Source organism: Undibacterium hunanense (assembly GCF_014284335.1).
GTDB classification, from domain to species: Bacteria; Pseudomonadota; Gammaproteobacteria; order Burkholderiales; family Burkholderiaceae_D; genus Undibacterium; species Undibacterium hunanense.
Window position 1 is genome coordinate 1 of sequence record NZ_JACOGF010000021.1, and the last position, 57671, is coordinate 57671.

The window sequence follows — 57671 nt, forward strand, 5'->3', positions numbered from 1 at the left end:
TACTTAAACTGTTGCACGGCATTCACAGCTACTGACTTATTCCGCAATAACTTCCATCGCTCATTTCGCCAGCTTTACTTTGCTTCACTTCTCCCCGCTCTTCAGCGGGAGGCGAACTATAGCAAACCTTCACCCTTCTTTGCAAGTGCTTTGCGTTAAATTATTTAGCGGGTTCTCTTATCTTAGTAGGGTGCGCCGCGCGCACCGGCTCTTTGGTTGACCATTTATATATGTAGATGCAATGGTGCGCATGGCGCACCCTACTATTCTTGGTGTTTGGCGTATGACTCGCTAGCTTGATTCGCCGCTCATCAACAGACGATTCTGGGCTCCTGCCTGCGCAGGAGCGACGGGGCGGGGGGCGTCTATATTGATGAAATTCGCCTGGCAGAGCGGGCGATGTCTCTATATATGTAATTACTGCAGGTCTGCTGTGTCCGCAAAACCGCGGCATCAAGATTAGCTAATTGATTATTTACAGAGAAATCAAGTAAGGTTAGGTTTTTCTCACTTTTAAATATTCTCATGTCTGCGAATTCAGAAGGTTCTACCAAGGCGATTTTTTATGCGCTGGGTGCAAATGGCGGTATTGCCCTCGCTAAATTTGGTGCAGCGATTTTTACGGCATCGGGAGCCATGCTGGCGGAGGCAATACATTCCACTGCGGACTGTATCAACCAGGTGTTCTTGCTGGTGGGTTTGAAGGAAGCCAAGCGGGCACCGGATGCTTCTCACCCCATGGGGTATGGGCGTGTGGTTTATTTCTGGGCCATGATGGTGGCTTTGCTGTTGTTCTTTTTGGGTGGTGCGTTTTCTGTCCTGGAAGGCGTGGAGCGCCTGAAACATCCGGAGCCACTGAAGAACCCAATGGTGGCGCTGGTAGTACTGGGTATTTCTGTCGCCCTGGAAGCCTTTTCACTGTATGGGGCGATGCTGGAGATACGCAAGATAGCCGGTGGCAAGTCTTTCTTTCGCTGGTTCCGCGAAACCCGACAGTCTGAATTGATGGTGGTGGCCGGTGAAGATATTGCTGCCCTGGCTGGCCTGGCGGTGGCCTTTGTTGCGGTCGTGTTGTCTGTCGTGACTGGCAACCCGGTCTGGGATGCGATAGGTTCTATCGTCGTCGGCATACTCTTGATGGCGGTGGCATTCTTTGTCATCAGGGAAGTCAAGGCGATGATTACCGGTGAATCTGCTGCGCCCGAGGTCAATGAAGCGATCCGCAAGCATATCGAATCTCATCCGCATGTCGATCACGTCATCAACCTGATTACCCTGCAATGGGGTGAACAATTAATGATTGCGGTGCAGGCAAAGATGCAACGCCAGGGATCGGATCAGGCGCTGATTGCTGCCATCAACGAAGTAGAGGAAAGCATACAGGCCGAATGGCCGCAGGCCAAATGGTGTTTCTTTGAACCGGATGTGGACAATACGACAGACTAGGGCAGGGGGAATCAATGATTCCCTGATCAGCTCACTTCATTGTCCATGGCATCGGCGGACCTGATCAGGGAATGAATGGCGCGTTCGAACATGGCTTCGGTTTCGACAAAGCGTATTTTTCCTTGATCCAGTAATTCACACAGGATAGGCATGCTGAGTACGCTAGGGAATTCTTCCCCGCTCATGCTCAGCACCACATTGCTGCCATTCGGATTGACCCAGCGTATGCAGGCACGGCCCCTGTACTGTGGAGTTTTGAATTCCAGCATGGCAGCGCTGACGATGCGGTCCTGATATTTTTCCTGCTGCGCTTTATCTGATTTATCAGATTTGTCCGATTTTTCCGGACTGACTTCCATAGCGATGAAGCCTTCTGTCATCGCACTTTGTTTTTTCAATTCCTTGTCGAGTATTTTGGCTGGCAAGCTCAGTTCTGCCAGCACTTCGACCAGGAATTGCTCACGCGCAAAATCATGTTCCTGGATTTCTGAATGCTCTATGGTGTCAGCCTGATTGGTGAACTGTTCAAAACGTTCATGCATTTGCGGCAGGCTGATTGGCTGCGGCGCCCTGCCTTCCGTCATGCCGCGCAGGGCATTCGAATGCGCCTCTGCCAGCCAGTTCATGAGTTTTTGTTGTTTGGCTTTTTCCCAGCCTATCAATTCCAGGCCATGACGCAGGGTACTGAGCATCACCGGCAGCATGGATGACAGAAGATTGCGGTCATCTGCATCTGTCTTGGGATAAACGCTCCACAACAAATCCGGCACCAGCAGGCGATAACGACGTGCCTGTATGGAATCGGTACGTTCGGCAATTTCTATGGCGGCGACCCAGTTGATGCGCAGAAAACTGCGAAAGGATGCTTCCACCGTCAACTTCGACAAGGCCTTGCTCATGACGGCAGCAATGCAGGCAAAACGCATGAAACGGATTTCTGCTTCGCCTATGGCTTTGACGGTACGCCGGATGGGTGCCTGATTGGTCCGTAGCTCCCTGGTGATGAAAGTTTCAAAACGGTTTTGTATACGGGAAAACAGTTCGGGCACTTCAGAATCATGTCGCAACAGTGTCTTGATGATGCGGGAAATTTCTTCTGTAATAGGTTCGACATCATCAATCTGCTCGGCACAAAAGGCGACCGAGCAGATGCGGTTGAACAGCAGGCGCGCCGGATGTTTTTCGTTGGTGAGGAAGTCTTTGTCCTTCAGCGCCAGTTGCAAGATCATGAATTGCAGGCGTCCCAGCTCCACCCGCATGGAAAGCGGTACCAGTTCATCTGACAGCATGAACTCGAACAGCATGGAGATGATATCGACTGTCATCTGCTCATCGCTGTCCTGTGCCAGGCTGTACAGGGCATCTTTCTGCTCGCGCAGCAAATTGCGTATGTCTCCATGCTCATCTGCCATGGAAGCACTTTCCGGCGCCATAACCTTATGCATTTGTCCAAGCACCTTGCCGAGTGCAATCGATGCACCTGGTACCGCACTGGGTTCGATTTTCTGCCTGAGCTGGCTTTCTATGTTTTGCAGATGCGCCGCCAGCAAGGCAGCTGGCACCTGTACCATTTCGCGGTCATTGAAACCGGCATTACCTGACTGGGCAGATTGAAACAAATTGGTGGTGGCAGCAACACCTGCCGTGACAGCAGTTGTTGCTGCCTGGTAAGGCAGGGCATCGGAATCGGCCTGGCCCGGCAACGGTGCGCTCGCGGCAGAAGCTTCACCAAAAGCACGGCGCAAGGCGCCACCCAGGGCGGTTGCCCCCTGCAACCAGGCAGGTGCCGGACTGACGGGCGCGGCTGATGGCATGGAAATCGGCGGCAGGCTGGCGCTATACGTCATGGGCATCTGCCCACCCTGCGATGGGGGCGATGCCATTGCGACGGCAGCCTGACCATGCGCCATGGCGGGAGCCGGAGATTTGCCCCGCACAGACTGGAACAACTGTTCCAGTCGCACGCCAGGATTTTGCATCACCTGTGGCTGACCGGAAGCACCTGGTGCACCAAATCCACCAAATCCACCGACCGTCGATACCCCGACCTGCGCTGCCGGATGCACACCAGGGAAAATACCTGTCTGCATCGAAGAATAACCCTGCCCCGGCGCTGCCTGGCCAGCGGCAGGAGGAAAACCAGGGGCAGCCCCGCGCGCCTGTGGTTTTTCTGGTGCCTTGGTGATTTTCAGTGAGAGGTGGGCGCTGATACCCTGTTTTTCGAGTGCATTATTGGCCGCCTGATACACGGCTGACATCGCGGTGGACAGGCTTTCACCCAATTGCTCTATCAGTATCGCCTCGGTTTCCGGCAGCAGCTTCAGGCCTTCTATGGCCAAAAAAATGCAGCGTGACACCAGGTAAGGGCGAAAGGGATTTTCGCGTTCACGTATATCGTCCTGCCCGAACAGCACAGCTATCCGTATATTCAGATCGATGATCAGTTGTTCCGACCTGTTGCGAAAGTTTTGCGTCATTTCGTTGAAACGCAAGGTACTTTCAAAGGTGGACGAGTCCAGCAGGGCCAGTTCTTTATTCTGTTCAAGTGCGGAAGCAGGGCGGAAGGTGCTATAGGCCGTACTGAGGCTGCGATCCAGCAACTGTTCCATATTGATCTGCAAGGCTTTGGCGATTTCATCGCGTCTGTCTTGCAAGGTGCCGCGCGCACTGACCATGCGCCTTTGTTCTGATGTTGAAATGCCGCTGGCAGATGCTTTTGACAACAGGGTCTCTGCAGCAGCGGGCATCACACCGTCTACTGCATGTTGAAATGCCTGAGCAAATTCAGTGCGAGTGCTGGACAAGGACTCGTTTGCGACCATGTGCATCCTATGACATGAAGAACACTTTAAACAATACCCGAGACTGAGCTTAACTACCAGCGCCTTGCCGTCCCGGCATCCCCGCCGTGACGGCAGGGCATGACTCTCAGCGGCGCAGTTTTAGCATCAGGCTGCTTTTTTCTTCCGGGTGGCCGGTTTTTTCACCGGAGCGGCAGCTTCTGCTTCAGGCTCAGCTTTGGCTTTGGTCTTGGCAGCAGCAGGGGCTTTTGCTTTACGTTCTTCAAACTCAAAACTGACCTTGCCATCCTTGCCACGCACCAGGAAGGCCTTGAATGGCCGACGCGTGCGCTGGGAAATAAAGCCTGGCAACAAGTCTGTCTTGCCATCATTGAGCAGCTTGCCCATTTGTTCAGGCAAAATTTCTTGCTGCAAGATAATACGCCCGCTACGGAAATCACAGGCCTTAGGCTTGGCAACGGTTTTTTCACAAACGTAGGCCAGACCCATTTCATACACACCATTACCGCACTTTGGACAAGGTCCGAGTGAAGTTTGTTCAGAAAAATCGACACCTTCCCCATCTTCACCGTCATCCTGGTTCTGACCAAAGTCAAATTCCAGCTTGAGGTTATTGTGATCGGCATCGGCAACTATTTTTAATATAGCAGCAAATGGCCGGCCCATTTTGGAACGGAAACCTTGCAGCGGGCCAATTTCACGCTTGGCCAGCAATTCTTCCACCTCGGCCACTTCAAACTGACGGCTGCCGGGGGTCTTGCTCATGGAGAATTCACACTTGGTGCAGGCAAAACGACGGTAATTTTCTTTGACCACGCCACCACAATGCGGGCAAGGGGTATGCAAAGTCGCATAATCACCTGGGATGGTGTCGTTATCGTATTCTTTGGCGCGCTTGACGATGATCTGGGTCATCTGGGCAATTTCGCGCATGAATTCTTCACGGCTGATCTTGCCTTTTTCCATTTGCGACAATTTATATTCCCACTCGCCGGTCAGTTCAGGTGATGTCAATTCATCTACCCCCAAACCGCGCAACAAGGTCATCAACTGGAAGGCTTTGGCGGTAGGCATCATTTCGCGGCCTTCGCGCAGCAGATACTTCTCGTTCAGCAAACCCTCGATGATGGCGGCACGAGTGGCTGGTGTGCCCAGGCCCTTGCCAGCCATGGCTTCACGCAGGTCACCATCATCGACCAGCTTGCCGGCGCCTTCCATGGCGGACAACAAGGTTGCCTCGCTATAGCGTGCAGGTGGTTTGGTGACCAGGCCATTCGCGGTGATCTGGTCGGTCAGGACTTTTTCACCTTTGGCAACGGCAACCAGCGTGCCTTTGCTTTCGCCGTCTTTCTCTTCCAGTGCATCCTTGCCATAAATCGCCAGCCAACCAGCACTGGTCATGACCTTGCCTTCCGTCTTGAACTGATGGCCGGATACTTCGGTGATACGGGTAGTCACCTGGAATTCTGCTGACGGGAAGAACACCGCCAGGAAACGGCGTGTCACCAGGTCATACAGTTTTTGCTCAGGCTCGGACAGATTCTTTGGTGCCAGACCAGTCGGGATGATCGCAAAGTGATCACTGATCTTGGTGTTGTCAAAAATACGCTTGTTTGGCTTGAGCCAGTTATTTTTCAGAATTTGCGAAGCAAACTGATGGTAATTATTAGTATCAGCAATCGTACCCAGGGTTTCTTTCACCGTCGGCAGATAATCTTCCGGCAAATGACGGGAATCCGTACGCGGGTAAGTCAGTACCTTGTGTTTTTCATACAAGGCCTGGGCCAGACCCAGGGTATTTTTGGCAGAAAAACCGAAACGGGCATTCGCTTCACGCTGCAGACTGGTCAAGTCAAACAGCGGCGGCGCGATTTGTGTGGCTGGTTTGGATTCTTCAGTAACACTGCCCTGACGGGTACGGCAAGCGGCCACGATGGATTCGGCAGCTGTCTTGCTCCACAGGCGTTCAGCCCTTTTCTCAGGATCGTGTTCATCTTTTTTGAACTGGTGATCTTGCCAGCGGCCTTCATAAATACCGGCAGCGCAGACAAATTCTGCGCGCACTTCCCAATAGTCACGGGAAACGAATTTCTTGATCTTTTCTTCACGCTCGACCACGATGGACAGGGTTGGCGTCTGTACCCGGCCCACTGTAGTAAGGTAAAAACCACCTTCTTTGGAGTTGAATGCCGTCATGGCACGGGTGCCATTGATACCAATCAACCAGTCGGCTTCCGAGCGGCAGCGGGCGGCATCGGCAAGCGGCATCATTTCTGCATCGCTACGCAATTTCTGGAAACCATCGCGTATCGCGCCGGTGGTCATGGATTGCAGCCACAGGCGGCTGACCGGCTGCTTGGCTTTGGCATTTTGCGCAATCAGGCGGAAAATCAGCTCCCCTTCGCGGCCCGCGTCACATGCGTTAATCAGGCCGGTAACATCCTTGCGCTTGATCAGTTTGTTCAAGACCTTGAGTCGTGACTCGGTCTTGGCGATCGGGTTCAGGGCGAAATGCGGCGGGATCATGGGTAAATGGGTAAAACTCCATTTGCCGCGCTTGACATCGTATTCTTCAGGAACGGTAATTTCCAGCAAATGACCTACTGCGGAAGACAATACGTAGTTATCCGATTCAAAATAATCATCATGCTTGGTGAAGCCACCCAGCGCTTTCGCTATGTCATTAGCGACTGAGGGTTTTTCGGCAATGATGAGCGTTTTTGTCATTTCGGGATTCTCGAATAGTGTAAAGCGTTGCTGCCAATGTCTAATAGGCAACATTTCGCAAAATAAGCGTAAGACTAACCTAAATTAGCGGGGAATGATAAACGTGATAGGCGAAAAATCGCAATCTTCAGCGGATTTTTGCCATAAATCTTCCATTTAGGAAATGATTAGTGCAAAAGCCTTACGATGCTGTCGTCATCTGACAACAATAACTCATCAAACATGAGCATGTCTGGTTCCGCACCCTGGCTCCACAACATCATGAGCACAATGATACGCAGTTTATCCAGAGGCATGGGTGACTCGTTCACCACCAATGCTCTTTCGACCACGATTTCCCGCTGGAGTGCATTCAGCAAACCCGCAGACTCAAGAAACTGGATAAAACCTATCGCCGGCGTACCCAGTGCAGCAATCTCTTGCTGCGCATACACACGAAAGCCAGTGGAAATTGACGGCGCTGTGCCGGGCTCTGTTGAAGTCATGGCCAGACCAGTCAGCCAACTCAGTGCCTCGGAAATTTCATCCTCAGGAAAACCTACTGCCGATAATTTTTTTGTCAGGGCAGCCGTGTCAGGACAGGCATCCGGACGGTAATAAGTTTCGTAGAGGTAAACAAGAATATCAAACATAGTACTACTGTAGCCTTTGCTGCGATTTCAAACAAGCCCCATGAAAAAGACTTGTTATCTGTCACTTGCCGAATTAACACCAGATAGGCGACGTGAGGCGATAAGCCTGACAGAACCCATCCCTGTTCGAGAAATGCGCTCTGAAGCCTACTAATATATACGAAGCTGCAAAATGTTGCTGCCGGGCGAACGCCGAAATGCTGCCGTTGGACAAAACAGGCGTGTCAGCCCAGGCGACGGAAATACCCGCCGGGCAGAGATTCCAGTTGCCCCATCAGTTCAAGGTGAAGAAATTCTGCGTGCAGACTGGCCACGTCCTGCCCCAGGCGCTGGGCCAGCATGTCGATATGCACAGGGTCATAGCCTATCGCCTGCAACAGGCCCGCGGGCTCTGCTTCTACCGCAGCAGACGTGTCGAATGGCATGGGTAATTGTAGTTGCTGCAGCTGCAACTCTTCCAGGATGTCTTGCGCCGACTCAACCAGTTTGGCACCCTGCCTGATTAACTGATGGCAGCCCCTGGACAAAGGTGAATGAATGGAGCCGGGAATGGCAAACACTTCGCGTCCCTGTTCCGCCGCCATACGTGCAGTGATGAGCGAACCCGATTGGGCCGCAGCTTCCACTACCAGCACCCCTTTCGCCAATCCGGAAATAATCCGGTTACGACGTGGAAAGTTGGCAGCAATGGCTGGCATACCTAGTGGGTACTCACTGATGATACAACCACCTTCTGCAATCAGATGCGCCAGGCTGCGATTGCGTGCAGGGTAGACGATATCGGCACCGGTCCCGATGACGGCGATGGTAGAGCCGCCACCACGCAAGGCCCCCTGATGGGCTGCGGCATCAATACCCGCCGCCAGGCCAGAACTGATGGTCAGGCCAAAACTGCTGAGGACTTCGGAAAATTGTTCGGCATTCTTGATGCCCTGAGTAGTCGCATTCCGACTGCCGACAACGGCAATCGTGCTGGCCGTCAACAGGTCGGTGCGGCCCTTGAGGTAAATCAGTACCGGCGGATCAGGGATTTCAAGCAGGGCTGGCGGATAAGCAGTATCTGCCAATGTCAGTACGAGATTGCCTGCCTGCTCACACCAGGCCAGGGTTTTGTCTATCTGCGACAAGAGTTCGCTGGAGGCAGGTGCCAGCACGGCGCTGGCGATCCTGCCGGTCACGACTTCTGTCAAAGCCGCATGGCTGGCGGCAAATACCTGATGTGGCAGACCGAATCTGGCGAGCAACTTGCGTGCGGTTTCATTCCCCACACCGGGGGTCAGCACCAGCCTTAACCAATCCCTCAAATCCAGATTCAAACTCACAAATGGTAGTGCTTATTTAGGTGAGCGGGCCGCATCACCAACTTTGACCACATCAGTAACCTGCATGATCAAGCCATAAGAAATATTGTCAAACACGCGGAAAATGAATAAATGGCCAATTTGCTCGTCAGGCAACTTGACGCGTTTATTGTTATCTGTCTTGTCCACAATGACTGGGCCGTAGTTATACAGTATCAATACGGTACCAATATTCAGGCCGTCATCCTTGCCACGGTTGATGGAAACAATCTGGTTCTGACCTGCAACTGTGACACCACCATACACGGCAACCACTCTGGCATCGACTTCATCTTTCGGTGCATGAGGTACATAGTTCAGGATAGGGGAAGGTGGAATCGGCATCAGGCGGTCACCGACTGCCATCTCTTCCTTGGAATTGACGACCAGGAAAGTATGCACGTCACTGACATCTTCATCGGCTTCTTTGTCCAGCTTGACAGTACCCAGATACACGGCTTCATAGCCGATGATGGCCTTGGTTTCCGGATCAAGCAGGGGCACGCCCGGACGGAATACCTGGAACGAGGTGCCACCATCAAGATCGCCACGGACATAGGCTTTTTCACCCTGGCCAAGATTCACACGGCCTTCTTTGGTGCCGATAATGCGGGGCGCAGAAGCAAGTTCATTCTTTTCCACGATCAGCGGCTGCGACAGGAAAGGCTCTATCACCGATGCAGGGATAGCCGGAATGGCATTGTCACCCAGCCCCTGGTTACGGGAACGCGGAGTCCATTTTTCGGTCTGTATGCCGCCTGGGTTACCCAAACGCAAACGACCATTGGCACGGTCAAAATAGACGATCTGGCCCGGGTAGATCCAGTGCGGATTGCGAATCTCTTCCTGATTCATGCCCCAGACTACAGGCCAGCACCATGGGTTTTTCAGGAAGATGCTGGAAATGCCCCACAGGGTATCTCCACGCACAACCACATGCTTGTCCGGTGCGTCCGGCAGAAATTCGCACTTGCTTTTACTGGCAATGGCTTGCGCCTGAGCAGTAGTCGCCTGTGCCCCTGCGGCAAAGACTTCAGCTGACATCAAAGGCAAACTGACAGCGAGGATGGAAGCGATTGTGCTAAACTTTTTCATGAATAATGTCCGATGCAAAATACCGCAATACCGCAAGCAGTGCGCGCAGGCAGGCGCAAACTTGCAAAACTTGCCAAATTGAATCAAATTCTGCCCATAAATCCTTGAACTAGCAAGAAAAACTGCGCAATAAGTCCCAAGGCTTGTTGTGAAATGTCTTATGACGATACTAAATATACTGCGCTATCCAGATGCGCGCCTCCATAAAGTGGCAAAACCGGTAACACAATTTGATGAACGCCTGAAGACTTTGGTTGCCGATATGGCTGCAACCATGTACGACGCCCCGGGTGTAGGGCTGGCCGCTTCACAGGTCGATGTGCACGAACAGATCGTGGTGATCGACGTGTCAGAAACCAATGACCAGTTACAGGTATTCATCAATCCTGAAATTCTGTGGACCAGTGAAGAAAGAAAGATTTACGACGAAGGTTGCCTGTCCGTGCCCGGTATTTATGATGGTGTAGAGCGTCCGGCAGAAGTCAAGGTACGCGCCTTTAATGCCGAAGGCCAGGCATTTGAAGTCCATGCCACGGAATTGCTGGCTGTCTGTATACAGCATGAAATGGATCACCTGAAAGGCAAGGTATTTGTTGAATACCTGTCGCCGCTGAAGCGCAATCGCATCAAAACCAAGATGCTGAAGGAAGAACGCGAAGAACAGCGCAAGCGGGCTGAACGCTGATGCGGGTTATTTTTGCGGGCACGCCCGAATTTGCGGCCACCGCACTGCAGGCTCTGCACGCAGCCGGTTTCGACATACCGCTGGTATTAACCCAGCCTGACCGTCCCGCCGGGCGCGGCATGCAATTGCATGCTTCGGCCGTCAAACAATTTGCGCAACAGCATGGCATTCCGGTAGCGCAACCAGTTTCCCTGCGTCTGGATGGCAAATATCCGGATGTTGCAAAAGAGGCACACGAACTGCTGCTGTCCACACCACATGATGTCATGGTCGTGGCAGCCTATGGTCTGATATTACCGCTGTCGGTATTGCAGATTCCCCGTCTTGGCTGTCTGAATATCCACGGTTCACTGCTGCCACGCTGGCGTGGTGCTGCGCCCATACACAGGGCCATAGAAACCGGCGACAGCGAAACCGGCATTACCATCATGCAGATGGAAGAAGGCCTGGATACCGGTCCCATGCTGCTGATGCAATCAGTACCGATTGCCGGGGACGATACCACCGGCGGCCTGCATGACAAACTGGCAGCACTTGGCGGCACGATGATAGTCGATGCCCTCAGACGTCTGCAGCAGGGTACATTGCATGCCACAGTGCAACCGGAAGACGGTGTCTGTTATGCCGCCAAAATCAGTAAGACCGAAGCCGCACTGGATTTCAGGCTGCCTGCCGATGTACTGGAACGCAAGATCCGGGCATTCAACCCTTTCCCCGGCGCGCACGCAGATTATGCAGGCGCCACCCTCAAAATCTGGGGTGCCCGGGCCATTCCAACCGCCACACCAGCCATACCAGCCATACCGGGGCAGATACTGGCAACCAGTCCGACAGGAATTCTGGTTGCTTGTGGGCAAGGTGCGTTAGAATTAATTGAATTGCAAAAACCAGGGGGCAAGCGGCTTTTGGTGAGCGAATTCCTGAAAGGCTTTGATTTTATCGTCGGCAATTGTTTCGATTAAATCAAGAAATGAAGCAAAAAAGCTACATCTTGGCCTGTTTGCGGTCATGATATGCGTTATATAACGGGGAATAGTCCAATTAATGCCTGGTTGCAAGCAAAATCTTTGTTGCCTGCCGCTACTTGTTGTATTCTCTTACACTGAATTATTGCCATTATTGTTTTCGATAACAAAAACTCTGACAAAGACCTAAAAAAGGTGAGCTCATGAAGAAACTTCTTCCCATTGCCCTGGCAGCTGGACTGTTGGCAGGTTGTACAACTCCATACAGTGAAACTCCGCTGGCGGGCAATTTCCCGACGACCACGCAAAATAAATTGCAAGCGGCGTCGCATTGGCTCCTGATTGCAAAAGATGTCGCCGATCAAATCAAGCTTGGTACTGACAAGATAGGCGCGCCGGTCTATGTTACTCCACCACAACAAAACAGCAAATTCACACTGGCTTTCTACAATCAGATCATCACTTCGCTGGTGAATCAGGGTGTGGTTGTCAGAAAAGTGAATGATGGCACGGCACAGGTTATCGATATCGAAACCGAACTAGTTCGCTTCTCTCCCAATCGTCATCAAAACACGCGCTTTGTCAGTGTGACCGCGATTGGCGCAGGCATTGCTGCGGTTCATGGTCTGGGCATTCCGGTAAAAACCGATTACGTACTGGGTGGCTTGGGCTTGGCCGCTGCGTATGACTGGACGCACTGGGTTAACCAGGAATATGCAAAAGGTCCTACACCAAGGTATGAATTGATCGTCACCACTTCACTGGTCAAGAATCAGCAGTATGTAGCGCGTCGTACTGATGCCTACTATGTCAGCGATTACGACTGGACACTGTACAACAAAGAAACCGACTTCAATTTCCGTGTCGTTGGGGGTCAATAATGATGAAAAAAACAGCTCTCGCAATCGCATCTGTCGTGGCGCTGAGCGCCTGTTCCAGCCTGGGTTTTAACAATGCACCTGTCACGGCTGCACCTGTACCTACCTGGAAAGATGCCGAAGCCAATGAATTTATTCCCGCCAATCAGCGCGCAGCGTCAGCACTGATCGCAGCGGCTGGCCAACAAATTGATCCTTCCCGTCCGTTGATCGTTGCCACTCTGGCCAATATCAATTCGCTGGAAGATTCATCCACATTTGGCCGTATCATCGCCGAGCAGGTATCGGGGCAATTTACCCGTAGCGGCTACAAGATGATAGAGATGAAATTCCGCGAGAAGGTTTTCATCCGGCAAAACGTTGGTGAATTCCTGCTGACCCGGGAAATCAAGGATGTGGCCCAAAACCATAGTGCCCAGGCTGTCATCGTTGGCACCTATGCCGAAAGCGACAAACTGGTGTTTGTTAACCTGAAGCTGATACGCCCGGTAGACAACGTGGTCATCAGCACCTTTGATTACGCCGTCCCTATGGACAAGACAGTCAAGGCTTTGCTGGGTCGTCGTTAATCCGCATAGTTTGCAAGCAAAAAAGGCGACAGTGCTGGCACTGTCGCCTTTTTGCATTCTGTGACCTCAACATCAGGAAGCATCAGGCTACAGTTCGATATCGCTTCCAAACAAATCACTGCGCGCCGCCCGGCTGATTGCCAGTACCGCAGGGTGAGTCAGCTTGCGCTGTACTGAAATGGCGTAGAACTGTTCACGAATATCATCGGTCTGCCCCAGCAATTGCACGTCGTACTGGCGTATCAACATGTCAGCAATCACAGTGGGGGCAGCAAAAAAACCGGCTCCCGCCTGGCCAAAGGCACTCATGAGCGCACTATCATCAAACTCGCCAGCGACGCGTGGATGCAAATCCTGCTGATCAAACCAGTGCAGCAGTTTGGCCCGCAGGGCAGCATCTTCCCCCGGCAGCAAAAACGGCGCTGCTTCCAGGCAGTGCGGAAAATTGCGCGGATATTGTTGAAGTAAGGCAGACGTACCAAAAAAACTGATGCCGCATTCCCCCAGCAAATGGCTATATCCACGTACATTCACTGTGGTTGGCATGGGGCTGTCAGACATGACCACATCCAGTTTGTGGGTCGCCAGATCACCCAGCAAGACTTCCATCTTGCCTTCTCGGCAATTAATGCGCAAAGTCTGTGGCAGTTTCAGGGCAGGTTCGAGCAAGCGGTAGGCCAATGCCTTGGGCAGCGCATCTGATACTCCCACCCTTAGCTGCACTGTTCTTTCTGTTGGCCTGTGATGCAAGACTTCTTCCAGTTCTTGCCCCAAAGCAAAAATATCCTCTGCATAGCTCAGTACCAGGCGGCCGGCCTCGGTCAGTTCCAGATTACGCCCACTCTTGCGAAACAGGGCCTCACCCTGTATTTCTTCAAACAGGCTTAACTGGGCACTGATGGTTTGTGGCGTCAGGTGTAATTGCTCACTGGCGCGGGCAATACTCCCAGCCTTGGCCACCATCCAGAAGTAATGCAGGTGTTTGTAATTGAGTGCGGGCATATAGAAATGTACAGTCTGTCAATACATCTGTTTTAACGAAGTAAAATTCAATTATATTCGACTTTTATTGTTTGTTAGCACGGTCTACACTTTCATTACCTTCTGTTGAGAAGGTGAGGTCATTCACTGTTGATGAATTACCTCAACATTTCAGGAGAGAAGCATGAAAATTGTCAGTCGTTCCACCCAAGGTGAAGCGCAAACAGTGTCCTATGTGGATGGCAGTATCAGTGCCGGCCACAAGGTCTTGCGCAATACCTATATGTTGCTGTCGATGACTTTGCTGTTTTCAGCATTGACTGCCGCAGCCACCGTTACCTTCGCCATTCCGGGCCCAGGCATCTTGCTGACCCTGGTTGGCTACTTTGGCCTCTTGTTCGCCACCACCAAATTACAAAATAGCGCCTGGGGCATTGCTTCAGTCTTCGCGCTGACCGGTTTCATGGGATATACCCTGGGGCCAATTCTGACCCGCTATCTGGGCATGCCAGGCGGTACCAGCATCGTCATGACAGCCATGGCCATGACCGGCCTGATCTTCATGGGTCTGTCTGCTTATGTACTGATCAGCAAACGTGATTTCAGCTTCATGGCCGGCTTTTTGATGGTGGGTATGCTGGTGGCTTTTGTTGCCAGCCTGGGCGCGATTTTCTTCCAGATTCCGGCCTTGTCACTGACAATTTCCGCAGTCATGGTGTTGTTGATGTCAGGCATGATTTTGTTTGAAACCAGCAATATCATCCACGGCGGTGAAACCAACTACATCATGGCAACCGTCAGCCTGTACGTCACGATCTTTAACCTGTTCACCAGCCTGCTGCATTTGCTGGGCATTGTTGAGAAAGAATAATAATGTTGCATACCGTCGCTCAGCCCTGGATGTGGGCAGTATTTATCGGCTTTGTTTTACTCATGTTGGCAATCGACGTGCTGGCCCTTGGTGGCTCGCGCGCCCACAAAGTCAGCATCCGGGAAGCGGCGGCATGGTCCATCGTCTGGGTCAGTCTGGCCCTGTTATTCGATTTCGGTTTGTGGATTTATCTGTCGGACACCGTAGGTCGTGAAATTGCAACGGCCAAGGCCATGGAATTCCTGGCCGGCTACGTCATAGAGAAATCGCTGTCGGTCGACAATGTCTTTGTCTTCCTGCTGATCTTTGGTCACTTTGCGGTACCGCCACAGTATCAACGCAAAGTTTTGCTGTACGGCGTACTGGGCGCGATTGTGATGCGCATCATCATGATCCTGGCCGGTAGCTGGGTGGTTGCCCAGTTCTCATGGGTGCTGTACCTGTTTGGTATCTTCCTGCTCATCACCGGTATGCGCATGCTGGTGGCGGCAGAACAGGAACCTGATCTGGAAGCCAATCCGGTATTGCGTCTGGCGAAAAAGATACTGCCTTTCACCAAAGAATTTCACAAGGAAAAATTCACCATCAAGGTGGATGGCAAACGCCTTTTCACGCCATTGTTCCTGGTGTTGATACTGATAGAAATTTCTGACGTGATTTTTGCAGTGGATTCCATCCCGGCGATTTTTGCAGTGACGACAGATCCCTTCATTGTCTTCACATCCAACATTTTCGCCATCATGGGCCTGCGTGCACTGTACTTCTTGCTGGCAGATATGGCAGACCGCTTCCATTTGCTGAAATTCGGCCTGGCATTTGTGCTGATGTTTGTTGGTATCAAAATGCTGATCGTTAAATGGATGCACGTACCGACCAGCATATCGCTGATGGTCATCGGTGGCTTGCTGGGTGCCTCGATTATCGCCAGCCTGTTTGTCAGCAGGAAAAAAAATGATGCAGAGTTAAAGCAGAAGTAAGACAGCAAGCCATGCGCGAAAGCGCTGGTGCAGTAATCAATACATGAGTCCCTTTGGCACATCACAGCTTGACCGTGATGTGCTTTTTTTTATCAGGACGGGAAATCCATGTACTGCGTATGATGCTGCGACTGTCCAAGCAATTCCAGTGGAACAGGGGCAGGCCCGGATACCATCTGACTATATGTATCATCCACAATATGAGCGACGCCAACCACATCCAGTTTTGTATCATGCGTGGTCGAGCTTGAACTGACAGTCGTTGTCAGGTAGGGATTATTGGTGCTCTCTATGAACTTGCCATTCATATCCACCATTATTACTGACACAATGCCGCCATTTTTGACCATGTTTTGCAACTGCGCAGAATCGGTCGTTCCGAGATTAAAATCTACCGTCGAATCCAGCGGCGATATCGTGTCGTCAACCGCAACAATCTGGCCATTGATCTTCAAATAGGCTTTGGTAAAGCTGTATTCCCAACCATTAATACTGGCCTTGACCAGCAAATTGGTATTTGAACTATTGATCGTATTGATAGCCGTCGTTGTACCGCCAACCGGAGTCAATACAATGTTGCTTGCTGGCGTTCCGTCCTTATTTGTATAAATGGCACGCATTTGGAAATCCCACAATTTCGTACTGATGGAATACCCGGAAGTATTCGTGATGACCAGACTTAAATTGTGGTTGGTAAAATAATCATCATAGACCTGTTTTGCGGTTTTGTTATCAAACACAAAATCCAGAACCGTGTCGTTGGCACCAATATTGCCGATTCTCGCAAGAACGTTGTTGCCCTCCATTAGTATTGCTGAACCTCCGGTATTTTGCCCTGCCACTATCGTGTATTTAATTTCACTCATTACAAAGTTATAGGTAGGCTGATTCAGGTAAGCTGTAATATAGGTACCCACTTTTGGCAGAACAGGTGGCAAGGCATAAGAGTCTATATAAGCACGACTACCGTATTGATTGGCTTGCAAAGTGGGATTGTTGGTACTCTCGATGGCATTGCCATTGAAGTCAACGACGGCGACAGAAACCACACCGCCATTGTTAATGAGATTTTGCACTTGCGCGCTGGTGACAGCGAACACATTGAAATCGACGGTGCCGTCACTTTGTAAAATAAGATTATCGGCAGCGATAACCTGTCCATTGATTTTCAAATAGGCGGTGCCAGTGAAATATTCAAGGCTATTGATATTCGCCTTCACTGCCAGGGTGCCCGAACTACTGGTGTAGATACTGATGTTGGTTGCCGGCGTACCTGGCTTGTCAGCGTAAACAGGATGAATTTTAAAGTCCTTCAACATGGTCGAATTGGTATTGCCTGCGGCATCAGTAAGCTGCAGACTCAGGCTACTCGATGTACTTGTAAAGTAGTCGTTATAGGCCTGTCTGGCAAACGCAGGATCAACCTGAAAATTCAAGGTAGTTGCAGAGGCACCGATGTTCGTTACCTTGCCAATCACTATGCCATTCAGCACCAAGGTAGCGCTTCCGCCTGTATTTTCGCCAGCCAGAATATTGTACTGAAATGAACTCATCACAGGCACAACACCGCTCCCTGGCACATTGCTCCACGCAGTAGTGTAGGTACCTGATGGTGGCAGCATGGGTGGTGTCGAATCAAGCAACACCGCAGTTTGTGCGCCGGTTTTGCCCGTATTTCCAAAAATATCACTGACCTTCACACCCAATGTCTTCGTACCATCGTTACCCCAGTATGCATTGCCAGGTATATGGATGACGGCCTTGCGTGCAAGCACTTCATCCAGAGTCAGCACATGGGTAATAGGTGTTGAAAACGAATTATTTCCGTTCATCAGTTCCATTTGGAAACCGGCAGCCGCCTGCATCCCTGTCAGGTCGACAATGACATCCATGCCAGCGAATTTTTCGGCAGCACTGATGCCATTGCTGGCCTCTGCAATTTTCAAGGGTTGAGTGGGTACCAGTGTCGGCAAAAGCGCCGTTGCACTCACCGTTGACAAGATATTGCGCATCACCTCAAACGTGTATGCCGAACTATAACTGGCCGCTTTGGCAGCGGTATCCAGGCTTGCCGTAAAACCGGCCGCAAAGGCCAGCTTACTGTCAATGGTCGCACCGTCCAGACTTTGTGGTGTCGCACCATTAACGATCGCCAATGCAGCTGTGCCCAGATTCACTGCACCGCTATCAATCTGGGTAGACCAGTATTTCAGGCCAGCGGCGTCCACCGTCCGCCCAAACAGATTTTTATACAACGCCGTCACCACATCTGCCGTGGTTTTACCACCGTACATCAGTTTGTACTCAGACTGCTCGCTGAAAGACTGCGCCAGACTGGGCAGGGAAATTTTATTGGCATCAAGCTGGCCTTCCCAATATTGCAAACCGGCCACATCAGCGGGGCGGTTGAAGTAAGCGATATACAGCTTTTGTATGGTGCTGGCGTTGATACCCATGAAGCAAGCTTTCTATAAGAAGGACAAAGAATGAAAAAAAATAATATTTAAATAATATGAATAAGTACGACGAAATCCAGTTCGTCAGCTACCGGCATAAAATCAGGATCAGAGAGAAAAGAACTGCGTCTGTAGTCAGCGCAACAAATGCTGCGCTCTCTAACAGTGTGATTCATTGAAAGCAGGTTTCTTAACTTGTTTGCAATTTTCTTCTGCATGATGATCCTGCTTTTGCAGCGCTTTCCATGCCTGTGGCTGGGGTTGATATGCATAATCTACGAACTATCTGCTAGGCAGGCAGATTTTTATTCGACTGCCATTGTAACAAAGTATTACAAATTTGCCATATGAACAATGATGTACATAATTAAAATCAGCGCAAAAACACGACAGAGAAAAACCTTTTTGCATCCAGAGCGGCGTCCATTTGCCTTATCCGGTGTTGTCGGTGTGTCGCCCAAAGCCGGCGTCCTCGACCCAAGCCCTTGATTTGACGTATAATTTGCCTTCTGTTGCGCCGATTTGAGATTCAGATTGCGGGCGCGTAATAAGTGCTGCTAAAAGGACGTCGCCCGATCCGCCTGCACACACAAGCCGATCGGGTTTTGTTTTATCAGGACTGATACAAAACTGCTGCCGCTTATTCCTTGCCGCAACAATTTTGTATAAGCCCTGCTTTTTTGAGTGAACATCATGACTACGACCCTGCCTGTATCTGCCCTCGAAACCCGTTTGCGCGAGATTTTGCAAAAGCGCATCCTGATACTCGATGGCGCCATGGGCACCATGATCCAGCGCTACAAACTGACGGAAGAAGATTATCGCGGCGAGCGTTTCAAGGACTTTACCGGTCCCGAAACCGTGCGTGAACTCTTCGTCAAGGGCAATAATGAACTGCTGTCGCTGACACAGCCGCATGTCATTTCCGAAATCCATGAACAATACCTGGCAGCCGGTGCCGACCTGATAGAAACCAATACCTTTGGTGCCACTACTGTCGCGCAGGATGACTACCACATGGCGCATCTGGCCTATGAGATGAATGTCGCCTCAGCCAAAATCGCACGCGCTGCCTGCGACAAATATTCGACACCAGACAAACCACGCTATGTGGCAGGTGCCCTGGGCCCTACACCAAAAACAGCATCGATTTCACCAGATGTGAATGACCCGGCAGCCCGTAATGTCACTTTCGACCAACTGGTGGCAGCCTATCTGGAACAAACCCGTGGCCTGGTTGAAGGTGGTGCCGATGTGCTGTTGGTCGAAACCATTTTCGATACCCTGAACTGTAAAGCTGCGCTGTTCGCCATCGATCAGTTTTTTGAAGAAACCGGCACCCGCCTGCCCATCATGATTTCTGGCACGGTAACCGATGCGTCTGGCCGTATCCTGTCGGGCCAGACGGTACCGGCGTTCTGGAATTCGGTACGTCACGCAAAACCATTGACAGTAGGTTTGAACTGCGCCCTTGGTGCTGCCCTGATGCGCCCGTATGCAGAAGAATTGTCGAAGATAGCCGACACCTTTGTCTGCATTTACCCGAATGCCGGTTTGCCCAATCCCATGAGCGATACCGGCTTTGATGAATTGCCAGCAGATACCTCAGCCTTATTGAAAGAATTTGCCGAAGCCGGTTTCATCAATATCGCCGGTGGCTGCTGCGGTACCACGCCTGACCATATCAAGGCGATTGCCGACATCCTGCAAACCCGCACACCACGCGATATCCCGACCGTACCGGCAGCGATGCGCCTGTCTGGCCTGGAACCGTTTACGATCGATGAAAGCTCATTGTTCGTCAACGTTGGTGAACGTACTAATGTCACTGGCTCGAAAGCATTCGCCCGCCTGATTTTGAATGAGCAATACGATGAAGCGCTGGCAGTCGCCCGTCAGCAGGTAGAAAACGGCGCGCAAGTCATCGACATCAACATGGATGAAGCGATGCTGGATTCACTGGCAGCGATGACACGCTTCCTGAACCTGATCGCGTCCGAACCTGACATCGCGCGCGTGCCTATCATGATCGACTCGTCGAAATGGACAGTCATCGAAGCTGGCCTGAAATGCGTGCAGGGCAAGGCTATCGTCAATTCGATTTCCATGAAAGAGGGCGAAGCAGAATTCCTGCGTCAGGCCACGCTGTGCAAGCGTTATGGCGCAGCCGTCATCGTCATGGCCTTTGACGAAAAAGGCCAGGCGGATACTTATGCGCGCAAGGTGGAAATTTGCGAACGTGCCTATCGCCTGCTGGTGGATAGCCTGGATTTTGATCCGCAAGACATTATCTTTGACCCGAATATTTTCGCGGTCGCCACCGGTATTGAAGAACACAATAATTACGCCGTCGACTTTATTGAAGCGACGGACTGGATACACAAGAACCTGCCCGGTGCCAAGATCAGCGGCGGTGTCTCGAACGTGAGTTTCTCTTTCCGTGGCAATGACCCGGCACGTGAAGCAATACACACGGTATTCCTTTACCACGCCATCAAGGCAGGTATGACCATGGGCATCGTGAATGCCGGTATGGTCGGTGTCTACAGTGAACTCGATGCTGAATTGCGCGAGCGTGTCGAAGACGTGGTGCTGAACCGCCGGGAAGACGCAACCGAACGCATGATAGAAATTGCTGCCACGCTCAAAGCCGGTGGCAAGAAGGAAGAAGCGACGCTGGAATGGCGTAACGAACCGGTAGAAAAACGTCTGTCGCATGCGATGGTACACGGTATCACCAACTGGATCGTCGAAGATACTGAAGAAGCCCGCGCTGCCATCATGGATGCTGGTGGTCGCCCTATCCAGGTCATTGAAGGCCCATTGATGGCAGGCATGAATATCGTTGGTGACCTGTTTGGCCAGGGCAAAATGTTCTTGCCACAGGTAGTGAAATCTGCCCGCGTCATGAAGCAGGCAGTTGCCCACCTTATCCCTTACATCGAAGAAGAAAAGAAACGCAGCGGCGACAACAAGCCCAAGGGCAAGATCGTCATCGCCACCGTCAAGGGTGATGTGCATGACATAGGCAAGAACATCGTGACCGTAGTATTGCAGTGTAATAATTTCGAAGTGGTCAACATGGGCGTAATGGTGCCCTGTTCGGAAATTCTGGCCAAGGCCAAGGCAGAAAATGCCGACATCATAGGCTTGTCCGGCCTGATCACACCGTCACTCGAAGAGATGGCTTACGTCGCCAAAGAGATGCAGCGTGACCCACATTTCCGCATGCTCAAGATCCCGTTGCTGATAGGCGGTGCAACTACCAGCCGTGCCCATACTGCGGTGAAGATTGCGCCGAATTATGAAGGCCCAGTTGTGTATGTGGCTGATGCTTCGCGCTCAGTGTCGGTTGCGCAGTCGCTGCTGACGCCGGAGAGCCGTGACCAGTACATCGCTGACCTGGGCAGTGATTACGAGCGCATCCGCACCCAGCATGCGAATAAAAAAGCCACGCCCATGGTCACACTGGCACAAGCCCGTGCGAATAAAATGAAAGTGGATTTCACTGGCAGCAATGCGCCGGTCAAACCCAAATTTATAGGCCGCCGCCTGTTCAAGAACATTGATCTGGCGACGATTGCCAATTACATAGACTGGGGCCCGTTCTTCCAGACCTGGGATCTGGCTGGTCCTTTCCCGGCGATACTGACTGATGAAGTGGTCGGCGAAGCTGCGACCAAAGTATTTGCCGAAGGCCAGGCCATGCTGAAGAAAATCATCGAAGGCCGTTGGCTGACGGCGAATGGCGTGGTATCCCTGCTGCCTGCCAATACCGTCAACGACGATGATATAGAAATCTATACCGACGACACCCGTAGCCAGGTGGCCCTGACTTATTACGGCACACGTCAGCAAACCGAGAAACCCATCATTGATGGCGTGCAAAGACCCAACCAGTGCCTGTCAGATTTCATCGCGCCAAAAGACAGCGGCATCAAGGACTATATAGGCATGTTTGCTGTGACCGCTGGCCTGGGTATAGAAAAGTATGAAAAGCGCTTTGAAGATGCGCATGATGACTACAGCAGCATCATGCTGAAGTCACTGGCAGACCGTCTGGCTGAAGCCTTTGCCGAATACCTGCATGAACGCGTACGTAAAGACCTGTGGGGTTATGTCGCCGACGAAGCCCTCTCCAATGAAGACCTGATCAAGGAAAACTACAAGGGCATACGCCCCGCACCTGGTTACCCGGCCTGCCCAGAACATACGGTCAAGACCGAGATGTTCCAGCAGATGCAATGTGAAGAAATCGAGATGTACATCACTGAATCATGGGCCATGATACCCGGCGCGGCAGTATCGGGCTTTTACTTTGCCCATCCTGAATCGAAATATTTCAGTGTAGGTAAAATCGCAGATGACCAGGTCACCGATATGGCTGAACGACGCGATGTACCCAAGGAAGAAGTGGAACGCTGGCTGGCGCCGAATCTGTAATTTGTAATGCGTTTCCACCAGGGCTGTTTTCAAATTCGCTTACCGCTTTATTTGTGAACAGCCCTGGCAGCGTGAAAGCTTAAGGGCTTGAAATTCAGGCAGGCAAAGTTTGCCTGAAAGACTCAAGCGCCTGTTTTACATCGTCAGCCACACTATCCCAATCCCTTACTTTGGGTTGACGGAACAAGCGTACAGATTGGTACCACGGGCTATCGGTTCTATCTAATAGCCAGCGCCAATCAGGATTGTATTCAATCAAAACCCAGGTCGGCTTGCCCATGGCACCGCCAAGATGCGCGATGGAAGTGTCTATGGAAATCACCAGATCTACCAAATCCACTAGAGCCGCCGTATCCGAAAAGTCGTGCATCTCCGGTCCATAATGTCTGACATGGGGGTAATGACGGAGTATCTCCCGGTCGTACTCTGATAGATCTTTCTGCAAAATAATAAAGTCAGCATCAACTGAAAACAGTCTGGCTGCCAGCTTCATATCCAGTGACCTGCTCTTGTTTCTTTTATGTTCGGGATTACCGGTCAAGGCAATGCCTACTAATGGCTTATTTCTTTTCGGTCTCAGTTTTTTGCGCCACACGCCAACACGTTCAGGTTCGCTTGAAATATAAGAACTATTTTTAGGAATAGTATCAACCGTGGTACCAAGCAATAAAGGCAGGCTCATTAAAGGTGAATAATAGTCGAAAGCAATTTCATCACCAAAGTCCCGTACCTCGTCTATACCATCTATCGTTACCAACAGGCGCTTGAGTAAAGGTGAGGCAACGACAATTACCTTACATTTTTTTGATTTAAGCAACTTTACAAAGCGAATAAATTGTATGGTATCGCCATGCCCTTCTTCCGTAATCAGCAGGATATCTTTTCCTGATAAATCCTGCTGACCTGTCCAGCGCGCCTCCTTGGGTAGTGTCGACATAAAATCCAGCATGAAGCTCTTTAAACGCAGCTCATAGCTTTTGAATCCCTGAAGGTAATCACCCAATAAGAGTTGGGAAATTCCCACACTGAGTTTCACTTCAGCCGCGTCAGGAAATTCCGTCAATGCCAATTGATAGGTTTTGATCGCGTCTTCGACTTTATTCTGCTGTGCCTGCGCATTGGCCAAATCGGTGTATAGCATCAACGATTTCTTGTCCACGAAAAGCGCCTGTGAATAGCTTTTCTCTGCCGACAAATAGTCCAATGCCAGTGAGTACAAATTCCCTTTGTAGTAATGCAGGTCACAAAAATCAGGAAATAGTTCCAGGCCACGGTCAACGATCACATTCGCTTCTTGCGCCTGACCTAGCATGATGTAAGCCATACCGAGATCCCGGTAGGCAAAGGGTTGATTATTATCGAGTTCAATAGCCCTTTGATAGCTGGCGACACTCGATGCTATTTTACCCTGGTCATACAAGATACTGCCCATCAAATAATGCGCATTGGCAAGCGAAGGATCAAGCTCCAATGCCTTGACTATGTGATGTTGCGCCCGTAAGGGATTTTTTTCTTCCAGATACAAAAAACCCAGCATGCTGTGGGCTTTGGCTAAGGTCGGATCGAGTCTTACGGCTTGTTCATATAAATCCTTGGCCTGTAAAATGCGCCCGTCACTGAACAACAGGCCAGCCTTTTCTTGTAACTCGGCAGCTGTCGGACCACTTGCCTTCGGTACCGTGTCTACAGGTTCTTTGGCAGCGGAAAATATATTTTTAATTAGCTTGAACATGCCGTCGCTCTATTTCCCGATTTCTTTCATCACGATGTTGGTCAGTTCTTCCACCACTTCCTTGTCGAAACCCTGCTCCAGCAAATGCCATTTGAAAACATTGCCGAATTGCGCTTTTTTATAAATGTTCAGGCGGTGCTCAAGCTTGAAGTTGTGTATTTTCTGTTCCAGCTGCTGCAAGATCTTGATACGCTTTTTGAACGTTTTGTCTTTTTTTGCAGCAAGCTCTGTTGGCATTTGAGCAACCACAAATTCAGCCAGTTGCAGGCCAAAATCTTTTGCCTCTTTAGCACTAAACCAACTAATCATGACTTTCCCTTTTGTGGAATCAATATTGATTCATTGCAGCGATATATCACAGGTAAAACCATGTTCTTCCCTGTACTCACTATCATTATACTAATTTATCAAAACCCCCAAGCGGATAATTCTGCCGGGTAACAGGCGCGGGAATTTGCATTCGTTTGCGGAGCAAACGATTTGCGTAAAAAAAATGCCGCTCAGTGATTCACTGAACGGCATCAGAGTGGGACTTGCGTCCCTGCTGCTTGTAAGTTACTTGTTAGTTGCTTGTTAGTTGCTATTACATGGATTACTTGAACACGTAACCGACATTCAGACGGAATGCACGGCCATAGGCATTGTGCAGGCTGTCGTTATAGCCGCTGGTGGTGTAGCTGGAGCTAGGATCGTAAGGCGCTTTGGAATCCATGGCGTTCAATACACGTACACCGATGGTCACGTCTTTGAAGCCTTTGTAGGTGTATCCCAGATCTACCGTAGTCCAGCTGGCTACTGCGCATTCAGGTACATACGTCAGGTACTTGGCAACGCCGCCCAGGGAAGTGGCTGTCGCTGGCTGGCCGCTGCCGTAGTGGCAGTAAGCAACCGGATACGTTTCAGATGCATTGGTGTAACGCATCAGGGAAACGCCACCAGTGAAGTTGATTGCACCATTGACTGTGTGCGCTGCCTTGGTCCAGGAAGAGGACAGGCTTGCACGCAGACGCGGGATGTCGCCAACACTGGTAGAGAAGTTGGAAATACCACCGCGTGTACCGACCAGATTGGTTTCAGGATCGCCCGGTTTTTCTGCACGACGGAATTCTATCGTGTAAGAAGTACGGAAACGGGTATCCAGCTTGCCGTTACTGCCCAGGTTGTTACGCATTGCCATTTCCACGTCAACGCCACTCACCACGGTGCTGCCCTGGTTGATGTAGTTACGCAACAGGGAAATCAAAGGGCCGGAATTCGGGATCACATTGCCGTTTTTGTCTTTGACAAAATTGACGGGATTGGTATCACGAATCACTGTGCCTGGATACGCATCCTGGTTGTTCAGGATCAGTGTGGACGACAGGGCTGCTACTTCATCTTCCTTGCGGATGTTGTAGTAGTCAACCAGGATGTCGAAATCACGTGTTGGTGACAAGATCATGCCCAGCGAGAAGCTTCTGGAAGTTTCTGGCTTCAGGTTAGGATTTTGACGGATCAGCGTCGAAATGCTTCTTGAGCAATCGGTATTGTCGGCACCTGTCAATGGTGTTTTGCCGTCCGGGCAGCGGATAGGATCAACCAGACTGTTCAGGAAAGTCTGTGTACCACCAGCAGTAACCTGTACCAGCGCAGGTGCACGGAAACCTTGTGCATAAGTCGAACGGAAAGCCAGGGAATCATTCACAGTCCATTTTGCGCCCACTTTTGGCACAAAATTGGTTTTGAAACTAGGGTATTTGTCGACACGGCCAGCAAAATCCATTTCAAAGTTTTTCAGGAACGGTGTACGTACTTCGAAGAAAGCAGAAGTCACATTACGTTGGCCCTGAATGAACTGGTTGGCCAGACCCAGGACCTGACCGGAGCTGGTCAGATTATCTGGTGTCAAAGTCATTTTTTCCTGACGGAATTCAAGACCGGATGCAAAACCAATTGCGCCACCTGGCAGGCTACCGAATTCTGTACTTGCCTTGAAATCGGCTTGTGCAATTTCAGCAATACCGACACTCTTCAGTGCACGGCTCAGGTTAGGCTGTTTGGCGACATCGGCCAGAGACATGTTCTGGTCTATCAGCTTTTGCACTTCTGGCAGCAACAGGAAACCATTGGAAATATCTGTACGCTCGGAACGGTTCCACAACACGCCAGTTTCCCAGTCCCAGTTCTTGTAGCTACCTTTCAGGCCGGATGCGAAACGCAGGGCTTCGTTCGTGGTGTTGGTACCACCTGCGACGTTTTCAAAACGGTATACAACTGCAGCACGGCTGGTCGGGAAAGGATTGTCAGGATGGCCTACCGGCAAGATTGCCTGGAACGGTGTACCTGCGCCCGACAATGCAAATGCTGTGGATGGCGTACGGCCATCGATGGAGCGTGAAGAACCTGTGTAATCGCGGTCTGTCTTGCTGTAAGCCACTTCGGCAAACGCGGACAAGGTGTCATTGATCTGATAAATGCCACGTGACATCGCGCTGATGTCCTGGCCTGCACCCTGTACTTCAGCGAAGTCATCGGTGTTGTAGTTACAGAATTGGCGGTTGTACAAAACGCTGGTAGCGCCGATATTGTATTGCGAACCGCCAGTGATCAGACGTGAAGGATCGCAATTGGTGCGGTTGACCACGTTCGCGTCGTTTGACGAGAAGAAAGTCTTGCTGCCCGGAGTACGTTCGCGATAGAAGAAAGGCTGGTTACTGATGCTGCTGGCATACGGCGACAAACGGCTGTTGAGTGTGCTGTACAAGTCTTTTTCTACGTCGTTGGCATCCTTGATGGCAACCCGGTCACGCTTGGATACTTCAGCGCTGAAAGTGACGTTATAGCCATCCTGGCCATAATTACCAAAACCGGCAGAAACGCTGGCGCTTTTCTTTTTGAACTTGTTGTCATCATTCGCGCCCACGGTGGCGTTCATCTGTACGCCCTGGTAATCGCTCTTGGTGATAAAGTTGATAACACCGGCAATCGCGTCGGAACCGTACACGGCAGAAGCACCGTCTTTGAAAATCTCTACGCGTTCCAGCATCGACAGAGGAATACTGTTGATGTCATACAGTGTCGACTGACCCTGGTTAGGGTTAGCGTAGGCGGATGGCGTCATGCGACGGCCGTTCAGCAGAATCAGGGTGGAGCTGGAACCCAGACCACGCAGGGATGCTGTTGCCACACCGCGAGAAAAACCGCCATCAACCGCGTCAAATGCACCGCCACTACCCAGGGCTGGTATAGTGCGCAGCAATTCGGCAACAGTGGTTGCACCACTTTGGCTGATGTCTTTTGCTGTCAGCGTCTGGATAGGAGATGTACCTTCCTTGTCGATACGCTTGATGTGTGAACCTGTGACTTCAATTTTTTGAATTTTTTCAGCTGGTTCAGACTTCACGTCCTGCGCCTGGGCACTTGCCAGTACGCCGCTGGACAACATTGCCAACGCCAGTTTTACGGCGTAAGCACATTTCTTCTCTTGATAAAACATTCAGTCTCTCCTTGGTAAATCGTGGATAGGTTCAAACTGCAAAAAAGACAAATCCGGCAAGTTCTTATGAACTGAGATGCCGGATCGTGGTCGAACCAAAGCGCTGCTTGACAGAAATGCGCAAAGACGCCTGCAAATTTGCTAACAAAGTTTGATATTTGTCAGCGTGATGACTACAAGCGGGTTGTTACACTTTGTTTCATGCGTGTATGATCCCATTACCATTTCATTACCGTCCAATGAGAATTTGGCGGAAAAATATACCTATATCGTTATGATTGATTCGTTGCCCATAGAAAAGTATTTTGCTCGCCACCTCAAAATCAAGCATCTTCGCTTGCTGGTCGAACTGGCTGACAAGCAGACGGTTGCTCAGGTTGCGGCGTCTTTGCATGTCAGCCAACCGGCTGTTTCCAAGATGCTGGGCGAGATGGAAGAAGGGATAGGCGTCAAGCTGTTCGAAAGAGCCGGGCGTGGTATAAAACCAACACCCTCCGGTGAATGTCTGATCAAACATGCAAGGGAAGTCTTATTCAATTTGCAAAAAGCGCATCAGGAAATGCGTTCACTGGCCACCGGCACTGTCGGCAAGGTCACGATAGGTATCCTGAGCGTGGTGTCGACCACCATCGTCCCCAAGGCGGTCAAGATACTCAAAACCAACTGGCCGAATGTGACCATCCGCATCATGGACGGTACTGTCGACCAGCAATTGCAGGATCTGCGTGAAGGCAAGCTCGATATCGTCATCGGCCGTGTGTTTTCTGAGCGTGCTGCCGAGCATCTGCAAGAAGAAGTGCTGTACGACGATCCGCTGGTCATCGTCACGTCCAGTAAAAACCCGCTGGCACATCGCGACAACCTGACCTGGAAGGATTTGAATAATCTGCCATGGATATTGTCAGTCGAAGAATCACCGACCTACAAGCGCATGGTGAACCTGCTGGCCAAAAACGGCGTCAACAAACCGACTGATGTCATCGAATCGGTATCCCGCTCGGTCAACCTGCCTTTGCTGATGGAGCCACCACGCCTGGGCCTGCTGTCGCTGTCGGCAGCCCGCCAGTCTGTGGCAGAAGGTGTATTGCAAATCCTGCCGCTGAATCTGGGCCCATTGCCCAGCCCGGTCGGCATGATCTGGAACAAGACCCGGCCACTGTCCCATGCTGCACTGACTTTCCAGGATTGCATACGCCAGGCTTCGCTGACATACAAGAATATGCTGATCAGTTGACACCAAACTGTCACAAGCCAGACATTCCAGACAAATTGCGCTGAAAGTCTGCCGTGAAGAAAGCGGTGCTGATTTACAATGTCGCCAGTTTCTTCGCCTGGACAGTCAATGCAAACAGATCAATTATCTTACGGTTCGGATCAGTCAGGACTCATCTGCGGTTATGTTTTTGCTCACGGGCAGCCCGGCAAACTCATACAAACCAAAGATGCCCTGGAATGGCTGCAATCCAGAAACAGCACCAGGGATGATTCCTTTATCTGGCTGCATTTCAATCTGTCGAATGTGGCGGCAGAAAAATGGCTGCATGAACACGCCGATTTGCCGGAGGAATTTTATGAAACCCTGCACGAAGGTTCACGCTCCACCCGCATCGAACATGCCGATCACAGCCTGATTGCGGTGGTGAACGATGTGCTGCATGACTTTGCCTTTGAAGCATCCGACATTGCCACCTTGTGGCTGAACGTCACCGGCACCATCATGATCAGCGCCAGGCGCAAGCCGCTGCAATCGGTGGACCGTCTGCGCAATGCCGTCAACCAGGGCGAGCATTTCAGTTCGCCGACCGAATTGCTGACCCATCTCTTGCGTGACCAGGCCGATGTCCTGATCGGCATCGTACGCAATGTCATCAAAAAGATTGATGACATCGAAGACCATTTGCTGGCAGACCGCCTGAACCACAAGCGTGCCAACCTGGGTGAACTGCGCCGTGTGCTGGTACGCCTGCAAAGGCTGCTGGCACCAGAACCGGCAGCCCTGTTCCGCCTGCTGCAAAGACCGCCAGTCTGGGTAGCAGAAAGCGATGTGCAGGAGCTGCGTCAATCCACCGAGGAATTTGCCGTTGTGCTGAGCGACATGGCATCGCTGCAGGAACGCATCAAACTCTTGCAGGAAGAAATTGCCGCCAGCGTCAATGAACAAAACAACCGCTCCTTGTTCGTGCTGACTATCGTCACCGTGCTGGCCCTGCCGATCAATATCATCGCCGGCCTGCTGGGCATGAATGTCGGCGGCATTCCGCTGGCACAGCATGAAGACGGCTTCTGGATCGTGGTTGCCATCGTCGCCACCTTTACCGTCATTGCCGGATGGCTGGCATTCAAGAAAAACAACAAGGACTAGGAGCAAATGATGCGCGTCACCTTTCTTGCCATCCTGATGTGTCTGAGCCTGCTGGCCTGCGGAAAAAAAGAAGGCAGCGCTGGCGGTGGCAATGCTGCCGAAGCGGGCAGAACAGGCGGCAGCAACAAGACCCTGGCCTATGCACACTTCCTGGAACTGGAAGTGGACGAGCAAAAAATCGGCCCCATGCATGCAGCAGCGCAGCAATTCTGCCTGACCCTGCAAGCTGAACAATGTGTGATCCTGGAAGCCAAGCTTGATACAGGACGATATGCCAGCGCCCGCCTTAAATTTCGCGCCAATCCGGCTGGAATCCAGAAATTGCTGGCCAATTTGAACAGGCAAGGCGATGTCATTCACCAATCCGTAACAGCTGAAGACCTGGCCGCACCGATCCAGGACAACCAGAAAAAACTGGCCATGCTGAATGACTATCGCTCCCGGCTGGAAGCCCTGCGTAGCCGCGCCAACGCAGACATTGACGCCCTCATCAAGACCAACAAGGAACTGGCCAGCGTACAGGAACAGATAGAGTCCCTGTCCGGCAAACGTGAACAACTGCTGCAAAGAGTAGAAACCGAACTGCTGAGTGTGACACTGACGCCGGACAATACCCACTCATTCAGCCAGCCCATCAAACAGGCACTGTCAGGATTTGCTGGCAATCTGGCACAGGGCGTCGCTGCCGCGATTACCGGCATCGCCTATCTACTGCCATGGTCCATCGTCCTGTTTTTCTGCGTCTGGGTAGTACGCTGGTTGTGGCGGAGGAAGAAAGCCACGGTCCCCAAGCCATAAAAGCCATTGTCTTCAGGTCTGCCACATTCATTTTCATGAAGGAGGATCCCATGAGCAAGATCTTGTCCCGCGTGTTTTTCGCCAGCAGCCTGGCTTTCGCAGCACTGCTTGCCTATACACCAATGGCTGCGGTGGCAGCGGATGCTGCCGTTAGCATGACTGATCTGGCCAGCCAGGTCATGCAGACCGAACGCGCATTTGCCAAAACCATGGAAGTTCGTGATCACCAGGCCTTCAGCCAGTTCCTGTCAGAAGAAACGATATTTTTCTCCGGTAAAAAGGCCCTGCATGGCAAGCAGGAAGTTGCCAATGCCTGGAAACGCTTTTATGAAGGTGCGACTGCACCTTTTTCCTGGGCACCGGAAACCGTCGAAGTCCTGAATTCTGGCCAGCTGGCGCTCAGTACCGGGCCTGTCAAAGACCCGCAAGGGAAAATCGTCGCCACCTTTACTTCCATCTGGCGTCAGGAAAGCCCGGGCGTCTGGCGCATCATCTTTGACAAGGGTAATGATGTCTGCGACTGCGCCAAGCCCTGAGCAATCGCGGGAAAACCGTCACTTATCCGCAAAAAATAGTGGGATTCAGGCATAAAACCCACAATTTGGTGTATTTATAGCTATTTTTGCAAAAAACTGTTGTACCATGTGCAATACATAACTTACATACTTATGTTATGCACAGGGATGACTATACTGCATGTGGGTTCAATATAAAGCGGGTGAAAACACCAGACCTCAAGCGATGAGCTGTCTGGCAAGAATAAAAAATCAAATGACAGGGTCTGTCATCACGAAACGGGCGTCATGACTGATATTCATACACAGTTCATTGAGCTTTCCCAGTTGCGCATAGGGATGTTTGTGTATCTTGATGTCGGCTGGATGGACCATCCTTTTCCCGTTTCCAATTTCAAGATCAGCAATCAGTCACAAATCGACACCATACGTTCTCTGGGTCTGGACCGCATCCGCTATGCACCGGACAAAAGCACACCCGAAATTGATGCCGGCAAAACCGAACCCGTAGCATCTGAACCCCGCCCACAAGAAAGCGCTGCCAGCCATGCAGCCAGGCTAAGGCGGGAATTACTGGCCAGCCAGCAAGCCAGCCTGCAGGTCTGCGAGCGACAATTCGCCCATGCTGCCCAAACCTTCAAGCAAGTCACGGAAATCGTCCATGCGCAGCCAGTCACAGCCAGGGAACTGACCGAACAGCTGATACAGGGCTTTCTGGGAGAAATCCTGGGTGAAGATGAAGCCGCCATTCGTCTGCTGTCAGAAAAAGCCGGCGAAAAGACCTCACTGCACTCCATCAATGTGACCGTGATTTCCCTGTTGCTGGGGCGGGCACTGCACCTGAGCAAGGCCGACATGCTTGACCTGGGCATCGGTGCCATCCTGCACGACATCGGCAAGATCGAACTGCCGGACCGCCTGCGCTGGCAGGATGAACATTTCAACCATGCCGAAAACCAGCTCTACCATAACCATGTCATGCATGGCCTGAATCTCGCACGCAAAATGGGCCTGTCACCCAATGCCATGCTGCTGGTTGCGCAACACCATGAATATGCCGACGGCAGTGGTTATCCGCGCAAAGTCAGCGGCGACAAAATCAGCCCCATCAGCCGCATCGTGGCGCTGGTGAACCTGTATGACAATTTATGCAATCCAGCCAACCCGGCACTGGCAATAACACCGCATGAAGCCCTGTCACAGATTTTTACCCAGCGTAAAGCTCAATTCCATCCGGCGACACTGACCGCCTTTATCCGCATGATGGGTATTTACCCGCCGGGCTCCGTCGTGCAACTGACCGATGAACGGTATGCCATGGTGGTGTCGGTTAATTCTGCCCGTCCGATCAAACCCAAAGTCGTCATCCACAGCCCGTCGGTACCACGCGATGAAGCCCTGGTCATCAACCTGGAGCATGAAAGCACGCTGTGCATACACCGCAGCCTGAAACCCCTGCAATTGCCAAAAGCTGCCTACGACTACCTGTCCCCCCGCAAGCGCCTGTGCTATTTCTTTGAGCGCGGCCTGGAAATCGGGCCAGAGGCAGAAAGCGAGGCCACATCATGAAGGCCCATCAATGGCAGGCACTGATAGAAGGCATGCTGGAAGCCATATTGCTGGTCGACCCCATACAGTTACGCATCGTCGCTGCCAACCGCGCCGTCCATCAACTGCTGAAAATGGTCCCAGACACCCTGATAGGGCGTGGCATCATAGACCTGGCCGCCGCACCGGAAGACGTATTCTTTTGGGAAGATGTGGCCGCCGGCCTGTCCGACAACATCCATTCAGAAACGCTGTTGCAACGTGCCGATGAAACCATCGTGCAGGTGGAAAGACGAGTCAGCCTGGTCAAGGTCGGCATGGATGGTTCCATTTATGTCGTCGCCATCCATGATCGTTCCAGTCAGAGACAGGTGGAAAATGAATTGGAAAAACTCATCGCAGAATTAAGGGCAACCCTGGAATCAACGGCAGACGGCATTCTGGTTACCGATCTGGACGGTGCCATCCGCAGCTACAACCACCTGTTTGCCGAACTATGGGGCCTGCCCGATGATTTGCTGACGCAACGCGATGACGATGCCATCTATGCTTGGATGGACAAATGCATGCTGGACGCCAACCACTACACCGAACGACTGGGCACCATCACCCGTTCACCGCTGATGGAAGCCACCGATGTGCTGGTACTGCGTTCAGGCAAGATACTGGAACGTGTCACCCTGCCGCAATATGCACGCGGCCGCCCGATAGGCCGCGTCTATTCCTACCGAGATATTACCCAAAGGCTGGCCGATGAAGCGCGTCTGCAACTGGCTGCCAAGGTCTTTGAATCCAGCACCGACGCCATCTTCATCACCGATGCTGAACAAAAAATCATCACCACCAATCCCAGTTTCGAAAGATTGAGCAGTTATAGCGAAGCGGAAATGGTGGGCAAGACACCGAAAGAATTCTTTTGCGAAGAAGGTAATTCCGAACAGGTCGAAAACCTGCTCAAGGAACTGGAAAACCTCGGTTTCTGGGAAGGTGAATTATGGATAAGACGAAAGAATGGCCATGCCTATCTATGCATGATCTCACTGGTCAGGGTTGTCGATACGCAGGGCAGGGCACTGAACTACATCGGTTTTTTCAAGGACAGGACAGAAACCCATGCCGCCAAGCAAAAAATCGAGGAACTGGCGTTTTCTGATGTACTGACCGGTCTGCCCAACCGCCTGCTGCTGCAAGAACGCATCAAGCAATCCATCACCATTTCCAGCCGCAACAACAGCACGTTTGCCCTGCTGTTTCTTGATCTTGATCATTTCAAGCAGATCAATGACTCTCTCGGCCACCCTTTTGGTGACCGCGTCTTGCAGCAGGTCACCGAAAGACTGAAAAAATGCATACGCCAGGTGGATACGGCATCACGTCTGGGGGGGGATGAATTTGTGCTGTTGCTGCATGAAGCCGATGCCGAAGGGGCAGAAATCTGTGCGCGGCGTGTGCTGGATGAATTGTCGGCACCGTTTTCCATGGATGGCATGAACTTCACCGTCACTTCCAGCATAGGTATCGCACTCTACCCCGCCGATGGCAGCAGCATGGCTGACCTGATCAAGAATGCCGACAGCGCCATGTACTACGTCAAGGAACGAGGCCGTTCTGACTTCCGCTTTTACCAACGCCAGATGAATATCGGCCTGCTGTCACGCATGAAGATGGACCATGCCATGCGCCAGGCGCTGGAACACAACCTGTTTCGCCTGCATTACCAGCCGCAAATAGAACTGAAAACAGGCAGACTGCTGGGTGTCGAAGCCCTGTTACGCTGGACCGACAAGGACCTGGGCGAAGTCAGCCCCGCACAATTCATTCCCATCGCCGAAGAATCTGGCGTCATTGTCCCCATCGGCAACTGGGTCATGCAAACGGCCATCCGCCAGGCTGCGCTGTGGAATAAAGATGGCAAACAGATCCGGGTCGCCATCAATGTATCGGCGCTGCAATTCCAGCAATCGAATTTTGTGGAAAGCATTGCCCTGGCCTTGCAGGAAAATGATTTGAAGCCAGAATGCATAGAACTGGAATTGACCGAATCCATTCTGATACGGGATGCAGAAGAAGCCCTGAAAAGATTGCAGTCACTGGCCGACCTGGGGGTAAAACTGGCGATCGATGATTTTGGTACCGGCTATTCCAGCCTCAGTTACCTGAAACGCTTCCCCATCTACAAACTGAAAATTGACCGTTCGTTTGTCGATGCCTTGCCCAGCGACGAAAGCGATGCCGCCATCGTGACAGCCATCATCCACCTGGCCCAGGCCCTGAAATTGCGCGTCCTGGCAGAGGGTGTGGAAACCATAGAGCAACGCGACTTCCTGCAAAAGATGCTGTGTGATGAAATGCAGGGCTATCTTTTCTCTCCCGCCGTATCGGCAGAAGAATTTGAAAAACGTTATCTGTCCTGAGCAATCAGCTCAAACACACAGGTCCTTTTACAAAGGTGCCTTCCAGTAACGGGAGTCACCACGAATCTCAGCGATTTGTTCTGACGTCAGATCATTGCTGACCAGTTCACGGCTGTCCATGGCCATGCTGCCGACCTTCATGCTGGCCTTCAACAGATAGGCATAGCCTGTCATCATGTCGGGTGTTACACCGTCGCCATGCAGATAGCGCAATCCCATCTGGAACTGGGCGGTAGACAAACCCTGGTCTGCTGCCAGACCTTCCCAATGGGCAGCCAGCTCGCCATTTTTATCAACGCCTTCGCCATCCTGATAGGCCAGGGCAAGATGATGCTGGGCGCTGGCATTACCCTGCTGGGCTGCCTGCTGATACCAGAATACCGCTTCTTCGTGATTGATTTCGACGCCCTTGCCGGTTGCATACATATAACCGAGCGCCAGTTGGGCAGACGCCATGCCTTGTGTTGCGGCACGGCGGAACAGGCGGAAGGCCTGGGCTTCGTCAGCCTCTTCGCCTTCCCCCATCAGATACATGACACCGAGGTTCGCCTGGGCACCGGCATGCCCCTGATCGGCTGCCTGTTCCAGCCAGTAAGCGGCTTCCTGACGGTTTTGCATGCTTTCTTCGCTGTCCAGATACAGCAGGCCCAACATATTTTGCGCCTGCGTGTCGCCCAGCAAGGCCCAGCGACGGACTTGCATTTCATCATCAAAGTCATCGTCACCCAGAGCGGATGCGCAAGACAGCATGATCGTCAATACCACCAACAGATGTCGCCACTTTTTCATATCATCCTCACCTGTCATATTGCCTGAACCCCGATGCTACGCTGCTCATATTGCCTGCGTGTTTCGCCACTGTTGGAATAGGTAACAAAATGTAGCCAGAAAGCCCATGTTTGCGGTACATGCGGGCAAACACAGGGTAAACTAAGAATATCTGCCAGCACTTACATTCAAGGACAGCCAACGTGACCGTCACCAAAAAGCTACGCATAGGATTAATCGCCAACCGCTCGCACCAGGATGCAACGAACTCTGCCCTGGTACAGCTGCTGCACGGCGCCGGTCCGGCACTAAGGCATTTGCAGGCGGAACTGGTGATCGTCGGTCGTACCCTGGATGCGATCATTTCCCACGGCTTGCTGGAAGCCTGCCCCAGTGTAGAACGTTTTCCCTACGGCAGGGAAGGTGGTTTGATGAAACTGGTGTCACGTGTCGTCGATACCGATCCGGCACGGGCGGTGGATGCGGTGATTTACCTGATCGATCCGGTCGATCCGTCTTCTGTCTTCCCTGAAGCGCAGGCGTTGAAACGCCAGTGCGTCATTCATCGCAAACCCTTTCTCGCTACGCTGGCCAGCGCCCGTGAATGGCTGGAACTGGAAGCCACGGCAGCCGGGGCCAGTATAGACACCCGCCTGAACGACAGCTTTCTGCTGGAACAGGAAGGCATCGCCCTGATCGCCCATGATGCAATGAAAGAAAGCATGCTGGCCATGGCAGAAAAACATTTCGCCCTGCTGGACCGCTTTGCCTGTCGTTACGCCACCGGCACCACCGGCGGTTTACTGAACCGCTTGGCACAACAGATCAAGGGAGAAGAAGCCGGCAAGAACTGGACCCGTCCATTCTTGTCCGGCCCCCTGGGCGGCGATGCCCAACTGGCAGAACTGGTGCTGGATCGCCAGATACGCCGCATCCTGTTTCTGGAAGACCCGCATGTGGCCCGCCAGCATGAAGCCGACATCCAGCTACTGGAAAGAGCGGCCCGCACCGTCACTGATTTTTCCCAGGTCATCAGTGAAGTCAGTGGTGCGGACCGCTGGCTCAGTTTGCTCACGCAAAGAGTGGCGATCTGAACGCTCAGGCTGCGCTTGCAACTGAGGCAGTTGAAGCAGGTGCGGCTGCTGCAGCTACAGCCACGTTCTGGCCCGACAGACGCTTCAGTCTTTCCAGCGTGGTTTCACCAGTAGTGTCACCCTGGGCAACCGATTTACGGATAGCATCAATCTCGGCTGCCTGATCCAGCGGTTTTTGCGTAATGTCGGCGACGATGCGCAAGCCAGCCGCTTCGTTGCTGACATTCTGGGCACGCCGGGTCAGCGCATTCAGCGCCGTCGAATGGCTTTGCATAACGGACAGATTGCTTAGTTGCTCCTGTCTTTCCACCCGTAATTGCTGCAGATCTTTCTGGGCTTTTGCCGCTGCCAGATTTTGCAGGGCTTTTTTGGCCGCTGCATCAAAATCAGCCAATTGTTTGGAAAAGGCATCAACGATTTTCTGCAACTCGTTCATGTATTCCTGGGCATCGGCTTCTTCCTGCATTTCCACAGGAAGACGGGCCTTGTTGGCTTCCAGCTCATCACAAAACAGGCTGACTGTTGCTTCAGAAATTTTACCTGATGCGAGACGGTCTGCCAGTGTCGCGGTAGCTTTTTCGTCATTGGCGATCAGCTCACGCAAACGCACGACATCCATATGTTCCTTGTCGAAAGAGGAACGTGCTGCCGCCAGCTTTTGCGCTGTTTCGCGCAGGGTGGCTGCCAGGCGGTCACGATCGGCTTCTGTTGCTGTTTCCGGATCAAAATTGGCGATGGCTTCCGATACTTTATCGCCCAAGGCACCAAAGTGTTTGGAAATCAGACGTGCGGTCAGGCCCCAGCCATTCAAGTTACTCATGTTACTTCCTTTCAGTGTGTGACGCGGTCGGTGTTGTGCTTCAAGTGATGTGCTTCAAGTGCTGTACTTCAGCGGTTTTACTTCAAGTTCGGTGCTGCATAAAAACGGTGCTATTGCACCAGTAACCTTTCCGCTTCCAGCGGCAAGGCAATCATGAAATCGACATGGATGCCGCGCTGTGTGGCGTCACCATCCTTGCTACGTAAAATCTCTGTGCTGATCAGCAATAATTCTGTCTGCCCTCCCTCTGGTGCCAGATTGCGGCGATACGGCATGAACACCACTTCCTGTTGCAGGCCATGCTGGCCACCGGCATCATCAATGCGGGTTTCCATACCTTTGACAGGTGCCACAAATTCCAGCCCCGGGTCACCCATATCGCGCTCATACAGCAGGCTGTCGGCATCGGCAAATGCGGCGTCCAGAGTATCCTCATCCCAGCCTATGTCAGCCAGTTGCTGGCGCCACAGGCTGTAACTGCGGTCCCCCAGGCCAGACCCGTTTTCGCCGAGGAAGGCTTGTTGGTCTTCCACCGTTTCTGGTATTACGCGGGTCAGGTGACTGCAATACAAAAGCTCTTGCAACTGGTCATCGGCATCGCAATACAACTGCAGGAATTTTTCACCCCCTTCGGCATCGGCATTCAGGTAATAGCGGTACATCTTGCCGCTGACCGGCAACTGCACGCGACTGATGGCCACGATGCGGGTTTCAGCTTCATCCGGCATGACAATCAGCGAACCCTGGCTGATGGCGCGTATCAATGGTGTCCTCTGCAAATTCACCACACTGCCCAAACGTGCTCCCAGTGGCAGGGCGGCATCCTGACGGCCACTTTCTGCATGTCTGTCTTGTGGGTTTTGCTGATCAGCGTCCTGCCTGCCGAGAATTTTTCCTACGTATTGGTATGCATCTTTCCAGGCCATGGTATTAATTTCCTCCCAAACTGTAATGTGCTGTCGAAGCCTGCTTGCGGACTGGTTTGACGACTCGCCAGATTTTGTAAATGAGCCAGCCCAGGCCACCCAGAATCAGGCTCCATACCGCCAGGCGCAGCAGTTTCCAGCCTGTGCCTTCTTCCTGTACTGCACTGGCAGGCTGGGCATTTGCGGCTGGCAGGCTGGCAGGCTGGTATCACTGGTACTACTGGTACCACTGGCGCTAATACCATCGCTGACTACACTGCCCTGGCCAGCAATCGGTTCCAGCTGGCTGGAACGGGGCCCGGCAGGTTCGGCCGCCGCCGGATGACTGATCATGCTGCCCAGCATGAAACCCATGAAGGCGCCTGCCATGCCACCACCGATGCCACTGCGCTGCACGATGACAGGTGCAGGCGCTGGGCTGTTAAATCCCACCGGTGCTGTCGGTGCAGGTGTCATTGGCCGGTTCATGCTGGCTGTATTCGCATTACCAAAACCGCTGTTGGCCGCATTGTTACCAAAGCTGTTGCTGCTACCGAGGCCACCGATGTTGCTAACTGCATTCTGTGCTGGCAAAGGTGGCGGGGTAGATGGCGAGGTGGCGGCCTGCTTGCGCGCATCCATACTTTTCAGGGCATTCGCCTGGGCCTGGTTTTTTTGCAGGTCACGGTTCAAGGCTGAATCAGAATTTCTGCTGGTCGCCGGTTTGCTCGTGTTAAAACTGCCAAACGCCGTGTTCGATGGTTTCGATGGTGCAGGCTTGCTCATGCTTCTTTGTGAAGAGAACCCGCCCTTGAAACCCGTGGACGAACCACCGGAACGGCCAGCCGCATTGACCGTATTGGCCATCAGGGGCAGAATCAGTGCCATCATGATGATTAACTTGTGATAAAAATTGTTCATGGTCCTGGTCTATAGAAAAAAGATTAAGCTCTCTGTACAATCCCTCATCGCTTGATGGATGTCATCATAGTGAGCAAAAATGCAAAGATCATCGGTAATAAATTAGGGAATTCACCATGACACGGAAATATTCGGATATGAACCAACACGACGCCCTGTACAAGATAGCGCGCGCATATCCTGGCGGTTTGGAAGCACTGGCCAACAAGATGGGGGTCTCGGTGAATGTCTTGCGCAATAAACTGGCACCCGGCATAGAGTCGCATTACCCATCGTTTGAAGAGCTGTCCATCATCGTCGAGCATTGCCACGAAGCGGGCGTCAAAGACGCGCACCTGCCCTTGCATGCACTGCTCAGCCGGCATGGCATGGCTGCCTTTGCCATTCCGGAACCGGATCAGGTCAGCGAAGATGACCTGTCGCAAACCGTATGCCGCGTCATGAGCCGTGTTGGCGATGTGGCCGAAGCGGTATCAACCGCCCTGCTCGATGGTGTGATCACCGATGCCGAAGCCGATCTGATAGAAAGAGAATTCCAGAGTGCACTGACGGTGCTGGGAGAATGGCGTGCGCGCATACGTGCACATCACAGGCAAAGAGACTAAGCAGCAGTTACCGGCATTGTTGCCGAAGTTTTTACATAGATTACTGCAAAGACCATTGCAGTAATCGTAGTAAAACCTGCCGGAAGATCTGCTGAAAAGCTGGCCTGTATTGCTAAAAAATGTATTCTTTATCCGGCATTTTATGTGGTGGCTAATTTAGTGGATAAGGGCGCTTATTTAGTGACTGATTCAGCGGCTTATTTAGCTGCTTATTTGGCTACAAAACAAGCAAGCCATTTTGCCCAGCAGCATTTCCTCTGCTGCTTTACAATGGAGGCCTGCCTCAATACCAAACAGCCGCCAGGCTGCCACCACCATGTCCACTGAACCAACGAGCCAGCGGCCCTCATCCCTTACGGATTTGTATATCTCATTTACTCTGCTGGCATTGCAAGGATTTGGTGGTGTACTCGCCATCGTGCAGCGTGAACTGGTGGAGCGCAAGCGCTGGCTGACCTCGGAAGAATTCGTCGAAGACTGGGCCGTGGCGCAGATATTACCTGGCCCCAATGTCGTCAATCTGTCCATGATGATAGGCCACCGCCACTTTGGTTTGCCGGGTGCCATGACGGCACTGGCCGGCATGCTGTCCATCCCGCTGTTGCTTGTACTGGTACTGGCAGTCATCTATGCCCAGTTTGCCCAGTACCCGAGCGTGGTCGGTGCCTTGCGCGGCATGAGTGCTGTCACCGCCGGTCTGATCATCGCCACCGCATTAAAACTGGTGCCGGCATTAAAAAATAACCCCATGGGCAAATATGTGGCACTGGCTTTCAGTGCAGTTTGCTTTGTCGGCATTGCCCTGTTCCGTCTGCCACTGGCGTATGTCCTGCTGGTACTGGGTAGCCTGGCCTTTACCCTGGTGTACCGGAGACTGAAATAATGCCGGATACCGCCCACACCGTCTTGCAGATTTCCATGAACTGGAATGACTGGCTACAGTTGTTCCTGCATTACATGATGCTGTCGCTGTTATCGATAGGCGGTGCCGTTTCCACCCTGCCAGACATGCATCGCTATCTGGTGGCGCAACAGGGCTGGCTGACAGATGCCCAGTTCAATGCATCCGTCTCCATTGCCCAGGCAGCACCGGGCCCGAATGTGCTGTTCATCGCCCTGATGGGATGGAATGTAGGCATGAATGCCGGCGGCATGTGGACCGGCCTGCTGGGCGTGCTGGTCACCATGACCGGCATCCTGTTACCCAGCACCACGCTGACCTATATGGCCGCCAGTTGGGGCCATGCCAACCGTGAACTGCGTAGCGTGCGCGCATTCAAACTGGGACTGGCACCCATCGTCATCGGCCTTTTGCTGGCCACCGGCTGGATTATGGCCGCATCGCATGACAAGGCCACGCAAGACTGGCCATTGTGGGTGTTGACGCTGGTTTGTACTGTCGTGGTATGGCGTACCCGTCTGCATCTGTTATGGCTGCTGGGCGCAGGCGCCATTCTTGGCTGGTTTGGCCTGATCTGAAGTAGCACCCCACGACACATATTGATCACAAAAAAAACCAAAATGACGGTCTGTCTTAACACTTGTAAAGTGTCCATCCATTTTTAGCTCCACCTGAAAATCAGACTGGCTTGCGCAGGCCGCTCTGACCGGATTACAGGTTTCGCCATTAGAGTAAACCACCCACAATCCCATTACAGATTTGTAAGCAGTTATAAGGAGATGCAGGGATTTTACTTATATTTATGCGATAAGCAGCCATAAACATGAAACTGACGGCAGCATTTGTTACACTTCCGGTTTCCGTCAGGTGGTCTAAAATAGAAATACCCACCATAGACAATCTTTGTTACAGGCGTTAAGCATAGTTTGAGGTATGCTTGCCACCTTGAAATTCCGCATACCGGTTCACTGCCCATGAAGTTGAGTATAGAAGCGCCAGAAGATGAAGTTTCCCTACCGGGTGAAGTTCATTTGCACATCCGGTTTCGTCCTGCCAGCATGTTCGGCATCCTGCTGGCATTGGTCATCCATGCGCTTTTGCTTTATTTCCTGTTGAACATGAGCGTCCTCAAGAAAAAGAAGGGCGAAAATGCAGGTTCGGACAATCCCATCGTCTTGCTGATGGATAAAACGACACTGGCCCCCAAACAGGCCACTTCACCGAAAAAGCAAAAGGTGCAGCCGACACCTGCCCGTACCCCGCCAACCAAAAACACCATCACCCAGCCTAAACTGCCGCCCGTGGTCGCCGTCACCGAACCGACTATCGTGCAGCCACCACCACCTCAGGTCAATGCACCTCCAGAAATGGACATGATGGCCATGGTCAACGCTGCCCGTGAACGCCGTCGTTCCGCCGAAACCGCAGCCGCCCAGGAAAACGAAGGTGCGCGTCAGGCAGGTCGCGGCATGTCGCCACAAGAAGTGGCAGAAGCCAATGTCCGCCGCAGCATGCAGCAAGCCCAGGGCAAGGGCGGCAGTGGCGTGTTTGAACTGATCAGCACCAGCACCCGGATGGCATCTTTCTCTTTCCGTGGCTGGAATACCCGTTCCATTCCCTCTGGCGGCAAACAGTTCTTTGAAGTCGATGCCGGCCTGGGCGGTGACGTCCACCTGGCCGTCGTACGCCGCATGATAGAAATCATACGCATGGAATACAAGGGCGATTTCAGTTGGGAATCCAGACGCCTGGGCCAGGTCGTCCGCAAATCAGCCCGCCTGGAAGACAGCGCTGAACTGGAAAGCTTCTTGTTGAAGGAGTTTTTTCCTTAGGACAAAGCAAATTGCTTTGCATCTCATGTAATCCAGGGTAAGTCACAAGTAAAAATAACAGAGATTGTGACACCCGGCATTTAAATCCCAAACTACCAAATCTCACTCCTGCGCCAGCCAATCACTGCGCAGCAAACCATACAGCGCCGTATCCGACACCACGCCGTCTATGATCCAGCGTTCGCGCAAGAAGCCTTCGCGGATGAAGCCCAGTTTTTCCAGTGATTTGGCTGAACCCAGATTACGCGGATCAATGTCAGCTTCGACGCGGTTCAGGTTCATGTCATTGAAACCGTAGTTCAGCAAAGCGACCAGGGCTTCATGCATATAACCCTGGCCCCAGACTGCAGCGTCCATGTCGTAACCGATTTCGGCACGACAACAACCGGCATCAAGATGGAACAGGGTACAACTGCCGAGGAAAGCCTGGTCAGTCTTGCGTATCAATCCCAGACGCAAGAATTCGCCCTTGGGCATGGCGGCCAGGTCACGCTCAACCATGGCAATCGCCTGGGCGATGTCTGTCCATGGCGGCGTGCTCATATAAAGCATGACATCCGCATTGGAGCGTATCCGCAGGATGTCAGCAGCATCATCCACACACAAGGGGCGCAAGTGCAGGCGCGGAGTGTCGATAGTGACTTGGTCAAAAGCGGGCATTTAAGACTTTCAGGCAAAGATTAGTGAGCAAATTATAACCGCGCATGACAGGATAGAACTGCGATAAAGTCTGTGCGCAATGACGGTTAGAAAATTTGCTCTCGCCATGATCGCCGTCGATTGCTTCGTCAAAAAAACGGACGCACCTCGACCGGTGCACGACAGGCAAGAGCAGCTTTGCAACCCCATGCCAGGGCCTCATCCATGTCAGCGGCTTCCAGTACCCAGAAACCGCCCATATGCTCCCTGGTCTCCAGATACGGGCCGCGGGAAATGCACAACTCGCCATCAGGCAGCGCAAGTAATGAGGTCGCACAGCTCGCGGGGTGCAGGCCGCCGACAAAAATCCTGACACCAACAGCGACCATTTCATCGTTGAGCGCATCAATATCGCGGGACATCGCTTCGTCTTCTGCGATACAAGGGTCGTAGTCGTCGGGGTGGTGAATAGCAACCAGATACTGTGCCATGAATTCTCCAATCTATGGTAACGGTCTTCAGCCGGGCGACTACCCAGGCTTCAGTACATAGACGAACGGCGGGAGCGGAATTCGACATATAGTCCGGAATATTTTTCTGTTTCTGTATTCTGAACCTGTTTGAAAACTCCTCTGTCAGTTTGCAATACCCGCCTGACCGGAGAAACCCTCTGCCATGCCTACCAGGGCCGGACGGCGTACGCGATAGCCAGGCACCAGGACAGGGAAGTGGCGATAGTCAAGAAGGCATCCGCCTTGTAGATCAAGTCAGGGGCGAATTTATTCAGGCCCAGGTGTTGCGCCAGTGTGATGATAATTTGCCAGCCATTGAAACCAACCATTGGAAATAAATGGTAAGCGGCCAGTTTTGCTGCGACGATGCCCATCAGCGTCAGAAATGTCGATGAATCAATCAGGCGACCAGCCTCATGCAGCAGGATTTGTGCGTCGTCGAACGGTGACAGCGCACCCACTACATATTGCACCGGAAACGCGATCCAGTCATGCCAGGCACTCGCACCAACTAACACCACAGCCAACACCAGATGAACAGTGCAACCAGCAAGGGCAATCATGATCTGTCGCGCTATAGATTGGTGATCAAATGCGAATGGAAGGTCATTGTCGCTGACGTCACAAGCACGTGAATCGAGAAATTTGACATAGCCATTTATTGGTAACAGCTTCAGGATAAATCCGTTGTGCTTTATCAGTACCGGCCCCAGGCCTATGGATATTGCCATTATCCTGACACCAGCGGCCCGCCCTGCTGCTGCAATGCTCATTATGTGGAGGGCATTACAGATGACGATAATGATGAAAAAATTGAGCATGACTGATAGCGTATCGATGAAGTAGATGATGGCGATTGCATGAAATTGTACTGCGCCAGCCAACTCTGCAGATCAATAGCTCAACATGCGCTGACAGAAAGGAAAATAAATGACAGAAGAGACTCTGGAAAAATATGCATCATATATTGGCAGGGGATGTCTGTATATTGAACGTCAGCTGTCATCACAGCTTGACCAATACTGAATGCGATATTCAATGACTATCAATGACGCTATCTCCCGGTAATTGCCAGACAGCCGGGCATGATATGGGAATAAACCAGCTGATTTGCCGCTACGCAAAAACCCAGACGCTACGCCAAGCCCGCGACAACTTCTGCAACCAGCCAGCAGCCTCGGTTTGCTGTATCAGTAATTCACTCGCTTCCAGCGCCTGCACGTCTACCCAGCCGTGGTGTTGCGGTTGATAAGACATGCCCGCACAGAGCAGGGTATCCACTTGCCAGGCCACGCCTTCGAGAAACTGGGGTGCGGATTGTATCTGTAGCTTGCCGGATTGCACGCGCAGGCTGCTGCCCGGTACTAACAGGCATTGCAGGCGCTGGCCTTGCTGGATTTTGTGGCATTGCATGATGATGTTCCTGAAGAATTCAAATGGTTGATGTGGCTTTCAGGATAGATCCTGGCGGGCAGGCCGCACAGACACAGAAAAAGTCTATCTGTATCGCATCAGACAATCGTTTTATAATCTGTTATCGTGCAGATAGGCTAAAACTGTATCTGTGCACGACGGCTTAAACATCTCATGATGAGACTATGCAAACCATCCCGCTTTATCGGCAACTGGCCGACCACTACCTGAATGCGATACGTTGCGGTACGCTGAAAGTGGGCGACCGCATGCCGTCGGTGCGCAAGCTGATGCAGGTGCATGGTGTCAGCCTGTCGACGTCATTGCAGCTTTGCCGCCATCTGGAAACCGAAGGCTGGCTGGAGGCACGTCCACGGTCCGGCTATTTCGTGCGGCAGCCACGCCGGGCGCGGCTGATACCGGCGCAGGAACCAACAGTGGGCAAGCTGATTGACCCGGCACAGTTTGTCGGTATTCATGAACGGGTATCTGAAATCATTTCCCAAGGGCAACGACCAGTCAAATGCAATCTGGCACGCGCAACTGGCGGCCCGGCCCTGTACCCTCACCAGCAACTGCGCAGCCTGACCGTCAGTACGCTGCGGCGCTATCCTGAACTGCTGACCAAACCGATCTCACCCGGTGGCAACCGTGAACTGAAAGCCGCACTGGCCAAACGTGCGCTGGATTGCGGCATCAGTATTTCTGCAGAAGAAGTGGTGATCACCAATGGCTGCATAGAAGCGCTGAACCTGGCATTGCGTGCGGTGGCACAGGCTGGCGATGTCATCGCCGTCGAGTCGCCCACTTTTTATGGCCTGTTGCAGGTACTGGAAAGCCTGGGCATGAAGGCGCTGGAAATCCCCACCAGCCCCAGCACCGGGATTTCACTGGAAGCGCTGGAACTGGCAATGCGCACCTATGACAATATCAAGGCGGTGGTGGTGGTACCGCATTTGCAGAATCCGCTCGGCAGCATCATGCCGGAACAGCACAAGCAAAGGCTGGTGGCCCTGTGCGAAGCGCAGCAGATTCCCCTGATTGAAGATGATTCGTATAGCACGCTGGTGGATGGTGACAAGATACCGACCGCACTCAAACACTGGGACCATAGCGGCAATGTGATTTTTTGCGCATCCGTGCACAAGATACTGGCACCTGGCCTGCGTGTGGGCTGGATACTGGGTGGACGCTGGCAAGCCCGTGTCAACATGCTCAAATATGCGCATACCCGCTACAACGAAGAATTGTCGCAGATCGTTGCGGCCACCTTCATCCTGTCATCTGCCTACGACCGCCACCTGCGGAAACTACGTAGCACCCTGGCCCAGCAAAGGGAAAGAACGGCAGAAGCCATCGCCACCTATTTCCCCGAAGGCACACGCATGAACACGCCTGCCGGTGGCGTATCGATCTGGGTGGAAATGCCGCCCAATACCTCATCCAAGGCGGTATTTGATGCTGCACTGGAACAAAGCATCCTGGTGTCACCGGGCTTGCTGTATTCAAATTCAAATCGTTTTGATCATTTCCTGCGCATCAACTGCGGCATGCCCTATACCCAGGACCTGGATGATGCCATGCGCACCCTGGGCCGTATCATCCAGCACAAGTCTCATCTCAAACAGCATATTGCAGCCTGACTTATTGGGCACTCAAATAGGCGTTTAAATGGCCGCCTGGTCTCTTGCAAATGCACAATTCCTGCGGTTGAGTTACCACCATCTGCGTACTATGCTGTAGTCAGTGCCGTGACAATTTTTACGGATGCCTCTTTTTCGTGCATCCGGCTGAAGCTGTGGAAAGCCACAATTGTGCATCCCAGCGGCATTTTCGATAATGGCGCCATCGACGGAACTCAATTCCGCGTCTTGCCCGCCAAAATCTTTTTCAGAAAAGCGGGATTTAATGACATCCAACGGAGACCAAGGATGAAATCTCAGCCCCTCTATAAGTCCCTCTATTTCCAAGTCATCTCAGCCATTATTCTGGGCGTGTTGCTTGGCCATTTTTATCCTGAATCCGGCGCGTCCATGAAGCCGCTGGGTGACGGCTTTATCAAACTCATCAAGATGATGATCGCTCCGATCATTTTCTGTACTGTCGTGGTCGGTATCGCTGGCATGGAAGACATGAAAAAAGTTGGCAAGACCGGTGGCATGGCCCTGCTGTACTTTGAAGTTGTCAGTACCCTGGCACTGATCGTCGGCCTGATTATCGTCAACCTGGTGCAACCTGGTGCCGGTATGCATATCGATGTGCATACACTCGATACCAAGGCGCTGACGGCCTATGCTGGTCCCGGCAAGATGCAGACCACGACAGAATTCCTGATGGCGATTATTCCTACCACGCTGGTGGATGCGTTTGCCAAAGGTGAAATCCTGCAAGTGCTGATGATCTCGGTATTTTTTGGTTTTGCACTGCATCGTTTTGGCGGTCGCGGCACAATGATTTTCGACTTTGTTGAAAAACTCTCGCATGTGCTGTTCGTCATCGTTGGTTACATCATGAAGGCAGCGCCCATCGGTGCATTCGGTGCGATGGCTTTCACGATAGGTAAATACGGTGTCGGTTCGCTGGTGCAGTTGGGTTACCTGATGGGGACCTTCTATGCTACCTGCCTGATCTTCATCTTCGTGGTCCTTGGCACCATCGCCAGACTGCACGGCTTCAGCATCTGGAAATTTATCAAATACATCAAGGAAGAATTGCTGATCGTATTGGGTACGTCTTCTTCAGAATCAGTCTTGCCGCGCATGATGGCAAAACTGGAAAATCTGGGTGTGAAAAAATCCGTGGTGGGCCTGGTGATTCCTACCGGTTATTCCTTCAATCTGGATGGCACCTCGATCTACCTGACCATGGCTGCCGTCTTCATCGCCCAGGCCACCGATACACCGATGACGCTGATGCAGCAAGTCACCCTGCTGGCTGTATTGTTGCTGACATCAAAAGGTGCGGCAGGCATTACCGGCAGTGGCTTTATCGTGCTGGCAGCAACGTTGTCCGCTGTTGGTGGCATCCCGGTTGCTGGCCTGGCACTGATCCTGGGCATAGACCGTTTCATGTCGGAGGCACGTGCCCTGACCAACCTGATCGGGAATGGTGTCGCCACCATCGTCGTCGGTAAATGGGGCAATGATGTCGATATCCTGAAAATGCAAAAGCGCCTGAACAACGAATCAGCAGAAGAAGCCGATGACCCTGAACTGGTGCTGGACAAGACACAACTGCACATGGCAAATCAGCGTTGATATTGACGCGTATTGACGCAAACAGTAACAATGAAAAAGCGGACTTGAAGTCCGCTTTTTTGCTTTTGTTGACCCTGCTGTTATTTCCTTCTCATTACGCTTTGCGCAAATGCCGCATCGCCAGCGTCAGCGCCATCACCTGCACGGTAGCCGCCAGAAAGAAGGGCGCTCCCAGCAAGACACTGCCCTTGTCCAGGTGACTGACCTGCCCCACCAGCGATGTTCCTATCAGGGTTGCAAACACGCTCATGATGCTGGCCAGCCCAGTCAGTGAACCCATGGCAATACCTTGCGAACGCGCATCCACGGCACGCGAGAAAAATCCCTGCAAGGCAGGACCAGCAGCAAATGCCAGCACATTACACAAGATCAGCACATACATCATCCAGCCCTGATTCGCCAGGCCATACATGGTCAGGGCAATGGCAGAAGAAGCCAGACCAATCAGTACGGCATTGGCATCACCCACACGTTTGATATAACGGCCCAGAAACACGCCCTGCATCAGCACGCTTGAAATACCGACCATGAACAGCGACAAGCCGTTTTGCATCGGCGTCCAGCCAAAGCGCAATTCGGTCGACAAGACCCAGGTTGTCTGTAAAGTAAATTGCGCAAACATGGTCAGTGCATACACCCAGACCAGGGCACCGACACCACTCAGATGCGACAAACCACGCAGACCGGCAAAAGGATTGGCAGCAGAAATATGGAAAGCCTTGCGATGGTCGGGCGCCAGCGATTCAGGTAAAGAGAAATAACCGTACACCACGTTGGCCAGCGATACCGCAGCCGCCAGGTAAAACGGATAGTGGATATGGGCCTCACCCAGCACGCCGCCGATCACCGGGCCGCAGATAAAACCCAGACCAAACATGGCACCTATTTTACCCAGTGCCTTGCTGCGGTTTTCCGGACTGGACACGTCAGCGATGTAGGCATTGGCGACTGACAGGTTACCGGCAGTCACGCCACCGATGGCGCGCACCACCAGCATCCAGTAAATGCTGGTGACCTGGGTCAGCAAGAGAAAATTCAGGCCCAGGCCAAATACGCAGGTCAGCAATACCGGGCGACGGCCAAAACGGTCGCTGAGTGCACCTATCATGGGTGCAAAGACAAACTGCATGACACCATAAATGGCGACGATGGCCCCATACCAGTAGGCCTGGCTGTCAGCCTGGCCGATATAACTGCCCACCAGGCGTGGCAAGACGGGAATGATGAGCCCTATGCCAAGAATATCCAGAAATACGGTAATCAATACAAAACGCACATTGGTCGGTAGCGGTTTGGACGCATCAACCTGCTCAGGATTCATCATATCTGCTGACTTTCAGGCGAAATAATCAAAGCGCAATAGTATATGATTACCGCTGGATACAGTCGCCAAGAGGACAATATGGCTTTGTTTGACCACTTTCTGATCATTGCCCTGCTGGTTGCCATCAGTGCATTTTTTTCCATGTCAGAAATTTCGCTGGCCGCCGCACGCCGGGTAAAACTGCAAATACTTGAAGCAGAGGGGGATTTGCGCGCTGCCAAGGTGCTGGCATTACAACAGGAACCCGGGCATTTTTTCACCGTGGTGCAAATCGCACTGAATGCGGTCGCCATACTTGGTGGTATTTTGGGTGAACAGGCGCTGACGCCGTATATTTCCAGGCTGTTCATCTCTATCGTCGGACTCAACAACTGGGTGGAAACAGCCAGTTTCGTCACGTCCTTCCTGTTCGTGACTTCGCTGTTCATCCTGTTTGCCGATCTCATGCCCAAGAAAATTGCCATGATTTCACCAGAAGCCGTGGCCATGCTGGTGGTCGCCCCCATGCTCTTGTGCGTGCGGCTGTTCAAACCGCTGGTCTGGGTTTTCAACGGCCTGGCCAACCTGCTGCTGCGCATGCTGAATCTGCCTACCGAAAGAAATGAAAAAATTACCTCGGACGAAATCTATGCCATGGTGGATGCCGGTGCCGAAGCCGGGGTCCTGCAAGAACGCGAACACCATATGATAGGCAATGTGTTCGAGCTGGAAAGCCGCACCGTGCCGTCAGCCATGTCGCAGCGCGACAGCATCGTCTTCTTCACCCTGCAGGATACAAATGTGGTGATACGGCAAAAAATCGCCGAGCATCCACATGCCAAGTTCCTGGTGTGCGATGGTCATATCGACAATGTGGTCGGTTATGTCGAATCGAAAGATATCCTTAAGCGCGTACTGACCGACCAGGCATTTTCCAAGGTGCAGGAATTATCCATACGCACCGCTTTGGCCGTGCCGGATTCACTGACCCTGTCAGAAATGCTGGAACAGTTTAAGGGGACGCGCGAAGATTTTGCCGTCATCCTGAATGAATATGCACTGGTAGTGGGCGTGATCACCCTCAATGACGTGCTGAGTACGCTGATGGGCAACCTGGTCCATCCTTTCATGGAAGACCAGATCGTCCAGCGTGATGCCAGTTCCTGGCTGATCGATGGTGCCACGACGATAGAAGATGTCTGTCGCGCCCTTGATATTGATGCCTTGCCTGAGCAGGGCAGCTATGAGACTATCGCTGGTTTCATGATGACCATGTTGAAGAAGATACCCAAGCGCACCGATTACGTCATGGTCGGGGTGTACAAGTTTGAAGTCGTCGATATTGATCATTACCGGATTGATCAGTTACTGGTAGTGCGTATGTCTTCCCACGACGCCATACATACTGTCTGAGCATGTGGTCATCATCCCGTCCGGCAGCACCGCCGGGCAAATCGCTGGAACAGTGTGTTCTGAGTCTTTGGTTTTTTATCAGGAAGTTTCATGTCGCAAGCATGTGGAGTAGATTTTGGTACCTCGAATTCAACGGTAGGCTGGCATCGTCCAGGCCAATCAGCATTGTTGCACCTTGAAGAAGACAAAGTCACCCTGCCATCGGTCGTATTTTTCAATGTCGAAGACGATGAAGTCACTTACGGCAGAGCTGCGCTGAGCAATTACCTGGCTGGCTATGAAGGGCGCCTGATGCGCTCCATGAAAAGCCTGCTTGGCACCAGCCTGATGGATGGGCAAACTGAAGTACAAGGCAAGGCCCTGCCTTTTCGCCACCTGCTGGCACAGTTTATTGGCGAGTTGAAGCAACGCGCGGAAAAATCGGCCGGTGCCCATTTTGACCGCGCCGTACTGGGTCGCCCCGTGCATTTTATCGATGACGACAGCAAGGCCGATCAACTGGCCCAGGATACGCTGGAAGAAATTGCCCGCGCTGCCGGTTTCAAGGAAGTACAGTTCCAGTTTGAACCGATTGCTGCCGCCTTTGATTATGAATCGCGCATAGAAAAGGAAGAACTGGTCCTGATTGCCGATATCGGCGGTGGTACTTCCGATTTTTCCCTGGTACGCCTGTCACCGCAACGCGCCAGCAAGCTTGAGCGCAAGGACGACATCCTGGGCAATGGCGGTGTCCACCTTGGCGGCACCGATTTCGACAAATACCTGAGCCTGACCCATGTCATGCCGCTGCTTGGTCTGGGCGGACGGCTGGGTACGCAAATCGAGGTGCCATCCAGCTATTACTTCAACCTTGCCACCTGGCACACCATCAACCTGGCCTACACACAAAAAGTCTGGCGTGAATTACAGGAAGTCTATCGCGACATCAACAATGCCGATCTGCGCCTGCGCTTCGAACGCCTGCTGCGCCTGGTGGAAGAACGCGATGGCCACTGGCTGGCAATCCGCTCTGAAGAAGCCAAGATATTATTATCAGATCAACAATCCATCAGTCTGCCGCTGGACCGACTCCGCAGCAAACAGAGTTCCGCAGCCTGCCTGCTGGAACTGGACCAGGCAAGCTTGCAAACTGCCATTTCGCATTTGACCATACAGATAGGCGATACCGTCAACAGCGTATTACAAGCTGCCCAGGTCCGGCCCGAACAGGTCGATACCGTCTTCTTTACCGGCGGTTCCAGCGGTGTACGTGGCTTGCGCCAGCAAATTGCCAGTATCGTGCCGACCGCACGCAAGGTCGAGGGTGATCTGTTTGGCAGCATCGGTGCAGGCCTGGGTCTGGATGCTGCACGCCGTTTTGCCTGAGACACAGGGATTTTCTGTTTCACTATTGCTCACAATAATTTGTGGCTGGTGAAACAAAGAGGGTATTTTTTCCTGCCCTTGCAGCGGCAAACTTACACTATACTGGAATGCATAGAAGCAAGTATCCATGATGTAAGCCCTGAGGTATCAATCCCAGATTGCAATAATGAACTTTTCTATCCGGAGAAGGCATGTCGAATGTGCAAGATGATGATGAACTGTTCATCATAGAAGATACGGCAGATATCTCCGGAGACCCCCGGCTTGTGCGCAGCTGGAAAGTGGCCATCGTCGATGATGATGAAGATGTCCACAGCACCACCTGCTTTGCTCTCCAGTATGTACAGATACTGAACCGCCCGCTGGAATTCATCCACACCTATTCCAAAGACGAAACCCGCAGGGTATTTGCAACAGAAAGCGATATCGCCGTGGTCTTGCTGGACGTAGTCATGGAAACTGAACATGCCGGCCTGGAGCTGGTCAGTTTCATCCGCGACGAACTGGGCTGGGCAGATACCCGCATCATCCTGCGTACCGGCCAGCCCGGCTATGCGCCGGAAGAAGAGGCGATACGCGACTATGACATCAATGACTACAAAACCAAGAATGAACTGACACGCAAGAAGCTGCTGACTTCGCTGACTGCCGCCATCCGTTCGTATGAACAGATACGCACGATAGATGCCAGCCGCCGTGGCCTGCACCAGATCATCACTTCCAGCGCAGCGTTCACCTTTGATCATGGCATCCAGGCATTTGCCAGTGGCGTGATTACCCAGATTGCCGCGCTGTGTGGCGTCCCGCCCGAAGGCCTGTTGTGCGCCCAGGGTGAATTGAATGAAATGGATGAAGAAGCAACACCCGAAATCTTCAATGTGATTGCCTCGGCCGGGCATTACAGCCAGTTGATGAATTGTCCGATAGAAAAAATCGACAATACCAAGATACGGCAGGCCTTGCGCCACGTGCTGACCAGACGTGAACCCTTGTTTGGCCCCTACAGCATGACGCTGTATTTTTCCGGACGTGGCAACCGCCCACTGGCGGCTTATGTCGATCTGCCTTTCCCGCTGTCAGACATCAACCGTGACCTGCTGGAGGTATTCTGCGCCAATCTCGGGGTCTGCCTGGATAACCTGAGCCTGGTCAATCAGCTTAAAAACCACGCTTACCGCGACCAGTTGCTGAAGCTGCCAAACCGCCTGAAATTCATCGATCAGATCAGTTCGGCACTGGAACAAAATCAACCGGCACAAATGGTGGCATTGCTGGACATCGACGATTTTGCTGAAATCAATGATGTGCTCGGTCACCACTATGGCGACCTGTTGCTGAAAGCCGTGGCCGACCGCTTGCGCGACCAGTTGGGCGAGGGGGTATTCTTTGCCCGTATCTCGGGCGATGTATTCGGCTTGCTGGGCGACCAGGGCTTGCTCGAACCCGAGACCTTGCGGCAATTGTTTAGCCTGCCGTTTACAATAGAAGCCACCGCACATTCGGTGTCCATGTCCATAGGCATGGTGGCGCTGGAAGGTTATCACGGCGATGGCGCCGAACCGCTGAAAGATGCCAGTATCGCTTTGAAGCGCACCAAGATACATCAGCGCGGCAGTTGCACCCTGTTCACCCGTTCCATGGGTATAGAAATACGTGAACGCGCCACCCTGATGCAGCATCTGCACAAGGCTTTTGATGCCGAACGCCTGTTCCTCATGTATCAGCCACAGGTAGATCTGGAAACCGGGCAATTTACCGGCCTGGAAGCCCTGATACGCTGGCGCACCGACGATGGGGTGCTGATACCGCCGAACGATTTCATTCCCCTGGCTGAATATTCCGGTCTGATCATCAGCCTGGGTGCCTGGGTATTGCGTACCGCCTGTTTCATGATGATCCGATTGCAAAAAGCCGGTATTGCTCCGCAGCGCATGGGGGTGAATGTATCAGTCATACAATTCCGCCAGGATGATTTTATCGATATCGTCGAAAAAGCCCTGAAAGACAGTGGTCTGGCCCCGTCCAACCTGGAGCTGGAAATTACTGAATCAGTCACCATGAGCAGCGCCGCCATGTTTGAAACCCAGCTCAGCAAACTCAAAAACCTGGGGGTCAACATTGCGATTGATGATTTTGGTACCGGCTTTTCTTCCCTCAGTTATCTCGACAAACTACCGGTGGACAGGCTGAAAATAGACCGTGCCTTTGTGAACCAGATTGATACCCCGGAAGGCCCGCGCATTGCCGAACTGATCACCCAGCTGGGTAAAAAGCTGGGCCTGCAAGTGATCGCCGAAGGGGTGGAACATGCCATCCACTGGAAGACCCTGGAAGCCATGGGTTGTCATGAAGGCCAGGGTTTTTTTATTGGTCGCCCCATGCTGGAAGACAAACTGATTGAATGGATACACACCAAGGGCAACAGCATGCGTCCGCAGTAAATACTTGACGTAAAATGCCTGTTTCACCCTTTGCAGTCAGGTATCAAGACCAATGGTACGCCGCACTGTAGCGTCTTCCCGATCCACAAAATAAAAATGCAGGCAGGCATTGCTGCCTGTCTGCATGTGATTCAACGATATAGATAAACCGGAATTCAGTTTTTCTTGTCGCCCATTGGTGGACGACCACCGCCATCACGGTGCATGTCATGGCCAGGACCACCAGGGCCGCCCGGACCACCATTACCACGGTCGCCTTGTGACATACGTTCACGCATACGCGATTCCATACGGCGATGGCTTTCATCAAAAATCTTTTGCTGGTCAGGTGTCAGCACGGCATAGAAAGTTTTCAGTGCAGTCAGACGCGTCTGCATTTTTGCCAGATGCTCTTTCATTTTTTCCAGACCTTTTTCCATGCGGTCTGGTGTGCTCAGTTTTGCCAGTTCCTTATGATCCGGACGGGCTGGCAAGGTGCCAGGATTCATCGCATCAGTAAAGGTTTTCCAGGCAGGTTCCTGCGCCGCAGTGATTTTCAATTTATCATGCAGTTCTGCCTGATGCTTGGCCGTACGCTCTTTCATTTTTTCGGCCCACTTGGCCGGATCTGCCGGTGCGCGACCATGGCCAGCGTGATCACCTGCGGCTGTTGGTGCAGGCGGTGCTGGTGGTGTTGATGGAGCGCTTTGTGCAAATGCACCGGCGGCAATTCCTACCGTAATAACTGTCAAACCAAGAGCTAATTTTTTTTGTAAGGTATTCATAATTTTCGCTTTCTTAAGAGACTCAACATACTCGCTGCCTTGTCTCCGGCATACTGCAAAACGGCGAGTAACCTGACTGTGACGTGACCCTCAGGACCTGAACCCAATCAGATAGGCAGGCTGTTCCAGCGCTTGCCACCCATCCCATTTTGCTCACATCCCGGCATTGCTGCCTCAGACATTGAGCGTATCTTGCGCGACAGATGTAACCCAAAAATGTCGTTCTGCCATCGCTTTGTATCGACGTGTAACAACCTGGAGTACCATACGATGGTATGTTACGTACTGTTGTTACGTACTGTTTCCTGATCGGTTTATCATAACAAGCCGATACAAAATCTTCGTTTCTATAGGACGGACCAGGCTCATAATGAAACCCATGGACACACCTAATAAAATTCTCATTGTTGATGACGACCGCGACATCCGCAATTTGCTGGCCGATTATCTTGATAATAATGGTTATAGTACGGTCACCGCTGCCGAAGGCAACGCGATGTGGGCCGCCCTGCAAAATCAGCAAATTGACCTTATCGTGCTCGATCTGAACCTGCCGGGTGATGACGGCCTGACCCTGTGCCGCACCTTGCGCAGCAAATCAACCCTGCCAGTCATCATGCTGACTGCACGCGGCGAACCGCTGGACCGTATCCTTGGTCTGGAAATGGGTGCCGACGATTACCTGCCCAAGCCGTTTGAGCCGCGTGAGCTGCTGGCGCGCATACGCAGCGTGTTGCGGCGCATCCAGACCAATATCAATCCGCATACCGGCGAAGCGCTGCAAAAATTGAAATTTGCCGGCTGGACGCTGGATCTGACGGCACGTCACCTGATCAGCCCGGACGATATGGTGGTGTCATTGTCGGGTGCCGAATTCCGTATGCTGAACATCTTTCTGGATCACCCCAACCGGGTCCTGAATCGTGATCAGTTGCTGAACATGACACATGGCCGCGATGCCGATCCGTTTGATCGTTCCATCGATATTCAGATCAGCCGCCTGCGCCA

Annotated in this window: 45 protein-coding genes (1 of these 45 running past the window's edge); 25 read left to right on the forward strand and 20 right to left on the reverse strand. The window is 52.2% G+C overall.

The features are described 5' to 3' along the window. Window positions 1–525 precede the first annotated feature (525 nt). On the forward strand, window positions 526–1446 hold the full coding sequence (locus H8L32_RS25695; protein ID WP_186950720.1) for a cation diffusion facilitator family transporter: 921 nt from the start codon (window positions 526–528) through the stop codon (window positions 1444–1446). 26 nt (window positions 1447–1472) lie between these two features. On the opposite strand, the gene H8L32_RS25700 is transcribed toward H8L32_RS25695, so the two are convergent. The 5 genes from H8L32_RS25700 to H8L32_RS25720 form a co-directional block, all read right to left on the reverse strand. Beyond that, entirely contained in the window at window positions 1473–4268 is a 2796-nt protein-coding gene (locus tag H8L32_RS25700; protein ID WP_186950721.1) for a DUF1631 family protein, read from the reverse strand. Window positions 4269–4394: 126 nt separating this feature from the next. After that, entirely contained in the window at window positions 4395–6974 is a 2580-nt protein-coding gene (locus H8L32_RS25705; RefSeq protein WP_186950722.1) for a DNA topoisomerase III, read from the reverse strand. Between the two features lie 167 nt (window positions 6975–7141). Next, window positions 7142–7606 (reverse strand): DUF494 family protein, encoded by a 465-nt coding sequence (locus tag H8L32_RS25710; protein ID WP_186950723.1) that lies wholly within the window; start codon window positions 7604–7606, stop codon window positions 7142–7144. A 224-nt stretch (window positions 7607–7830) separates the two neighbouring features. Further along, window positions 7831–8928 (reverse strand): DNA-processing protein DprA, encoded by a 1098-nt coding sequence (dprA, locus tag H8L32_RS25715; RefSeq protein WP_186950724.1) that lies wholly within the window; start codon window positions 8926–8928, stop codon window positions 7831–7833. A 12-nt stretch (window positions 8929–8940) separates the two neighbouring features. Then, window positions 8941–10041 carry a LysM peptidoglycan-binding domain-containing protein gene (locus H8L32_RS25720; RefSeq protein ID WP_186950725.1) on the reverse strand — a complete coding sequence of 367 codons (1101 nt, stop codon included), beginning with the start codon at window positions 10039–10041 and terminating at the stop codon, window positions 8941–8943. 160 nt (window positions 10042–10201) lie between these two features. Here H8L32_RS25720 and def point away from each other — a divergent pair, with 160 nt between their 5' ends. The 4 genes from def (at window position 10202) to H8L32_RS25740 (ending at window position 13138) form a co-directional block, all read left to right on the forward strand. Further along, window positions 10202–10726 carry a peptide deformylase gene (gene def, locus H8L32_RS25725; protein ID WP_186950726.1) on the forward strand — a complete coding sequence of 175 codons (525 nt, stop codon included), beginning with the start codon at window positions 10202–10204 and terminating at the stop codon, window positions 10724–10726. Then, the gene (fmt, locus tag H8L32_RS25730) at window positions 10726–11688 is read left to right on the forward strand and encodes a methionyl-tRNA formyltransferase (RefSeq protein WP_186950727.1); all 963 of its coding nucleotides are present in this window, start codon (window positions 10726–10728) and stop codon (window positions 11686–11688) included. The genes def and fmt overlap by 1 nt, the downstream gene beginning before the upstream one ends. A 206-nt stretch (window positions 11689–11894) precedes the next feature. After that, on the forward strand, window positions 11895–12572 hold the full coding sequence (locus tag H8L32_RS25735) for a hypothetical protein (RefSeq protein ID WP_186950728.1): 678 nt from the start codon (window positions 11895–11897) through the stop codon (window positions 12570–12572). Window positions 12573–12574: 2 nt separating this feature from the next. Then, a complete protein-coding gene (locus H8L32_RS25740; RefSeq protein ID WP_186950729.1) occupies window positions 12575–13138 on the forward strand; it encodes a FlgO family outer membrane protein in 564 nt (187 codons plus the stop codon). 87 nt (window positions 13139–13225) lie between these two features. On the opposite strand, the gene nhaR is transcribed toward H8L32_RS25740, so the two are convergent. Continuing rightward, entirely contained in the window at window positions 13226–14140 is a 915-nt protein-coding gene (nhaR, locus tag H8L32_RS25745; RefSeq protein WP_186950730.1) for a transcriptional activator NhaR, read from the reverse strand. Between the two features lie 163 nt (window positions 14141–14303). Here nhaR and H8L32_RS25750 point away from each other — a divergent pair, with 163 nt between their 5' ends. After that, the gene (locus H8L32_RS25750; RefSeq protein WP_186950731.1) at window positions 14304–14990 is read left to right on the forward strand and encodes a Bax inhibitor-1/YccA family protein; all 687 of its coding nucleotides are present in this window, start codon (window positions 14304–14306) and stop codon (window positions 14988–14990) included. 2 nt (window positions 14991–14992) lie between these two features. After that, the gene (locus tag H8L32_RS25755; protein ID WP_408058965.1) at window positions 14993–15967 is read left to right on the forward strand and encodes a TerC family protein; all 975 of its coding nucleotides are present in this window, start codon (window positions 14993–14995) and stop codon (window positions 15965–15967) included. A 92-nt stretch (window positions 15968–16059) separates the two neighbouring features. Here H8L32_RS25755 and H8L32_RS25760 read toward each other — a convergent pair whose 3' ends face one another. Then, window positions 16060–18423 carry a DUF4214 domain-containing protein gene (locus tag H8L32_RS25760; protein ID WP_186950732.1) on the reverse strand — a complete coding sequence of 788 codons (2364 nt, stop codon included), beginning with the start codon at window positions 18421–18423 and terminating at the stop codon, window positions 16060–16062. Between the two features lie 693 nt (window positions 18424–19116). Between H8L32_RS25760 and metH the strand changes: the two genes are divergently transcribed. Continuing rightward, window positions 19117–22866, forward strand: coding sequence for a methionine synthase (metH, locus tag H8L32_RS25765; protein WP_186950733.1), 3750 nt, complete (start codon window positions 19117–19119; stop codon window positions 22864–22866). A gap of 94 nt (window positions 22867–22960) precedes the next feature. On the opposite strand, the gene H8L32_RS25770 is transcribed toward metH, so the two are convergent. The 3 genes from H8L32_RS25770 to H8L32_RS25780 all read right to left on the reverse strand — a co-directional run bounded on the left by H8L32_RS25770 (window position 22961) and on the right by H8L32_RS25780 (window position 28073). Continuing rightward, the gene (locus H8L32_RS25770) at window positions 22961–24598 is read right to left on the reverse strand and encodes a tetratricopeptide repeat protein (protein ID WP_186950734.1); all 1638 of its coding nucleotides are present in this window, start codon (window positions 24596–24598) and stop codon (window positions 22961–22963) included. Between the two features lie 9 nt (window positions 24599–24607). Beyond that, entirely contained in the window at window positions 24608–24907 is a 300-nt protein-coding gene (locus H8L32_RS25775) for a hypothetical protein (RefSeq protein WP_186950735.1), read from the reverse strand. Window positions 24908–25190: 283 nt separating this feature from the next. Continuing rightward, complete coding sequence (locus H8L32_RS25780; protein ID WP_186950736.1) at window positions 25191–28073, reverse strand: TonB-dependent receptor plug domain-containing protein; 2883 nt, start codon at window positions 28071–28073, stop codon at window positions 25191–25193. 274 nt (window positions 28074–28347) lie between these two features. Here H8L32_RS25780 and H8L32_RS25785 point away from each other — a divergent pair, with 274 nt between their 5' ends. The 6 genes from H8L32_RS25785 to H8L32_RS25810 all read left to right on the forward strand — a co-directional run bounded on the left by H8L32_RS25785 (window position 28348) and on the right by H8L32_RS25810 (window position 35710). Beyond that, a complete protein-coding gene (locus H8L32_RS25785; RefSeq protein WP_186950737.1) occupies window positions 28348–29307 on the forward strand; it encodes a LysR family transcriptional regulator in 960 nt (319 codons plus the stop codon). A 108-nt stretch (window positions 29308–29415) separates the two neighbouring features. Continuing rightward, a complete protein-coding gene (locus H8L32_RS25790; RefSeq protein WP_186950738.1) occupies window positions 29416–30435 on the forward strand; it encodes a transporter in 1020 nt (339 codons plus the stop codon). A gap of 9 nt (window positions 30436–30444) precedes the next feature. After that, the gene (locus H8L32_RS25795; RefSeq protein ID WP_186950739.1) at window positions 30445–31233 is read left to right on the forward strand and encodes a DUF4349 domain-containing protein; all 789 of its coding nucleotides are present in this window, start codon (window positions 30445–30447) and stop codon (window positions 31231–31233) included. Between the two features lie 50 nt (window positions 31234–31283). Continuing rightward, complete coding sequence (locus H8L32_RS25800; RefSeq protein WP_230412424.1) at window positions 31284–31769, forward strand: YybH family protein; 486 nt, start codon at window positions 31284–31286, stop codon at window positions 31767–31769. 267 nt (window positions 31770–32036) lie between these two features. Further along, a complete protein-coding gene (locus tag H8L32_RS25805) occupies window positions 32037–33317 on the forward strand; it encodes an HD-GYP domain-containing protein (protein ID WP_186950740.1) in 1281 nt (426 codons plus the stop codon). Beyond that, on the forward strand, window positions 33314–35710 hold the full coding sequence (locus H8L32_RS25810) for a sensor domain-containing protein (protein WP_186950741.1): 2397 nt from the start codon (window positions 33314–33316) through the stop codon (window positions 35708–35710). Before H8L32_RS25805 ends, H8L32_RS25810 begins: the two co-directional genes overlap by 4 nt. Before the next feature lie 27 nt (window positions 35711–35737). Here the strand turns inward: H8L32_RS25810 and H8L32_RS25815 are convergent, their stop codons facing one another. Continuing rightward, entirely contained in the window at window positions 35738–36499 is a 762-nt protein-coding gene (locus H8L32_RS25815) for a tetratricopeptide repeat protein (RefSeq protein WP_186950742.1), read from the reverse strand. 182 nt (window positions 36500–36681) lie between these two features. Between H8L32_RS25815 and H8L32_RS25820 the strand changes: the two genes are divergently transcribed. Further along, complete coding sequence (locus H8L32_RS25820) at window positions 36682–37572, forward strand: methylglyoxal synthase (RefSeq protein ID WP_186950743.1); 891 nt, start codon at window positions 36682–36684, stop codon at window positions 37570–37572. A 4-nt stretch (window positions 37573–37576) separates the two neighbouring features. Here H8L32_RS25820 and H8L32_RS25825 read toward each other — a convergent pair whose 3' ends face one another. The 3 genes from H8L32_RS25825 to H8L32_RS25835 form a co-directional block, all read right to left on the reverse strand. Further along, entirely contained in the window at window positions 37577–38392 is an 816-nt protein-coding gene (locus H8L32_RS25825; protein ID WP_186950744.1) for a hypothetical protein, read from the reverse strand. A gap of 110 nt (window positions 38393–38502) precedes the next feature. Then, the gene (locus H8L32_RS25830) at window positions 38503–39318 is read right to left on the reverse strand and encodes a DUF2491 family protein (protein WP_186950745.1); all 816 of its coding nucleotides are present in this window, start codon (window positions 39316–39318) and stop codon (window positions 38503–38505) included. A 105-nt stretch (window positions 39319–39423) separates the two neighbouring features. Continuing rightward, on the reverse strand, window positions 39424–40188 hold the full coding sequence (locus tag H8L32_RS25835) for a hypothetical protein (RefSeq protein ID WP_222619499.1): 765 nt from the start codon (window positions 40186–40188) through the stop codon (window positions 39424–39426). 167 nt (window positions 40189–40355) lie between these two features. On the opposite strand from H8L32_RS25835, the gene H8L32_RS25840 reads away from it, so the two are divergent. From H8L32_RS25840 to H8L32_RS27915, 4 genes are all read left to right on the forward strand, one after another. After that, window positions 40356–40823: a phage regulatory CII family protein gene (locus tag H8L32_RS25840; protein WP_230412425.1), complete on the forward strand. Its 468-nt coding sequence runs from the start codon at window positions 40356–40358 to the stop codon at window positions 40821–40823. Between the two features lie 316 nt (window positions 40824–41139). After that, entirely contained in the window at window positions 41140–41706 is a 567-nt protein-coding gene (locus tag H8L32_RS25845) for a chromate transporter (protein WP_186950748.1), read from the forward strand. After that, window positions 41706–42302, forward strand: coding sequence for a chromate transporter (locus H8L32_RS25850; protein ID WP_186950749.1), 597 nt, complete (start codon window positions 41706–41708; stop codon window positions 42300–42302). Before H8L32_RS25845 ends, H8L32_RS25850 begins: the two co-directional genes overlap by 1 nt. 396 nt (window positions 42303–42698) lie before the next feature. Further along, window positions 42699–43556: a hypothetical protein gene (locus tag H8L32_RS27915; RefSeq protein ID WP_186950750.1), complete on the forward strand. Its 858-nt coding sequence runs from the start codon at window positions 42699–42701 to the stop codon at window positions 43554–43556. 102 nt (window positions 43557–43658) lie between these two features. On the opposite strand, the gene H8L32_RS25860 is transcribed toward H8L32_RS27915, so the two are convergent. The 4 genes from H8L32_RS25860 to H8L32_RS25875 all read right to left on the reverse strand — a co-directional run bounded on the left by H8L32_RS25860 (window position 43659) and on the right by H8L32_RS25875 (window position 46120). After that, window positions 43659–44216: a GNAT family N-acetyltransferase gene (locus H8L32_RS25860; RefSeq protein WP_186950751.1), complete on the reverse strand. Its 558-nt coding sequence runs from the start codon at window positions 44214–44216 to the stop codon at window positions 43659–43661. Window positions 44217–44344: 128 nt separating this feature from the next. Then, window positions 44345–44686 (reverse strand): YciI family protein, encoded by a 342-nt coding sequence (locus H8L32_RS25865; protein WP_186950752.1) that lies wholly within the window; start codon window positions 44684–44686, stop codon window positions 44345–44347. 188 nt (window positions 44687–44874) lie between these two features. Beyond that, window positions 44875–45528 carry a site-2 protease family protein gene (locus H8L32_RS25870; protein WP_268977655.1) on the reverse strand — a complete coding sequence of 218 codons (654 nt, stop codon included), beginning with the start codon at window positions 45526–45528 and terminating at the stop codon, window positions 44875–44877. A 295-nt stretch (window positions 45529–45823) separates the two neighbouring features. Then, the gene (locus H8L32_RS25875; RefSeq protein WP_186950754.1) at window positions 45824–46120 is read right to left on the reverse strand and encodes a hypothetical protein; all 297 of its coding nucleotides are present in this window, start codon (window positions 46118–46120) and stop codon (window positions 45824–45826) included. A gap of 185 nt (window positions 46121–46305) precedes the next feature. Between H8L32_RS25875 and H8L32_RS25880 the strand changes: the two genes are divergently transcribed. Further along, a complete protein-coding gene (locus tag H8L32_RS25880; protein WP_186950755.1) occupies window positions 46306–47763 on the forward strand; it encodes an aminotransferase-like domain-containing protein in 1458 nt (485 codons plus the stop codon). 288 nt (window positions 47764–48051) lie between these two features. Then, on the forward strand, window positions 48052–49377 hold the full coding sequence (locus H8L32_RS25885; RefSeq protein ID WP_186950756.1) for a dicarboxylate/amino acid:cation symporter: 1326 nt from the start codon (window positions 48052–48054) through the stop codon (window positions 49375–49377). 94 nt (window positions 49378–49471) lie between these two features. On the opposite strand, the gene H8L32_RS25890 is transcribed toward H8L32_RS25885, so the two are convergent. Continuing rightward, window positions 49472–50698: an MFS transporter gene (locus tag H8L32_RS25890; RefSeq protein WP_186950757.1), complete on the reverse strand. Its 1227-nt coding sequence runs from the start codon at window positions 50696–50698 to the stop codon at window positions 49472–49474. Between the two features lie 81 nt (window positions 50699–50779). Here H8L32_RS25890 and H8L32_RS25895 point away from each other — a divergent pair, with 81 nt between their 5' ends. From H8L32_RS25895 to H8L32_RS25905, 3 genes are all read left to right on the forward strand, one after another. Continuing rightward, complete coding sequence (locus H8L32_RS25895; protein ID WP_222619500.1) at window positions 50780–52093, forward strand: hemolysin family protein; 1314 nt, start codon at window positions 50780–50782, stop codon at window positions 52091–52093. 90 nt (window positions 52094–52183) lie between these two features. Further along, window positions 52184–53458 carry an Hsp70 family protein gene (locus H8L32_RS25900; protein ID WP_186950758.1) on the forward strand — a complete coding sequence of 425 codons (1275 nt, stop codon included), beginning with the start codon at window positions 52184–52186 and terminating at the stop codon, window positions 53456–53458. Window positions 53459–53649: 191 nt separating this feature from the next. Beyond that, complete coding sequence (locus tag H8L32_RS25905) at window positions 53650–55899, forward strand: bifunctional diguanylate cyclase/phosphodiesterase (protein WP_186950759.1); 2250 nt, start codon at window positions 53650–53652, stop codon at window positions 55897–55899. Window positions 55900–56054: 155 nt separating this feature from the next. On the opposite strand, the gene H8L32_RS25910 is transcribed toward H8L32_RS25905, so the two are convergent. Further along, window positions 56055–56663 carry a Spy/CpxP family protein refolding chaperone gene (locus H8L32_RS25910; protein WP_186950760.1) on the reverse strand — a complete coding sequence of 203 codons (609 nt, stop codon included), beginning with the start codon at window positions 56661–56663 and terminating at the stop codon, window positions 56055–56057. A gap of 379 nt (window positions 56664–57042) precedes the next feature. Between H8L32_RS25910 and H8L32_RS25915 the strand changes: the two genes are divergently transcribed. Further along, window positions 57043–57671 carry the 5' portion of a response regulator gene (locus H8L32_RS25915; protein WP_186950761.1) on the forward strand. 97 nt of this gene lie beyond the right edge of the window, so the window shows 629 of its 726 coding nt (coding positions 1–629); the start codon lies at window positions 57043–57045; its stop codon lies off the right edge, out of view.

Excerpts from the sequence above, each read along its gene's own strand:
- H8L32_RS25695 (WP_186950720.1), top strand. The coding sequence starts at position 526 with ATGTCTGCGAATTCAGAAGGTTCTACCAAGGCGATTTTTTATGCGCTG.
- H8L32_RS25700 (WP_186950721.1), bottom strand. The coding sequence starts at position 4,268 with ATGGTCGCAAACGAGTCCTTGTCCAGCACTCGCACTGAATTTGCTCAG.
- H8L32_RS25705 (WP_186950722.1), bottom strand. The coding sequence starts at position 6,974 with ATGACAAAAACGCTCATCATTGCCGAAAAACCCTCAGTCGCTAATGAC.
- H8L32_RS25710 (WP_186950723.1), bottom strand. The coding sequence starts at position 7,606 with ATGTTTGATATTCTTGTTTACCTCTACGAAACTTATTACCGTCCGGAT.
- H8L32_RS25720 (WP_186950725.1), bottom strand. The coding sequence starts at position 10,041 with ATGAAAAAGTTTAGCACAATCGCTTCCATCCTCGCTGTCAGTTTGCCT.
- def (WP_186950726.1), top strand. The coding sequence starts at position 10,202 with ATGACGATACTAAATATACTGCGCTATCCAGATGCGCGCCTCCATAAA.
- fmt (WP_186950727.1), top strand. The coding sequence starts at position 10,726 with ATGCGGGTTATTTTTGCGGGCACGCCCGAATTTGCGGCCACCGCACTG.
- H8L32_RS25735 (WP_186950728.1), top strand. The coding sequence starts at position 11,895 with ATGAAGAAACTTCTTCCCATTGCCCTGGCAGCTGGACTGTTGGCAGGT.
- H8L32_RS25740 (WP_186950729.1), top strand. The coding sequence starts at position 12,575 with ATGAAAAAAACAGCTCTCGCAATCGCATCTGTCGTGGCGCTGAGCGCC.
- nhaR (WP_186950730.1), bottom strand. The coding sequence starts at position 14,140 with ATGCCCGCACTCAATTACAAACACCTGCATTACTTCTGGATGGTGGCC.
- H8L32_RS25750 (WP_186950731.1), top strand. The coding sequence starts at position 14,304 with ATGAAAATTGTCAGTCGTTCCACCCAAGGTGAAGCGCAAACAGTGTCC.
- H8L32_RS25755 (WP_408058965.1), top strand. The coding sequence starts at position 14,993 with ATGTTGCATACCGTCGCTCAGCCCTGGATGTGGGCAGTATTTATCGGC.
- H8L32_RS25760 (WP_186950732.1), bottom strand. The coding sequence starts at position 18,423 with ATGGGTATCAACGCCAGCACCATACAAAAGCTGTATATCGCTTACTTC.
- metH (WP_186950733.1), top strand. The coding sequence starts at position 19,117 with ATGACTACGACCCTGCCTGTATCTGCCCTCGAAACCCGTTTGCGCGAG.
- H8L32_RS25770 (WP_186950734.1), bottom strand. The coding sequence starts at position 24,598 with ATGTTCAAGCTAATTAAAAATATATTTTCCGCTGCCAAAGAACCTGTA.
- H8L32_RS25775 (WP_186950735.1), bottom strand. The coding sequence starts at position 24,907 with ATGATTAGTTGGTTTAGTGCTAAAGAGGCAAAAGATTTTGGCCTGCAA.
- H8L32_RS25780 (WP_186950736.1), bottom strand. The coding sequence starts at position 28,073 with ATGTTTTATCAAGAGAAGAAATGTGCTTACGCCGTAAAACTGGCGTTG.
- H8L32_RS25785 (WP_186950737.1), top strand. The coding sequence starts at position 28,348 with ATGATTGATTCGTTGCCCATAGAAAAGTATTTTGCTCGCCACCTCAAA.
- H8L32_RS25790 (WP_186950738.1), top strand. The coding sequence starts at position 29,416 with ATGCAAACAGATCAATTATCTTACGGTTCGGATCAGTCAGGACTCATC.
- H8L32_RS25795 (WP_186950739.1), top strand. The coding sequence starts at position 30,445 with ATGCGCGTCACCTTTCTTGCCATCCTGATGTGTCTGAGCCTGCTGGCC.
- H8L32_RS25800 (WP_230412424.1), top strand. The coding sequence starts at position 31,284 with ATGAGCAAGATCTTGTCCCGCGTGTTTTTCGCCAGCAGCCTGGCTTTC.
- H8L32_RS25805 (WP_186950740.1), top strand. The coding sequence starts at position 32,037 with ATGACTGATATTCATACACAGTTCATTGAGCTTTCCCAGTTGCGCATA.
- H8L32_RS25810 (WP_186950741.1), top strand. The coding sequence starts at position 33,314 with ATGAAGGCCCATCAATGGCAGGCACTGATAGAAGGCATGCTGGAAGCC.
- H8L32_RS25815 (WP_186950742.1), bottom strand. The coding sequence starts at position 36,499 with ATGAAAAAGTGGCGACATCTGTTGGTGGTATTGACGATCATGCTGTCT.
- H8L32_RS25825 (WP_186950744.1), bottom strand. The coding sequence starts at position 38,392 with ATGAGTAACTTGAATGGCTGGGGCCTGACCGCACGTCTGATTTCCAAA.
- H8L32_RS25830 (WP_186950745.1), bottom strand. The coding sequence starts at position 39,318 with ATGGCCTGGAAAGATGCATACCAATACGTAGGAAAAATTCTCGGCAGG.
- H8L32_RS25835 (WP_222619499.1), bottom strand. The coding sequence starts at position 40,188 with ATGATGGCACTGATTCTGCCCCTGATGGCCAATACGGTCAATGCGGCT.
- H8L32_RS25840 (WP_230412425.1), top strand. The coding sequence starts at position 40,356 with ATGAACCAACACGACGCCCTGTACAAGATAGCGCGCGCATATCCTGGC.
- H8L32_RS25845 (WP_186950748.1), top strand. The coding sequence starts at position 41,140 with ATGTCCACTGAACCAACGAGCCAGCGGCCCTCATCCCTTACGGATTTG.
- H8L32_RS25850 (WP_186950749.1), top strand. The coding sequence starts at position 41,706 with ATGCCGGATACCGCCCACACCGTCTTGCAGATTTCCATGAACTGGAAT.
- H8L32_RS27915 (WP_186950750.1), top strand. The coding sequence starts at position 42,699 with ATGAAGTTGAGTATAGAAGCGCCAGAAGATGAAGTTTCCCTACCGGGT.
- H8L32_RS25860 (WP_186950751.1), bottom strand. The coding sequence starts at position 44,216 with ATGCCCGCTTTTGACCAAGTCACTATCGACACTCCGCGCCTGCACTTG.
- H8L32_RS25865 (WP_186950752.1), bottom strand. The coding sequence starts at position 44,686 with ATGGCACAGTATCTGGTTGCTATTCACCACCCCGACGACTACGACCCT.
- H8L32_RS25870 (WP_268977655.1), bottom strand. The coding sequence starts at position 45,528 with ATGCTCAATTTTTTCATCATTATCGTCATCTGTAATGCCCTCCACATA.
- H8L32_RS25875 (WP_186950754.1), bottom strand. The coding sequence starts at position 46,120 with ATGCAATGCCACAAAATCCAGCAAGGCCAGCGCCTGCAATGCCTGTTA.
- H8L32_RS25880 (WP_186950755.1), top strand. The coding sequence starts at position 46,306 with ATGCAAACCATCCCGCTTTATCGGCAACTGGCCGACCACTACCTGAAT.
- H8L32_RS25885 (WP_186950756.1), top strand. The coding sequence starts at position 48,052 with ATGAAATCTCAGCCCCTCTATAAGTCCCTCTATTTCCAAGTCATCTCA.
- H8L32_RS25890 (WP_186950757.1), bottom strand. The coding sequence starts at position 50,698 with ATGAATCCTGAGCAGGTTGATGCGTCCAAACCGCTACCGACCAATGTG.
- H8L32_RS25895 (WP_222619500.1), top strand. The coding sequence starts at position 50,780 with ATGGCTTTGTTTGACCACTTTCTGATCATTGCCCTGCTGGTTGCCATC.
- H8L32_RS25900 (WP_186950758.1), top strand. The coding sequence starts at position 52,184 with ATGTCGCAAGCATGTGGAGTAGATTTTGGTACCTCGAATTCAACGGTA.
- H8L32_RS25905 (WP_186950759.1), top strand. The coding sequence starts at position 53,650 with ATGTCGAATGTGCAAGATGATGATGAACTGTTCATCATAGAAGATACG.
- H8L32_RS25910 (WP_186950760.1), bottom strand. The coding sequence starts at position 56,663 with ATGAATACCTTACAAAAAAAATTAGCTCTTGGTTTGACAGTTATTACG.